Below are 57,671 nucleotides of genomic sequence, written 5' to 3'. Positions count from 1 at the left end.
GTCGAGGCGGCATCTTTCAGCAGGCTGATACTTTCTATGTTATTGGGGTCAATGTTATTGAGCGTTTCGAGCGTATTGGGTGGTTGCTGAACCCCGTCGATCACCAGCAGGGGAGTGGTGCCCGAATACAGCGAACCAATGCCCCGAATGGTTACGTTGGCTCCATCAGCACCCGGTCGGCCCGATTGCTGGGTGACGGTTACACCCGGTGCCAGGCCCTGCAACAGGTTCGAGGCGGTGGCTACCTGCCGCACCACAAGGTCTTCGCGACGGAGCTGCGTAACGGCACCGGTCAGGGTTGCGCGTTTCTGTGTGCCGTAGCCCACAACGACCACTTCATCCAGATTCCGGCTCGATGGTTCGAGCGCCAGGTTAACCGTTTCGCGTGTGCCAACGGGCACCTCAGCGGGGGTGTACCCAATAAAACTAAACACTAAAATGGCCGCGTTGTCTGCACTGAGTGAATAGGTGCCTTCGGCCGACGTGACCGTGCCCCGTTGGGTGCCTTTGATGGTCACCGATACCCCGGGCAGGCTTTGCCCGTTGCTCTGGTCTGTGACTTTACCCGTTACAGTTCGTTGGGCCCAACTGACAGACCAGCAGCAAACCAAACTCAGTAAGGTTAATAGTATGCGTTTTTTCATAAAGTTTGACTTGATTGACTAGTGAAAAGTAGGTCTCTACCTGTTAAGCTGACCTGTAGAATTACTGTGTTAAATTGAGAAAGGCCGGTGAGAAAACAAAGATGATTTTTGTGAAGTGCTGACGATCAGCTTGTTTCTATTCTTAGATTCGGGCGAAATTTTTGTTACGTGAAAACAAAGCGGTTTTACGTGCCGTTGTAGCTACTTTATTACGTTTTAATGTCACTTAATGGACGGGAATGTTTGTTGTGGAAATGAATAAGTATTGGTAGGTTGTGTACAATAAATTGAACTATAAAAAGAATATGCGGTAGTAACTAGCTATAAATTAGCATTTTAAAATTTATGAAATATAATTTTGCACTATCAACCAAATCAAAATCATATGCCTATTGCAAAGCAGTTCCTGAAAAGTAAGCCTGTTGCCAAAGTAACGTTTGAACTTCCTGCCGAGGCCGTAAACGGTGCTAAAGTGGTATCGCTTGTTGGTGATTTCAATGATTGGGACGTAAATGCTCAGCCCCTGAAGAAGCAGAAAGACGGGTCTTTTAAAGCCACGGTCGAACTGCCAATCGGTACCGAATACCAATACCGCTTCATTATCGACGGTGAAACCTGGACAAATGACTGGGCCGCCGATAAGTACGTACCCAGCCCGGTATCGACCGAAGAAAACTCGGTTGTTGTATTGTAGAAAAGAAGGTTAAACACAAAGACACGGAGTACGCAAAGTTTCTTTTCTAATCGAAAGAGATAACTCTGTATACTCCGTGTCTTTGTGTTTAACCCTTTTCAAGACGCGAAACTATCCGACTCTACATACGCTTTGATCAGCGCCATCTCTCCTTCTCTCCCGGGCAGCGAATTGCCGTGTTCCATGCCGAAGATGAATGAGCGGTTGCTGGCTTTAGCTTTGTCGTAGATGTGCTTAAAAATATTCTTGTAATTGATTTCGCCCGTTGTGGGCTCTTTCCGGCCGGGGTTATCGCCAATCTGAAAGTACCCGATCTCGTCCCACGCCCAGTCGATATGCGGGATGATATGGCCCTCGTTGCGTTGCATGTGGTAAATATCGAACAGGATTTTGCACGACGGGCTATTCACGGCCCGACACAGTGCATAGGTCTGATCAGACGTGCGCATAAACAGGTCAGGGTTGTCGCTCAGGGGTTCCAGTACCATCACAATGTCGTTCTTGGCCAGTACATCGGCACCACGCCGTAGCACATCAATGACGTGGCCTGTCTGAATGCCCATTGGCAGGTTACGCTCGAAATAACCGGGCACCACCGTGGCCAGTTTCCCACCACATCGTTTCGAGGTTTCGATCGCTTTTTGGGCGGTGTCCATGAAGTTGTCGACAAATTCTTTCTTGCCGGTGGTAAACGAAACTTTCCAGTTGTTACCGGTCTCAAATACGTATACACCCATTTTAAGGCCAAGGCGAGCCATTTCGGCACCCATTTTCTCCTGCAACGCAGGTTCGCGGCCCATCATGCCGTTGTCTTCAATCGCGGTAAATCCCTGATCGGCCATGAACTTCAACTGGTCGATGGGGTCTTTACCAGCGCTATTCTGAAACATGCCGATGTGGGGCGCGTAATCGAGCTTAAATTTATTTTTACCGGCTAACCCGGAGCCAGCAACTTCAGATGAAGAGGCGATTGTAGCGTGAGCAACCGACGTACCTGCGAAGGCTACGCCTGTTGCTCCAAGAGCGGATTTTATAAAGTCTCGGCGATGGGTCATGACGAGGCTGATCGGGTTTAGGATGATGTAAAAATGTTATGAGTTGGCAATCCGTTGAGCAGTGGCCTGCACATGCTCTATGGAGACGCCAGTATTTTCGGCAATATCTGTATGGCTAAGCTTTCCATTTCGAAGCATGCGTTCGATGATAAGGTCAAGACCCTGTTCAATACCTCGCTCGAAGCCTCGTTCGAGGCCGCGTTCAAGACCTCGTTCAAGGCCGCGTTCCATGCCCTGTTCAACGCCCTGCTTGAAGCGAATATCGGTTTCCAAGTCATATACCAGTGCCATTTTCTCCGAAATTTTGATTGTTAATTCCTGCAAGTTACGCAGTTTGGAAAGGACTTCAAGTTGCTTAACGTACCGTTTTAGCCGTAAGGAGCGAGGCACCAATTGGCCTAGTTTGATGATAATTTCCTCAATGACAGTGTCCGCAGAGCCCTCGCCATAATTGCCAAGTATGGTCAGTAAAACCTCTTCCGGGACCGAGGAATTAAGAAACAGACTATGATTAACCTCCGACGTGTTGATCAGATCATACCGAAACGAAAGGGCATCGTGTAGAACATGCGATTGCATCTGCGACGTACCTGAGCCGATATAGAAAACGTACTGCTTAACGGGTAACCGGTATTTTCGGTATAGAAGGGCGTAATACTCCAGCATACGTTCAGCCATCTCACCGTCGTCGGTTGTCTGAAATTCAAAGTGAAGAATGTAGTCCTTGACGGCTTTGGCATGCACGACCTTCTTCAAAAAATCAGGCTTACGCTCGATGGTCTGATGCAGGTCATCGGGAATCTCTTCAACAGCCGGGATATGCAGGTGCAACAGTCGGGTGGCTAAGGGAATGACCAGTGGCTCAATGTTCTCCCGAATAATCCGGTCGTAGGACGTAGATTTTCCCATATTATCTGAAATAGAATGGCTAACGATTGGACGTTAAAGGCTATCGTTAGCCACTCTATCTCAACCTACTTCTTTTTCAACGTGCTTAAATACTCGACTAAATCAACGAGTTCGGTCGTGCTCATGGCTTCCTGAAGGCCCGACGGCATCATCGACGAGTCCATTTTCTTCATCGACACAACGTCGGCGGTTTTGTAGTTCTGAACCAGCCCGCCAGGAAACTTCATTTGCAAATCCGTTTCAGTTTTGCTCGAGACTATGCCTGTCATGGTGCTGCCATCTTTAAACTTTACTTCGTAGCCTTCAAAGCCGAAACTGATCCCCGCGTCGGGATAAATAATGGCCAGATATTGCCCGTCTTTGCCCAGTTTTGAGCCGATTTCCGACAATTTAGGCCCAAAGTCCATGCCTTCACCATTCACCTGATGGCACACCGAGCAGTTGGTTTTGTAGACCGTAAGCCCACGTGAGGCGTCGCCGTTCATGGCCAGCAACTCGTTGACACCGGGTAGTTTCTTTGCACTGGCCGTCGACGTACCTGACTGATTGCCATCCAGGTATTTGGCGGCTTCAGTCCGAATCATCTTGCGCCATGCCGTTGCAACACCCTGATAAGCAGCCGCTTTCAGGTCACCGCCCTTTAGTTCGCCCGACTTGAGGAGCACCAGCACTAGGTCTTCTCCCGCCTGGCTACCACCCAGCGACCGGGTTGCTTCGCGCCGCAGGGCCATCGACCGTTTTTCGTCGAGGGCCACCGCTTTCAGCATATCCAGTGACTCGTTGCTGCCTACCCGCCGAAGTGACGTAACCATGTTGGTCGCCGCGTCGGCGTTGGAGCCGTTGATCGTTTCCCAGGCCATCGCCGATCCGTTTTGGGCCAGTAGTTGCTTGGCGGCATCGCGGCCGATATTGTCGTTGGGTTTCAAAATCGCCAATTGCCGCAGCCGCGTGTTTTCGCCAGCCGGTGCATATCGCTGCACCAATTCCATATACTCGGCGGTGCCGTAGGTCTGGTCGAGCAGGGTTTGCAGCGCACGCGACGCCGAAGCACTACTCGTTACAAAACCCGGATCGAGGTGGCGCAGGGCCAGCTTGGTGACGTCGGGGCTGTTTTGCTCCTGAATCAGTTGTAGCAGCGCGTTTGATTTCTCTGTGTTGCCGGGGTTGAAATCGAACGCCCGGAAATACCGCAGTCGACTCGCCAGCGGCACGTCTTTATCACCCGCCAGTCGGGCCAGCATTGGCACGGAAGCGGACGTACGAGCGCGCCAGACCACATCCCGTCCACCAGCGTTGGCCAGTGGATCGTTGTTTAGCTGCTTTAGATAAGCGGCATAGTAAGTGTCCCACTGGTTATCGGCACCAATGCCGAGGGCTTCCAGGTACCAGCGGTCTTTGCCGTCATGCTGGGCGGCCAGTTGCGCCCATAAAGCAGGCGCTTCGGGTGAGGTATTGCGGCGCAACGCAATGGCGCACTCGCGACGTACCTGAGCACTGGGATCGTTGACCAATTGTTTCACATACCCGATCACGTTCATTTTCTGTTCGCGGGCGGTGCGCAGGGCCGTAATTCGCAGGTCTGAGTTTTCGTCTTTCAACGCCATTTCCACGTACTTCTGGCCCTTTGGTAACTGACTAAGCAGCCACAGCGCACGAGCCTTCATGCGTGGATTGGTGGCTGAGCTGTAGAGTTTTGCCAATGGTTTCTCTGCTTTGGCCCCCAGATTATGCAAGGCCGTCCAGCCCATATACCGGATCGACATGTTGGGGCTTTGCAGAGCCGCGATGGCCCCATCGGTCGTAGAAACATCGGTTTTAGGGACCGACCAGGCCGAGTTGGGCGGAGCCAGCCGGAAAATTCGGCCGCGGCTCTGGTCACCCGCCTGATGCCCACCCACGCCGGGGTCATACCAGTCGGCAATCATCAGCGACCCATCGGGGACCACGCAAACATCGGAGGGGCGGAACCACTGATCACGCACGCCTTCGACCAGGTTGGCGATGGTGGCTTTGTAACCCGCACCATCTTTCTCAACCGGGTAAGCCCGCACCACGTTTGGCCCCGCATCGCAGTGAATGATCTGGTTCTGGAACGTACCTGGCAGCAGCGACCCTTCATACACGATAATGCCCGTGGGCGAACCGGCCCCGGTTTGCAGCAAATTTGGCACTACGCCGGGGTCGTTCAGGTGCCAGTGGCGGAACGGAATCTCTTTTTCGATGTTGGTCCGGTTGGCGCTCCAGCCCGCACCGGTCAGTTCATCGGTGTAGCCATAGTTGCCATACTCCATCACATAATTGATTCGCACGCTCTTGTTGCCATCATCGTCGTTGTCTGATTGCCAGAGCGTTCCGTACGAATCGACGGCCACTTCGAAGTTGTTGCGGAAATTCTGCCCGAGCACTTCCATCTCCGATCCGTCGGGGTTACAGCGAAACACCATACCCTGCCGGTAGCCTTGCTTGTCGATGGCCTTGCCCGTGTTACGGTCGAAGATCGCTTTGCCGTCTTTATCCTTAATCTGCTGGCCTTCGTTACCAAAGTTGAAGTACCACTTTCCATCCGGTCCGAACACAAAGGCATGCATGCCGTGGTCGTGCTGATCGCCGCTGAGGCCGGTGAACAGAATCTCTTTTTTATCAGCTTTGTCGTCCCCGTCTTCGTCGGTGAATACCCACACATTGGGGCTGTCTGAGACAATGACCTTGTTACCCTGCACCCATATTCCCAGTGGCGATTGTAATTCCGGCCCCTGGTAAAATACCTTGCTGACATCGGCTACGCCATCGCCGTTCTGGTCTTCCAGAATAACCACGCGGTCGCCGGCCGCATCGGTGGGGTTGCCGTTGATGGCCGGGCGATAATTGTAGGCTTCACACACCCACACCCGCCCCTTTGCATCAACATCGATGTTGGTCGGGTTTTTCAGCATGGGTTCGGCGGCAAACAGCGACGCCTGCAAGCCGGGTGTGACGTTGAGGCTGGCTACGGCGTTCTTAGGGTCGTGTTTATCGTCGTCGGAGAGGGTGGCAAAGAACCGATTCAGGAACGGAACCGACGCCCGGCTTAGATCCGGGTTGGAGTAGGCACCCACAAAGAGGGTAGCCGAAATAAGGGACGCAGCACCCGCCAGTCGGAGCGTTTGCGCAGTTCGTAGTCGAGTCATCGCTGAGAAAGACAGTGTATAAGTGGGGAAAGGAAAATCGGCGTCAATTATAATAACTAAAGCTACAAAAAAGCGGGTTGCACGGCCGGTACTGACTGATTATACGTACCTACCGACCTATAGTGGCAATACCAACAAAAAGCAAGGGCCAACTCTGTGCGGAGTTGGCCCTTGCTTTTTGTAAATGATCAATCGCCTTGGGCTAGTTTGCCCATCGTCAGGCACCCGCCGCGTTTCGCTTTCGTGTTTCGGCTGCTTTTTTTGCCGAAGCCGATCGTTGTTCGGGCGTCCGCGACGCAGAGGCTGCCCCTCCTTTTTTGCCTCCCGTTTTTACCGGTTCTTTATTCTCGGCATGACCCCGACCTGAACCGCTTTTCTTGCCGCCGCCCGAAATTTTATTGACCGTCGCCCAAGCCCGGCTTTCGGCTTCTTCTTCCGGTACGCCCCGCTGTTCGTACCCTTCCTCAATGTGCTCGGCCTGACGTTTCTGCTTGTCAGTATACGCCGATTTATCGCCTCGTGGCATAGTCGTAGTTGGTTTAGTTAACTCCTATTTTGCCCGATAAACGACTTCGTCAGGTATTTGTTTGGCGCTGAGTGGGTCAGGTAACCTTTTGCATGTATAAAATTATGGAAAGAAAGATCAGGATAATATAAAGCTATTGCGGCGTGCTAACTGACTGGCTGTAAACGGCATTCATCCAGCGTTTATCTTTAAATTGCTACTTTTCAGGTACGTTCAACAAACTCTCTTTATCTACTTATGCATATGCGTAAATATGTACGTCTACTACTGCCCGTGATCGCCTGCCTGGGCAGCAGTCATACAATGGTGATGGCTCAGTCGAGCAGCCCGACGCCCAGGTATGCCTTTGCCGAACCGGCAGTATCGCCCGATGGAAATGAAATCGCTTTTATCTCGGGTGGCGATATCTGGACCGTTCCGGCGGCGGGCGGGGAAGCCCGTTTGCTGGTAGCGCATGCCGACAATGAGTCGCGACCCCTTTATTCGCCCGATGGAAAATACCTCGCTTTTGGGTCCACGCGCTCCGGCAATGGTGATATTTACCTGCTCACACTGGAAACCGGCGACTTACGGCGGCTGACGTACGATGATGGGGCTGAAAGCCTGACGGCCTGGTCGAAAGACGGGAAGATGGTTTATTTCCAGTCGACCAGCCGGGACATTGCCAGCATGAACGACATCTATCGTGTGGCCATCAGCGGGGGAACGCCAATGCCCGTCACCGCCGACCGTTATGCCAGTGAATTCTTCGGCACACCCTCGCCCGACGGCAGCACGCTGGCCTTCTCGGCGCGAGGCATTTCGGCCGCTCAATGGTGGCGTAAAGGCAGCAGTCACCTCGATCAGACCGAAATCTGGACCTGTAAAATAGGGACGAAAAAAGGCGATAAACCCATTTACGAACGCCTGACGGAAGGCGGTGCCAAAGAGCTATGGCCGCTCTGGAGCCCAGACGGACAGACATTATATTACATGTCTGATCGGAACGGGAGCCAGAACCTCTGGTCGAAGCCGCTGAAGGGACAGGCTACCATGCTAACAGCTTTCAAAGATGGCCGGGTGCTGTGGCCGTCGATGAGCAACAACGGGAAGACGATCGTTTTTGAGCGCGATTTTCAGATATGGAGTTACGATATTGCCTCGAAACAGGCCAAACCGATAGCTATTCGGTTGCGGGGTGCGGCGGCGGGTCTGTCCGTTGACCACCAAAAGCTAACGACCCAGTTTCGTGATCTGGCCGTTTCGCCGGATGGGAAGAAAGTGGCGTTCACGGCGCATGGAGAGGTGTTTGCGGCGTCGGCCAAAGACGGAGGTGATGCCGTTCGGGTGAGCAACAGCCCGGCGGTGGAGTCGCAGGTGATCTGGACGCCCAACAGCCGTCGCCTCATTTACGCCAGTACCCGCCACGGTATGGCGAATTTATTTCAGTACGATTTCTCGACCAACGCCGAAACCCGCCTGACCGATTCATCGCTCGACGACGGAGCGCCGGTGGTGTCGCCGGATGGTCAGTCGATCGCGTTTGTCCGAAACGGGCAGGAGTTGCGCGTGCTGGACCTGAACACCCGAAAAGATCGCGTGCTGTATAAGGGCTACCTGGGGCGGCCTCCATTTGCGGGTACAGGTACGTTGACCTGGTCGCCGGATGGTAAGTGGCTGGCGTTTTTTGCGTACGGAACCAAAGTATTTCGTAATGTGTGGGTTGTGCCATCGGTGGGTGGCGAGGCACGCCCGGTGAGTTTTCTGGCCAACGCGTCTGGCGCAAACGTAAACTGGAGCCCGGATGGCAGCTACATTTTATTTGGCACCAACCAGCGGACCGAAACCGCGCAGATCGCCCGTGTTGACCTGGTGCCGAAACTGCCCAAATTCCGCGAAGACCAGTTCCGGGACCTGTTCAACGAGGAAGTGCCCAAAACGATACGGCCAACCAACACACCCGTACCTGCGCCGTCGCCAACGACCGCTAAAACAACGCCCGACACGGCGGCGGTATCGGCAGCCAAGCTTAAAACAGCGGGAAAAGAAGCAACCAGCATCGTGTTCGATGGTATCCGTCAGCGGCTTAGCCTGTTACCGGTTGGCATCGAGGTCGACCAGCAGGTAATCAGTAAAGATGGCAAGACGCTGCTGATGATCGCGAGTGTGGCCGGGCGGCAGAATCTGTACACGTATTCGCTCGATGAAACGAGCAGCGAACGGCCGGTAGCCCGCCAGTTGACAACCACGCCGGGACAAAAAAGTAATGCCCAGTTTACGGCCGATGGGAAAGACGTCTTTTACCTGGAACAAGGCCGCATTCAAACTATTTCGCTCACCTCACGTGAGCCTAAACCACTGGCTGTGACGGCTGAACTGGACGTTGATTTCTCGACCGAAAAGTTACAGGTATTCCAGCAGGCGTGGGATATACAGAACAAAGGCTTCTATGATCCTGAATTTCATGGTGCCGACTGGAACGCCGTAAAAGCTACGTACGAACCCTATGCCGCTGGTGCGCGCACGCCCGACGAATTGCGCAGGCTGCTGAGCCTGATGGTAGGTGAACTGAACGCGTCGCATTCGGGTGTGTCGGGGCCACAGGGAGCGGCCGATATATCGACAGGGCGGCTTGGTCTTCGTTTCGACCGGATTACCTACGAAAACACGGGTAAACTCCTGGTCACCGAGGTGATTAATCTGGGTCCGGCTTCGCTGGCCGGAACCGTTAAACCAGGTGATTACGTGCTGGCAGTTGATGGCACACCGATTGATGCCAGCACCAACCTGGATCAACTACTTAGTAATAAAATCAACCGTCGAATTACGCTGGCGGTAGCGTCGGCACCAACGGCCGCCTCGCGGGAGGTGAGCGTATTGCCGGTCAATCTGGCTACCGAAAAAGGGTTACTCTACAAACAGTGGGTGCAGCAGCAACGCGATTTTGTGGATAAAGCCAGCGGTGGTCGGCTTGGGTACGTTCACATGTTCGACATGTCGGCCGAATCACTCAACCAGTTATATATTGATCTGGACGCCGACAATCATGCCCGCGAGGGGGTAGTCGTCGACGTTCGCAACAACAATGGCGGCTTTGTGAACCCGTATGCCATTGATGTGTTTGCCCGAAAAGGCTACCTGACCATGACTACGCGGGGATTGCCTTCATCACCAGCCCGGTCGGCACTGGGTCAACGGTCGCTCGAAACGCCTACGATTCTTGTAACGAATCAGCACTCGCTGTCTGATGCCGAGGATTTTACGGAAGGATACCGGAGCCTGAAGCTGGGCAAAGTAGTGGGTGAGCCAACGGCGGGCTGGATTATCTTCACCGGCGCAGCGCAACTCATCGACGGTTCATCCATTCGACTCCCATCGTCTAAGATTACCGATAATACCGGCAAAGACATGGAACTGGCCCCGCGCCCCGTCGATGTGCCTGTGTCGCGGCCCATTGGTGAAAGTTACACCGATCAAAATCTCCAGTTGAGCACGGCTGTGAAAGAACTTATGAAGCAACTCGACGAGGCAAAATCGGCCAAAGTGACCAGCGGGAAGTAAGCGGTTTTGCGTGTTTGGGTGCTGACACTGGACGCGGAGCCCAGCGTCAATAACCTAACGTACAAATCATAAATGCCCCGGAATACGGTTGTTCCGGGGCATTTATGATTTGTGGAGAAATGCACGCCGATGTTGTCATGAGTACCCCCTTTCTTTGTCGTTTTCTCCCTCCACTGCGTATACGCGAAAGGTTACCTTTGCTTGGCTATAAACAGTAGACAACATGCAAAAAATCACGACATTTCTGACGTTCAACGACCAGGCCGAAGAGGCAGCGAACCTGTACACGTCCATTTTTAAGAACTCGTCGATCGACCGGGTAACACGCTACGGAGGGGCTGGTTCTGCATCGGAAGGAAACGTGATATCTGTTGTTTTTCAGCTTGACGGACAATCATTCCATGCGTTGAATGGTGGCCCTTCGTTCCGCTTTGCCAACGGTATTTCACTGTTTGTCCACTGTGAAACACAGGACGAAGTCGATCATTTCTGGGAGAACCTCTCAGAAGGTGGCGAGAAAGGGCAGTGCGGCTGGCTGAAAGATAAATTTGGCGTGTCGTGTCAAATCGTTCCGTCGGCGCTGGGCAGGGTATTGGGTGATAAAGACCCCGCCAAAGCGAAACAAGCAATGGCGGCGATGCTGAAAATGACCAAACTCGACATCGCCGCGCTGGAACAGGCGTAAGTCATTGGTTATTAGCCAATCACTATTAACCAGTAACGAATAAGTACTAAAGTGAATTCAGGTTGATGTATTCCCGGGTTTACCCCCAACCCCCTGAAGGGGGCTAAACCATTCGGCGGAGCAGTAGCTCCCTTCAGGGGGTTGGGGGTAAACCCGGGAATACAACCAACCAATAACTAAAAATCAATCGCCTGTGTCAGGTACGTTGCCTGGTTGTCGCCGTTGATGTTGACAATGGCAGTGAGCGGTTTTTTCGTCCAGTCTATTGTAATCAGGCCATAGTTCAATTCGGCAACCATCTTGCCCACCCGGTGTTTGTTTGCCTCTTCGTGGGCTTTAGACACGTGAGTCAGGCCGCTGCTCGTGATGTCGAACAGGTCGTAGCCCAGGCCGGGTACAGTTACTTTCGATACTTCGGCCATGTGCCGGTCGCCGCTGAGCAGGATGGTTCCTTTTGGTTTGGCTTTGGCTAGTAAATCCAGGAATCGCTGGCGGGCGGTGGGGAAGTTGGCCCATTTTTCGTACACATGCTCTTCGGGCAACACCTGTACGCCTGAGCCAATGATATGAATGTCGGCGTCGGAATTGGTCAGCTCTTTTTCAAGCCAGCGCCATTGTGACTCGCCCAGCATATCGCCCGATGGGTCAGGTACGTTGTCTTTGCCGTTCTTCTTCAGCGGGTCCCGGAAATAACGACCATCCAGCAGGATCACCTTCACCCGTTTCCCTTTCGGGCCGTAGGTATGCGCCGAGTAAGCACCTTCCTGTTTCCGCAACAGACTGTTGGCAGGTACGTCCAGAAAATCCAGCATCACCTGCTGACTCTCTTTGCGGCGGGGATATTCTTTGCCACCATCATTCACGCCATAATCATGATCGTCCCACACGCCGATGACGGATGTGGACTGGCGGAGCTGCTGATACACCGGATTGGCCTTTTGCCGGGCATACTTGGCCCGCAGTGTATCCATGCTTTCTGAATCGCCGTAGATGTTGTCGCCCAGCCAAATCCAGACGTCGGGTTTTTGGGCAACAATATCGTCCCAAAGTGGCTGCGGGCGTTTCTGATCGCTGCATGAGCCAAAAGCAATGGTGGTAACGGGTTGCTGAGCCGTTTCGGTGCGGGTTGTACGGCAGCCCGCTAGAAGAGCGATACTGAGCAGGCAAAGGGTAAAAAAGTGGTTCATAACCGGGCTATGATGAGGAGTTACTGGAACTGCAAAAATAGGCGTGCCAAGCGGGTTCCGGCCCTTCATCACTATTTGTTAATATCGTACGATTTTATGATTCCGACGAAGGAGGAATGACAAAATCGGGTACTGTAATACCAGCTTTCAGGTACTCGTTTGTAAGGGTTGATAACAAAACTATATTCTGTAATATGTGGTATTTGGCAAAGAAAGTATAGCCATAAACGGGTAACGTAGGTATTGGCGGTTACCGGCAAATGGTAAATTACTATCTTCGGCCTTGTCTACTTCCCCAACTTACCAAACCGCATGACAAACAAACTACTCTTTACTGGATTGCTGCTCAGCAGTTCGCTACTCACCTTTGCCCAGGACGAAAAAGTCGACATGGCTACGATGGACAAAATCCGCCAGGAAGGACTGCAAAAGTCGCAGGTGATGGAAACCGCTTTTTACCTGACCGACGTGAACGGACCGCGTATTCAGGGGCCGGGTTATGTCAACGCGGCCAATTATGCCAAAGGCAAACTGGCTGGCTACGGACTACAAAATGCCCGCCTGGAATCATGGGGCGATTGGGGAAAAGGCTGGAATGTAGAGCGTTGCTACTTCGCTATGACCGCTCCTTATTATAAGTCGATGGTGGCCGTTCCCCGTGCGTGGAGCGGGAGCACAAACAAATTACAGGCGGCTGATATCCTGTTCATTACTGATACAGATACAATGGCGCTGGAAAGCTATCGTGGTAAACTGAAGAACAAAGTGATCCTGATGGATCAGTCGTATAAAGTAACGCCTTCGTTTAAAGCCGATGCCGACCGCTATACGGATGAAGAACTCCAGAAAATGGCCAGTGCCGAAGCCCCGCGGGGTGGTGGCGGTCAGCGTGGAGCGGGTGGCGATTCGACCATGCGGCGGATGATGCAAACGATGCGTACCCGCAACGTTTTCAACCAGAAGATGCGCAAAATGGCCAAAACTGAAGGGGCCGTTGGTATCCTGAACAGCACCCAAACCAGCAAAGATGGTACGTTATTCGTAAGCGGTGATTACGCCAATGCCGCCCTCGGCGCCGTTCCCGATGATCTCGCCGATCTGTCTATTTCGGCCGAAGATTACATGATGCTGTGCCGCCTGATGAAGGCCAAAGTGCCGGTGAAGCTGGAAGTCGACGTGAAGACGAAATTTTTTGCCGATGACATCAAAGGATACAACGTGCTGGCTGAAATTCCGGGTACCGACCCTAAACTGAAAGATGAAGTGGTGATGCTCGGCGCCCACCTCGATTCATGGCATGCGGCCACGGGTGCTACCGATAACGCCGCTGGTAGTTCGGTGATGATGGAAGCCGTTCGTATCCTGAAAGCGATTGGCGCCAAACCACGCCGCACCATTCGCATTGCGTTGTGGAGTGGTGAAGAGCAGGGACTTTTCGGGTCAAGAAATTACGTGACCAACCACCTGGTCGATGCCAAAACGAGCAAGCTGACCAAAGACGGCGAAAATATCTCGGCCTATTTCAACGTCGACAACGGGACAGGTAAGATTCGGGGTATCTATTTGCAGGGTAATGTAGCAGCCGGGCCAATTTTTACCCAATGGCTGAAGCCCTTCAACGACCTGGGTGCCACAACCGTTACCGCCCAAAATACGGGTGGAACCGATCACCAGTCGTTTGATCGGGTGGGCGTACCTGGCTTCCAGTTCATTCAGGACCGGATCGAGTACAACACACGTACCCACCACACGAACATGGATACCTACGATCACCTGCAACCCGACGATCTGAAACAAGCCGCTACCGTTGTGGCTGGTTTTGTATACAACGCCGCCATGCGTGATCAGAAAATCCCGGCAAAAGAAGTAGTAGCACCAATTGCACAGGCTCCTGCCCGGTAAGGGATCGCGCTGGAAAAAACTAGCAACGTCCTGCCCGAACGAAATTTCGTTCGGGCAGGACGTTTTTTAGTACCTGTATAGTCAAAGGCCTACAGCGCGAAGCTGTGCTACAAGCGCTAAACACGTAGGTCAATTCATTACGCAGCGGAATCCGGTGTGGGAGAGGCCAGTGTCGGGGCTTGATTTCATGCGGGCCGATGAGCGATAACTGCTGCAATACGAATCGTTGCAGAGGAAAGAGCCGCCGCGTTGCACCCGTTTTGGGACCGTTGGCTCATCGGGGTCGACGCTTTGTAATGGGCCGGTCGGGTTTTTTACTACGCCGGCTCTGGCTTGCGTCTGGTAATAATCGGGTCGGTAGTAATCGCTGCACCATTCCCACACATTGCCGGCCATATCGTATAAACCGTAGCCGTTGGGAATGAATGACTTGACCGGGGCCGACTGGTCGAAGCCATCGCGTTTTGTATTGGTGACTGGAAAGGTGCCCTGCCAGCTATTGGCTTTGGGCTTACCGGCGTCGACAGGCTCGTTGCCCCAGGGGTAAATGGCCTTCCTAAGGCCACCTCGCGCCGCCCATTCCCACTCGGCTTCGGTCGGGAGCCGCTTGCCCGCCCAGTTGGCATAAGCCCTTGCATCATCCCAGGATACCTGGACAACCGGGTAATTTTCTTTCCCGACAATGGAACTGCCCGGCCCTTCGGGGTGTCGCCAGTCGGCACCGGCAACCCACTGCCACCATTGACTGTAATCGGCCAGTGAGCTGATTTGCGCTGGAGCCGAGAAAACCAGCGAACTGGCTACCAGCAGGTTATCGGCGGGTTTGGGCGTTCCGGGAGGAAGTTGTTTACGCATCTCTTCCCAATCCGGTTTGCGTTCAGCGGTGGTTATATACCCTGTCGCTTTCACGAACCGGGCGAATTGCGCGTTGGTCACTTCGGTGGCATCCATCCAGAAGCCATCGAGGCAAACGCTGTGTTTGGGATATTCGTCTGGCCGGGCCTGATCATTATCGGCACCCATCAGGAACGTACCTGCGGGAATCGCCACCATGCCCGTCCGGTTGCCCGATTTGCCGGGTGGCATTGCCTGCGCAGACGTACCTGATGCAAATCGGGAGGGTGGGTTAGTATGACAACTCGTAATGGCCGTATCAGCAGTCTGAGCCGTGTCGGCCTGCGCATGGTCCGGCTTTTTCTGCTGGCAAGCCGAAAACCCGGCCAGCGCCATTACACCAACACTTGCCTGTATCAATAGGCGAATCAACATACGTACCCGAACAACCGGTTTGCTCAATAACGACTTAGCAAAGTTACCTCAATACGTTCAAAGAGCAGGATGCATGTACTGCGGCCTTTAGTCGGGGACGCCTAGTCCGCATTTTAACTACAAAAAATGCGGACTAGGCGTCCCCGACTAAAGGCCGCAGTACATGCATCCTATCGGATATTACTGCTTCGTCAAGACAACGGTATAGGTTGTTGGCACCGGGTTGCCACCTGGGTCTGTCGGGAGTTTGGCCGTGTAGGTAGCCGTTGTCGGAGTAAAGACTTTGGTTCCCGTAACTGTTTGGCCGCCCGTAACCAGCGTTGCCTGGTTACCAGATTCAGAGTAGGTCGTTGTTGGACCAAAAAACGTACTGATAAGGTTTTTTGTATTCGTCGCAGTCGCACAACTCGCCTGGGTAGCAACATTGTTTGAGATAGTACCATTGGCGTTGAAGGTAATAACGGCATCGGCCAAACAGTTTTCACCAACCAGCTTAAGGGCACTGCTTAAATCCGTCACGCTGATACCCAGGTACGTATAGGCTGGGTCGACCGTGATACCCGTTATCTTCCAACTGCCCTGCAACGTGGTCAGGTTGGCTGGTCCGGGATCGCTGGTGCTGCTTTTACAGCCAAACGTCGTAATCAGAATGGCCAGTAGGAGGGTAGCGGCGGTTGTGAATCGGGATGTATGTTTCATGATGGTCGATTGTATTTTCTGTTTGTCTGTAAAAAACGCCCCAAAATGTGTTTCGTGCACAGTTTCGTCCATTTTTGGGCTAAATATGTATTGAGCGGCTCTGCTGAAAGCAAGAAAATGAAGTCTGCCGCTGCGCTACTAGTTATGCCCGTCAAATGTACCCAGCCACCGTGTAGCTAACGTACCCAAACACTTCTCGTAGCAGGTGCATGGCATCGGTCAATGCTTCTTCATGCGGAACCAGCAGATCGGCGAGGGTAAATTGGCGTGGTTCATGGATAAAAGCAGCCGGAAAGGGGACAGCCTTTACGCCCGCTTTGGCAAAGCAGGCCGTGGCCCGGCGCAGATGAAACGCCGACGTAACCAGCACACAGCGATCGGTGTGGAACGTCTGACGAAGCACCCGCGCCGAAAATAGGGCGTTTTCGTGCGTGTTCCGCGAATACGTCTCCCAGATCATATCGCGGGTCGGCACACCCGCCAGGTGCAGAAACCGCATACCTTCCATGCCCTCGTGGAGTCCCTCGGCTTTCATGAAAAACAGATTGGTACTGCCGCCGCTGATCAGAATTTTCTGAACCCGCCCGGTCTTATACAGAAACAGCGCCTGCCCCAGCCGATCGGCCTGTAGCGCGAGCATGGGCCGCGCCGGGGTAACACGTACCTGCGTGTTGGTCAGGCCGCCCGTCAGCACTACCGCTACCGTCTGGGTCGTGTCGGTGGAGAGGCGGGGCGCAGGTTGTTCGTTGCCCGTCATTTCCCAGAGACCAGCCAGTTCGTTGACCAGAAAACTGTTGCCCAGCAGCCAGAACAAGCCCAGCGAAACAAGTAGCAAACGCCGTCGATAGGTTGGAAAAATCAGGGCGCCAATCAGCGATGCCAGTAACCAACCCGCGGGAGTGAGGAAATACCCCGCTGTTTTCGACAGAAAGTAGAACATAGATTCGTTAATGATTCGTTAATAGACCGTTCAGCCCTGTTTGAATGGACGTTGAACGCTTATTTTTGTGCTATGAAACGTCGTAACTTCTTCATGTTGATGCTGGGCCTGCTGCCCCTGCTGACCCTGGCTCAGACAAACCCGGAGGGGCACCGCATTGCGGGCCGAATTCGGGGTGTAAAAGATACCACCGTGGTGCTGGCGCATTACCAGTACGACCCCACGCATTACGTGCCGAAAGATACGGCCCGGGTCGATGCCAATGGAAGTTTTGTCTTCCAGGGGAAAAAATCACTGCCTGAAGGCCTGTATCTGGTTGTGCTGCCCAAAGGCCGCTACTTCGACATGATGCTGGCTGAACAGCAGTTTTCGTTTGAAACGGACACCGCCGATTTTATTGGTAGTATGAAAGTGACCGGCTCGGTTGAAAACGCCGCTTTCTACGGCTACCAGCAAAAGCTGAAAACAGCATTCGAGGAAATGCGTCAGGTCGACAAGCAGCCTAAAACGGATGCTTCAGCCCAACGCCTGAAGGAATTGCAGGCGCAGGCACGTACCTACCGCACCGATTTCCTGGCTAAAAACAAATCGTTACTAACGACCAAAGTCCTGCTCGCCTCGTCGGAACCGGACGTACCTACGCCGCCCAAAGCCGCCAACGGCCGCCCCGATTCGCTCTGGCAGTTCGCCTACTACAAAAATCACTTCTGGGATAACTTCGATCTCAGCGATGAACGGATGTTACGCACGCCGTTGCTTCAGCCCAAAATTGATCGGTACATCAAAGAACTGACCGTCCAGCAGGTCGATTCGCTCAGTAAAGAAGCTGATTATCTGGTGGGTAAAGCCGGTGCCAACAAAGACATGAAAACGTACATGATCTGGTACCTGACCAGCCAGTACGAACGCCCCAAAGTGTTGGGGACAGATGGTCTCTTCATTCACATGATCGAGAAATACTGGCTGACCCGGCAAATGCCCAACATCGATTCGGCGACCCTGAAAACGGTTACCGAACGGGTGGCGGTACTTAAGCCGTTGCAGGTAGGCAAGATATTCGCCATGCCCGCCGTGGGTGATACGCTGGCCCGCCCGTTGAGTTTCAACAACCTGGCCGCCGCCGATTACACCATCATGTTCTTTTATGCGCCCCATTGTGGGCATTGCCGCGAAGCCGCACCCAAAGTGAAGAAATTCACGGATTCGCCCGCCGGGAAAGGTATAAAGGTGGTAGCCATCGCCATCGAGGATTCGAAAGAAGACTGGAAAAAATTCATCCGCGAATTCAAGCTTACCGACTGGATGCATGGCTATGACCATAAACAGCAGATCGACTTCCGCCGCCAGTATGACGTGGTTACTACGCCAACGCTCTACGTGCTGGACCGGAACAAAAAAATAATTGCCCGCGCCCTGCCCGTTGAGCAGGTTGAAGATTTTCTGAACTTCACCCGCAAGCAGGCTGCGCTGGCTAGCCCCGCAAAACCAGGTGCGGTGAAGACGGCCACGGTTAAGGCGAAGCAAACAGGTCGCTGATAAGTTAAGTGTGGCCCGTTTTTTGTGGGTGTTGGTATAGGCTTACTCCTAAATCCCCTGAAGGGAACTTTGCGCTGCTTCTTACGAATGGTAAGCTAGCAGAGCAAGTCCCCTTCAGGGGATTTAGGAGTAAGCCTATACCAACACCCATACAGCCATGACTCGTTTCTTACTGATCGCCCTTTGCGCGTTTATTGCCAGTTCTGTGGCACAGACACAGGCACAGACCCCTGCATCAACTGGATTTAGAATCGAAGGGCGCATTCGTGGGCTACGCGACACCACCATTACACTGGCGCATTACTTCGGTCATAACCAGTACATTCCAAAAGGCACGGCCCGCATTGATAGCAACGGCCGGTTTGTGCTCGAGGGTAAAAACCCCTTGCCCGGTGGGTTATACATCGTGATTCCACCCACGAAAAAGCAACGCTATATTGAACTGGTGCTGGGTACGTCTCAACTGTTTTCGTTTGAAACGGATACCACCAACTACACGACAACCATGCGTGTGACCGGGTCGACCGACAACGAAGTATTCTACGCGTACCAGAAGCAGATGAGCACGCTGGCCGATGAAGGTAAAGCGCTGGAAATTCAGGCGCAGTTCAGGCCCGATAAGGTAACCCAGCTCAACCTCCGTCGGCAGTCAATAGAACTACAGGGGCGGGTTACACAACTTCAAAAGCAGTATATGGCCATGAGCGACTCGCTGTTTGTGCCCAGACTGCTCCGGGCCATGAAAGACCCCGACGTACCGGCCGCTCCCAGCCTCAAGAACGGTAAAACCGACTCTACCTTTCAGTTTGCCTATTACAAAAATCACTACTGGGATAACTTCGACTTTTCGGACGAACGACTGGTTCGAACGCCAATTTTTCAGCGAAAAATTGACCGTTATTTGCAGGAAATGACTTCGCCTCAGGTTGATTCGCTGATTAAAAGCGCCGACTTTATTGTCGCCAAAGCGCGGGCTAGCCGGGAAATGCTGTCGTACGCTATCTGGTACATCACCAGCCAGTATGAGCGTCCCCGCGTAATGGGCACCGATGGGCTTTTTGTGCACATGGCCGAGGCTTATTACCTCTCGGGAGTGATGCCTTCGTCCGATCCCGCTACGGTCGACAACATTCGCAAGCGCATGGAAACCTTGAAACCGCTGCTGGTTGGGAAGCCTTTTCCTGCCCTGTCGGTCAGTGACACACTGCGTCGGCCGGTTGAGTTGAAAACCGTACAAGCGGATTACACGGTCCTGTTTTTCTATGACCCTACCTGCGTACACTGCCGCGAGTCGATGCCCGCGCTAAAACAGTTTGCGACCGATACCGTGAAAAGTAAAGGCGTTCAGTTTTGTGCCATTGCCGTCGATAACAGCCCGGATGCCTGGCAGAAATTTATCCGCGATTATGGCATTCAGCAATGGATAAACGGATACGATTTTACCTTCCGAACAGACTACCGGAAGCAGTATGATGTGCTGAAAACCCCGACAGTATATGTGCTCGATAAAGACAAAACCATTCTGGCACGTGCCCTGCCCGCCGAGCAGGTTGGTGATTTTATCCAGTTTCAGCGTCGCCTGACCCAGCAACTAGCAACCCGCAAATAGACATTTAGGCTGCAAAAAAGAGGTTTTAGACAGGATTAACAGGAGGAACAGGATTTTTAGTAGAAATAAATCCTGTTCCTCCTGTTAATCCTGTCTAAAACCTCTTTTTTGCGGCATGAAACACATCTTCGTCAGCTTGCTTCTGCTGGCCGTTGCCTTGCCCGCAATGGCTCAATCCACCTCATCCAAACCCACGCTTACCGTCGAGACCATCATGCAGGACCCCCGGCAGTGGGTCGGTACGTCGCCGTCGGGCGTGTTCTGGAGTGATGATTCCCGCACCATTTATTTCGATTGGAACCCCACCAAAGCACTGGGCGACTCACTGTACAAAATCGTACTGCCCGGTGGAAAGTACATTCCGTCGACGAAGCCCGTTAAAGTGTCGATCGATGAACGGCGTAGCCTGACGCCTGCCAACGCGGATTATAACCGGTCCAGAACACTCCGTTTATACGCCAAATACGGCGATCTGTTTCTGCTCGACCGGCAAACCGGCAAGGTACGTACCTTAACGAATACCGTTGACCGGGAAAGCAATCCCGTATTCTCGGGTGATGAAAAGGCGGTGCTATTTACGCGGGCCAGCAACCTCTACCGCATCGACCTGGCTACCGGCCTGACCGAACAGCTTACCAATTTCGACCCCGGTGCCAAACGCCCGACGCCCAGCAGTACCAGTCAGGAATCGTGGCTGAAACGCGATCAGTTAGCGTTGTTCGACGTGTTGAAAGAGCGAAAAGCCAAACGCGACGAAGCCGAACGCACCACCAAATCCGAACAACCCCGCCGCCCTAAAACCATTTATACCGATGGCAAATCGGTGATGAACGCCAGCCTGAGCCCCGACGGGCGGGTGGTTACCTACGCGCTGATGAAAGCAGCCACGGGGGCGAAATCGACCATCGTTCCCAGCTTCGTAACTGAATCGGGCTTTACCGAAGATTTGCCCGCCCGCACTAAAGTAGGGGCACCCTTGTCGGCGGTTGAGTTCATGGTGTACGACATTGCCCGCGATACCGCACTCACCGTTAGCCTGGCCAGCCTGCCCGGCATCACCGACAAACCCGATTACCTGATGCCAAGTGCCGTGACCAGCACATCGGCCACTGTGGCGGGCCGAACCACGATCGCTTCGGCCGAAAAAACGCCAACAGACACGACCCGTAAACTGGCTTCGGAACTGAAAAAATCGGCAAATCGCCCGGTGTACGTGAGCGCGCCCGTCTGGGCTGAAGGACCCACCGCCCGCTACGCCGTAGTGGTGGTTCGGGCAGTCGACAATAAAGATCGCTGGCTGATGTTGCTCGACACCGAAAAACCCACGGCGTTGAAACTCCTTGACCGTCAGCGCGATGAAGCCTGGATTGGTGGGCCGGGTATTGGCGGTGGTTTCTCGGCAGGTACGTTGGGCTGGCTCGATGACCAGACTATCTATTACCAGTCGGAGGTAGATGGCTACTCGCACCTGTACGCAATGAACGTGCTGACGGGGCAACGTACCCAGCTAACGAAGGGGAAATTTGAGGTGCAACAGGTGGTGTTGTCGGCTGATAAAAAAACGTTTTTTCTAACCACCAATGAGTTGCACCCCGGCGAACAACATCTGTACCGGATGGCCGTGACCGGTGGAGAACGTACCCAGCTCACAACCATGACCGGTGCCAACGACGCCACGCTTTCGCCCGATGAGTCGCAGATCGTCGTTCGCTATTCGGGCATTACCAAACCCTGGGAACTGTATTTGATGAGTACGGGCCAGAAAGCCGCATTAACGGCATCGGCTAAAAAGAAGGCGGCGACAACCAATGTGGTTCCGAACGTACCTGTTCAACTGACAACCAGTACAACCGATGGTTTTCGGGCGTATCCGTGGCGGACGGCCGAGGTGGTAACGATTCCCGCGCGTGATGGCCAGCCGATCTACGCCCGAATCTATAAACCAACGCCCGATGCCCCCGTCAAAGCGAATGGAAAGGCCGTTGTATTCGTGCATGGGGCGGGTTACCTACAGAACGCGCACAAGTGGTGGAGCCAGTATTTCCGGGAATACATGTTTCATAACCTGCTGGTTGATAAGGGATACACAGTGCTCGATATTGATTACCGGGGCTCTGCCGGTTATGGCCGCGACTGGCGGACCGGCATTTACCGCTACATGGGTGGTAAAGACCTCACCGACCACGTAGATGCGGCCGACTGGCTGGTGAAAAATCATGGCGTCGATGCCAAACGGATCGGCATCTACGGCGGTTCATACGGCGGCTTTATTACCCTGATGGGCATGTTCACAACGCCCGATGTGTTTAAAGCTGGTGCCGCCCTGCGCCCCGTTACCGACTGGGCCGCCTACAACCACGGCTATACGAGCAATATCCTGAACGAGCCGTACGCCGACACGCTGGCCTACCGCCGTTCGTCGCCCATCTACCACGCCGCCGGTCTGAAAGGTCACCTGCTTATCTGCCACGGCATGGTCGATGTAAACGTTCATTTCCAGGATGCCGTCCGCCTGACCCAACGGTTGATTGAACTGAAAAAAGAAAACTGGGAGCTAGCTCCGTACCCGGTCGAAGATCACGGTTTCGTAGAACCAACCAGTTGGATGGACGAATACAAGCGCATCCTGAAACTGTTCGACGAGCGGTTGTAATGAATTTTAATGGATTCATAACCCAACTTTCATAACCATCTGCGTGACGACCGGTTTTTATGACAGATTGAATGTCAACATTCACCAGGAACACAACGATTATGAAAAAGACCCTCATGCTAATGGCGTTGATAGCCACAACGCTGACCTTCGCTCAGGCGCAGGACGTAAAAGAAAACGCAAAAGCAACAGGCCGTCAGGCCAAGCGCACCATGAACGCCGCCGGTGATAAAATCGACCGGGAAGCCGGACAGGCTAAGCAGGATATAAAGGCTGATGCCAAAGACGCTAAAGCCAAAACGAAGCACGCCACCAACAAGGCGCTCGATAAGACGGATAAAGGCTTGAAAAAGGCCGAGAAAAAAATGGATAGCAGTCGGTAGTTAATTCCTGCTCTTCTGCCAAAAAGGCCGCCACTGCATGAGTGGTGGCCTTTTTTGTAGCTATCCGCCCGGCTGGGCACTCAATGGGGTACGCCTGACGTTGACAAACAACGAAACCCCTGTTTACTTTGTCATCATGACTCAACACCTCACTGTTTTGCTCTTCGGCATTACCCGCGACCTGGTTGGCCAAAGCCGCTTGTCGGTTCCGCTGGCCAAAGGTGGCCGGGTAGCTGATTTGTTAACACTGCTCAACACGCAATATCCGGCGCTTACCGGCGTAAAATCGGTGCTGGTAGCCGTCAACAGCGAATACGCCGACCCTGATACGTTGCTAAATCCGTCCGACGAGATCGCGCTGATTCCACCCGTAAGCGGAGGGTAGGGCGGGGTCAATTATCAGTTATCAATGAACAATGGCTCTGCTCAGGTACGTCCTTCAGCGGAGCCATTGTTCATTGATAACTGATAATTGTTCATTGATAATTGGTAATTGTCTATTGATAACTGTTCCCTGTAATGATTGCCCTTACCGCAGACCCTATCGACTTCAGCTCCGCCTATCATTATCTGCAAACCGACGAAGCCGGCGCGATCGACTTTTTCTTTGGTGTTGTTCGTAACAACACGCAGCAACGCTCGGTAAACCAGCTTGATTATGAGGCATATGGCCCGATGGCTATTCGCGAAATGCAGAAAATTGCCGACCAGGCCTGTGCGCGTTGGCCCGTGCTGAAATACGTGATCATCCACCGTACAGGCGTGCTCCGCATTGGCGAAATGGCCGTGTTGATTGGTGTCGCCACGCCTCACCGTGATGCCGCCTTCGAGGCCACTCGCTACATCATCGACACCATCAAACAGACGGTTCCTATCTGGAAAAAAGAGCTGTTTGCCGACGGTGAAGTGTGGGTGAATGCAACGCCATAAAGTGAGTTTTCTGTTGCTTTGCCATTAGTAGCGCAACAGAAAACAGCAGACTCATTTAAGTACGTACCTGCCTTCGATCGGGAAGTGGTCGGAGTAGGGCAGGTCGCGGTGTACGGCAAAGTCAAGTACCTGAAAACGGGGATCGTAAAACTGATTGTCGATCCGGATGGTACGCGGCGCCCGATTTAGTGTGAAGCCAAATCCATGACCCGCATCTTCGAAGGCATTGGACAGGCGGCGGCGGAGTCGTTCGTAGACCACGCTATACGGCGTATCGTTGAAATCGCCCGTCACAATCACCGGATACGGACTTTGGGCGATGCGTTCTTCTACCAGACGTACCTCGCCCTGTCGGGATTTGAACCCCGCTTTGAGTGCGCCCAATACCGTCCGGGTCTCCGCTTTGACCCCCGACATTTCCTTTTCCTCGAATACACGACGTACCCGGATGCCCATCGATTGCAGGTGGACGTTGATAATCCGAATGGTATCGTTATCTACTTTGATGTCGGTCCAGACCATGCCGTTGAACGAATTGAAAACCTGACTACCCTGGTCAATGATTGGATACCGGGAGAAGGTCGCCACGCCGATGTAGCCGGTTTCGGCCGGGTGAAGCAGTGCGGTATAGCGATACCCGGCCTGTTCCAGGCGTGATACCATCTGAAACGTAGGTGTCTGATTACCAGTATAAAACTCCTGGAAACACTTGACAGGAGCCGGGTGCTTCACCACCCAGTCGGTTAGTAACCGTGACTCGCGGGGCTCCCGATGCGGCGTTTTGTCGAAATACTTATCCAGGTCAAACACCGACACGTTGTAGCTGAGCAGGGTAAACGCGTTCCTGCCGGTTAAGTCTGGCTGGGCGGTGTGAATCGAGAGTGTTCGCGGGAGCAGCCAATAGCCCAGCACCAGGCCAATAACCGAGAGTGTACTGCGCCAGGGTCTGGTAAAGAGCCAGAAAAGGCCCAGCAAAATCAGCAGAAGCCAGGCGATGGGCAGCGTGATCATGAACATACTGGCCAGCCAGTGCTCGAGCGGAAGCCGACCCAGCAGGTAGTAGATAAGCAGCGTGTAGAAGAACACACCGATGTGTAGCGACCAGATCAGCGACCTGCCGATAAAGGCTAAAAACTGGCCGATACGCGTTTGTAAGGACATGTAGTAATGGGTGATGACGCCGCGAAAGTACAACATCAGCCGTGCCCTGCCAGCCTTAGCGGGTTGCTTTTCGCTGAATAACGCCTTATCTTTGCGCCACTTAGCGACATCAGACAGGATCAGCAAAGGGAGTTTTACTCCCTTTTTTCTTTGGAAAACCCCGTGAACGACACCGCACGCATCGAAACACTTTTGCAGCCGTATCTAAACGATGGCGAGTACTATATTGTTGATATTCAGGTAGCTGGCAAGCAGGGTGGGTTATTGAAAGTAACCGTTCTGATTGACTCCGACGAAGGAATGACCATCGAAGCCTGCGCCCGAATTAGCCGGGCACTCGGTAATCAGATGGATGAAGTGGACTTTTTTGGTGATTCGCCCTTTAATCTGGAAGTTTCATCGCCCGGAGTCGATTTCCCGCTTACCCAACCCCGGCAGTTTACCAAAAATGTGGGCCGGTTACTGAAAGTGCAGGTGCTTAATGGTCCTTTATTAATCGGTAAACTGGAGTCAGTCGATGAGCAGGGTATCGTTCTCGATGTGCCACCGGCCAAAATCAGTAAAACGAAGCGCAAGGCATTGACTGAACTACCCCCCGAAGGTATACAGACGATACCGTACGAGTCGATCCAGAAAGCCACTGTTGAGATTCAATTTTAAGCAATGACTAAATACATGAGGGGTACGTTCTGCCGCGCATAATCGCCCCTCAGCCAACCCGATACGCCAAATGAATAGCGGACAGTTAATCGAATCGTTTGCAGAATTTGCCCGGTCAAAAAATATTGACCGACCCACCATGATCGCCATTCTGGAAGAAGTCTTCCGGACCATGATTCGTAAGAAATACGAGACCGATGCCAACTTCGACGTGATTATCAACGCCGAAAGTGGTGATCTTGAAATGTGGCGCACCCGCGAAATCGTTGACGATAACTCAGAGGATATCTGGGATTATGATAAAATTCCCCTCGCCGAAGCCCGTCGTATTCAGGACGACTTTGAGGTGGGGGAACAAGTGGCCGAAGAGGTTAAGTTAGAAGACTTTGGGCGTCGGGTAGTACAAACGGCCCGCCAGACGCTCATTCAGCGTGTTAAAGATTTAGAAAAAGAACTGCTGTACCAGAAATACAAAGACCAGGTTGGCGACCTGATTTCGGCTGAAGTGTACCAACTTCTGAAAGGCGAAATTATTCTGGTAGATGGAGAAAACAACGAGTTGAGTTTGCCCCGTAGTGAGCAGATTCCAAGAGATCGCTACCGCAAAGGCGACGCCGTAAAGGCAGTTATTCACCGGGTAGACATGAATAATGGTACACCCAAGATTATTCTGTCACGCACGTCACCGGTTTTCCTCGAACGACTGTTCGAAACGGAGATTCCGGAAATTTATGACGGCGTCATTTCAATTCGCCGCATTGTACGCGAACCAGGTGAACGGGCTAAAGTGGCCGTTGAATCCTATGACGATCGTATTGACCCCGTTGGGGCCTGCGTGGGCATGAAAGGGGTTCGTATTCACAGTATCGTGCGCGAATTGGGCAATGAGAATATCGATGTGATTAACTACACCGAAAATCTTGAGCTGTTCATCAGCCGGGCACTTAGTCCTGCTAAAGTGAGTTCGATGACTATCGACAAAGACGCGGGTCGGGTGGCTGTTTATCTGAAGCCCGATCAGGTGTCACTTGCTATTGGCAAAGGCGGTCAGAACATTAAGTTGGCTGGCCGGTTAGTCAATCTGGAACTGGACGTGTACCGGGAAACCGACGGGCAGGAAGACGATGAAGACGTTGACCTGATGGAATTCAAAGACGAAATCGACGAATGGATCGTTGAGGAATTCCGCCGTGTGGGTCTGGATACGGCCAAGAGTGTGCTGGCCCTGAGTCGGGAAGAACTGGTTCGCCGTACTGACCTGGAAGAAGATACCGTTGAGGATATTCTGACGATTCTGCGGCAGGAATTTGAGTAAAAAAAAGTCCAAAGTTTGAGGTTTAAGGTTCAAAGTTGCCCTGCCAATTAACCAAATTGGTAACTGGCAAAGCAACCTTGAACCTTGAACCTCAAACTTTGGACCCCTTAATTGGGATTATAATCCGTTAAACGTTGTTATCACTGTATAAACAACCATTAATTTTGTCGGGTCTAAACCGAACGTATGGCAGAAGATAAATCAATGCGCCTGAGCCAAGTGGCAAAAATTCTCAACAAAGGATTGTCCTCTGTTGCGAGTACGCTATCTGCCAAGGGGTTCAAGGTGGAAATAAACCCTAATACCAAAATCAACACTGAACAGTTGGAGGTATTAGCGAAGGAATTTAAAGCAAGCGATCTCCTGAACGGGACCCGCAAATCGGCTGAAGCAACTGCACCGGCCGAGGCGCACCGTGAGGCACCGGCCCGTCGGGATGATGACTACCTGCCGCGCTACTCGCGTGATGAGCAGGCACGCCCAACTGCAGTTGAGGGTACCAAAACAGAACCTGCAAAACCTACTCCGCAACCGGCACAGCGTGAAGCTGCCCCGGCGTCAGGTCTGCCCGGCCTGACGGTTGTAGGCAAAATTGATCTCAATGCGCCCCGGCCCGCGCCACCCGTTCAGGCCGAACGCACTGTAGCTCCCACCAAAGCGCCCGAAGCACCGAAACCCCCTGTGGTTCCCGCTCCTGAAGCCAAAGTGCCCGCACCGGCCAGCGTGCCGGTTCAGGTTGCTACGCCTGTGGCTACTCCCCAACCGGTAGCACCGGCTCCGAAGCCTGTTGAAACGCCGGCACCCGTTCCTGCCCCAGTGGCAGTTGCGAAGCCCGTTGAGCCCGCGCCGGTATCAACGCCTGCTCCGGTGGTTGCACCAACGCCTAAACCAGTTGAAAACCGGCAGCCTGAACGCCCCAAACCAGCGCAGGAAGCACCTAAAGCTGTTGAGACACCTCGGCCTGCTCCAACGCCAGCCCCCGCTGCTCCGGTAGCCGCCGCTCCGAAAGCACCTGAACCACCCAAAGTGGAAACACCAGTTGAAGAGCCTGCCCGCCCGGTAGAAACGATCCGGGCCGAAGGAAGTGTGCAGTTGAAGGGATTGACCGTTAAAGGAACAATTGACCTTACGCAGTTTAACCGCCCTCAGGGTGGTGGATCGGCCAGTCGTGATAAAAAAGGGAAACGGAAACGGATTCCCAATGCCAATGATCGCCGTCCGGGGCAGGGTCAGCCCAACCAGGGTGGCCAACCGCAGGCAGGTGGTCAGGGCCAAGTGAATGCCCCTCGTAATGATCGGGACGGACAGCCACGCGGCGACCGTCCGGGCTATCAGGGCGGTGACCGTAATCAGGCTCAGGGCGACCGTACTAACCAGAATCGTCCTGCTCAAGGCCAGGGACAAGGCACTGGTAACAATACCAATACGAACCGGCCCAACACGGCTGCTCCCGCTGGAGGAGGGACAAATCAGAATCGCCCGGCCACAGGTCAGGGGGGCGGTAATAACCAGGGACGTAACAGCAACGGACCACGCCCCGGAGGTGGTAACGATAAGAAACGTGGTGGCGATCGCCGCGACGTACCTACCAAGCAGGAAGTATCAGCCAACATTCGGGCTACCAATGCCCGGATGACAGGTGGTAACACCCGCACAAACCGGGGTGCCGACCGTCGTCGCGACCGTCGTAGCCAGCGTGAAGAAGATCGCCGTCTGTTGACTGAACAAGAGGAACTGGAAGCAAAAACGCTGAAGGTAACCGAGTTCGTTTCGGCAAACGATCTGTCATCGCTGATGGACGTATCGATTAACGAGGTTATTTCAGTTTGTTTGAGTGCCGGTATGTTCGTGTCGATCAACCAGCGCCTCGATGCGGAAGCCATTACCTTCATTGCCGACGAATTTGGGTTTGATATCCAGTTCGTGTCGGCCGAAGAGGAAACGGAAGCAAGTCTGGACGAAACACCTGATGCCGCTGAAGATCTGCAACTGCGTGCGCCGATTGTTACGATCATGGGCCACGTTGACCACGGTAAAACATCATTGCTCGACTATATCCGTCGCGCCAAAGTGGCCGCCGGTGAAGCGGGTGGCATCACCCAGCACATTGGTGCCTACAGCGTGAAAACGGAAGATGGCCGGATGGTAACCTTCCTTGACACACCGGGTCACGAAGCCTTTACGGCCATGCGTGCACGGGGTGCGAAGGTCACCGACGTAGTTATCATCGTGATTGCCGCTGACGATAGCATCATGCCTCAGACGCGCGAAGCCATCAACCACGCACAAGTGGCTAACGTACCTATCGTATTTGCTTTCTCGAAAGTAGATAAGCCGGGTGCCGATGCCGAGAAAATCCGTAACGAACTGGCTCAGATGAACCTGCTCGTTGAAGATTGGGGCGGTAAATACCAGTCGCAGGAAATTTCATCGAAATCAGGTCTTGGTATCGACGAATTACTGGAGAAAGTGCTTCTGGAGGCTGAAGTTCTTGAACTGAAAGCCAACCCGGCCCGTCGCGCTACGGGTACAGTAGTGGAAGCAACCCTTGACAAAGGTCGTGGGTACGTTACAACCGTACTGGTTCAGAACGGTACGCTCCGTCAGGGCGACATTATGCTGGTAGGTGCTCACTATGGCCGTATCCGGGCCATGACCAATGACCGGGGCGAACGGATTAAAGAAGCAGGGCCGTCACAACCGGTACAGATTCTTGGTCTGCCCGGCGCTCCGCAGGCTGGCGACAAGTTCAACGTGATGGAAACGGACCGTGAGGCCCGCGAAATTGCGAACAAACGCGAGCAACTGTTGCGCGAGCAAACATTGCGTACCCGCAAGCACATTACACTGGAAGAGATTGGTCGTCGGAAAGCGATTGGTTCATTCAAAGAGCTGAACGTGATTGTGAAAGGTGACGTAGATGGTTCGGTTGAAGCCCTGTCTGATTCGTTGCTGCAACTGTCGACGGGTGAGGTTCAGGTGAACATCATTCACAAGGCGGTAGGTCAGATTTCTGAATCAGATGTCTTGCTTGCTTCCACTGCCGACGCGATCATCATCGGTTTCCAGGTACGTCCTTCGTCGAATGCCCGCAAGCTTGCTGAGCAGGAGCAGATTGAAATTCGGATGTACTCGATCATCTACGATGCTATCAATGAAATCAAAGATGCTATGGAAGGCCTGTTGGCCCCAACGCAGGAAGAGGTCATTACCGGCAACATCGAAGTGCGCGAGGTATTCAAGATCAGCAAGATTGGTACGGTGGCAGGTTGCTACGTAACCGATGGCACCGTGAAACGGAGCCACAAAATCCGGATTATCCGCGACTTCATCGTCATTCATACGGGCGAAATCAGCGCGCTGAAACGTTATAAAGACGATGTCAGCGAAGTGCGTACCGGTTACGAGTGTGGTCTGAGTATCAAAGGGTTCAACGACATTGAAGTTGGCGATGTAATCGAAGGCTTCGAAATGAAAGAAGTGAAACGGACGCTGGCCTAGTCAGATCCGGTTCGTTTATCCATTAATTAGTATTCATATAAAATACCCGGCTTACTGAAAAGCCGGGTATTTTTTTTACCAGACAAGGCCTGGCTACACGATGAAGCACTATCTGATTTGGGTGACTACGATTTGTAAGCAGGAAGATGCCGGACAATCGCAAACCTGGGATTGTAGAACCACGAATCGATCGATGAAACACGTATTGCTACCCTGATAGACGCGGATGAGATACGTTTCCGGCGTTGTTGGATTTGGGAGATTCCCCAGTAGGCCGGTGCCATTGACTAGCGCAACACTGTTTGAGTAGGGAGTGGGTATCTGATTAGTGGGCGTGATACTGTATCGATCGCCACCAGACGACACAAAACGAACCGAAGCAGTAGCCTGAATGGCTGTTCCGTTGCAAGTTGCCGGTGTTGAAATGGCTTGGCTCAGCGTTGGGGGAATACAGGAACAGGATGCTGGCGCGGTATACGTTGCCAAGGCCGATCCGCACGACGGATTACTGACGGTTACCGTATGTTGAAGCCCATCAGAAATAAGGCCGGTAAAACTAAAGGGTATTGAAGACGTACCTGGTGCGTAACCAACAGTTTGCGATGTGCCGGCTGTGATCGTTGCTACACCGGCTTGTGTAGTGTTACCAATGGCAACGGTGCCACTGAGGGTATACGAGTTGGTAGCAGGTATACAGGAGCCGGCATCCGCTGCCAGACTTATTGAGCAGGGGGGAGCACATCGTAAAACACCCGCCTGATTAACACCTGTAACTTGTCCCAGACTAACCTGGATCAGGCCATTGTTGGCTGGCACAGCATTAAAACTGCTAAAAGCAGGGTTATACAGCAGCGCCGGGTTACCATCTGGATTAAGTACGGTAAAGGTGATGGTCCCAATGCTTACCCAGGCTGTGTTTGTGATGAGCGGGCAACTGATCGTTGAGCTGTTCAGGCTGATTGTCAGGTTGAATGAACCCGGTGTTGAGCCGTCGAAACTATGAACATCCCAAAGCGGCTGACCACTACATAGTGTGTTTGCATCAAAGTTTTGAGACTGGTAACTCGTAAACGTTAGCGAAGTGGGGTCATAATTTAGAAAGAGCGATGACGTGCCTATCGAGAAAGACGTTGCGCCGCTTGCCCGAAGCTGGAGCGTAGCCGAGTACTGACCAGTTGCACAATCAAGTTGTCCCAATACCCTAAGATCGGCGGTCTGTGCCAAGGCGTTCCGGGCAGTAACTAAGCATATCAGGTAACACCCGACACGTAGAATAAGGGTAGTTATGTGCTTCATAAGACTATTTCTGGTGGTTTGGGGCTTTTACAGTCCCGGTGTTCCCACTTTTGCACGGTTGAGCATCCAGCGGTTAAAATCCTGATTGTTAATTACCCCGTTTCCATCGCCATCAACTGCCAGATAACGCCCAACAGACGAGGCATTGAGTCGCCATTTGTTAAAATCGGTATTATTTATTACGCCATTGGCGTCGTAGTCACCGCTATACATTGCTAGCTTGCCGCCTACTGACCGGAGCTGACTTGTTCCACGCACCAGGCTGGCATCGGTGGTGAAATCAAGTAATTGCCCGCTGGTGATGGACTGATTTGTGATGAAAGCCAGGTGGTTTCTATGATGAACAGACAGGTAGACCGCTCCGGTTACTTGCTGAAATACCACGCCAACAGCACCGTCTGTATCAACTACCGTACCGTCGGTTCGAACAAAGGCCGCTTTCCGGGCCAGTATAGTGCCCGATGCATCGTGGAGGGCAAGTAACAGCCAATCGGTACTGTTTGCGGGAAAAACAGTGACCTGTTCAAGGCCGCTATAAGACCAGGGCGTAGCCGAATAAGGCTGTTGTCTGGGAAGCAGATTACTAACCAGAAGCTGACTATGCATTAAGCCGGTCAGTGTGTTTGTATATCCTTCAAGAAGTAGCTTCGCCAGGACGGTCAGTGAATTAGGGCAATCAATTGCCAAAAGCGAGGTAACGGCTGAACTGCTGCAACCAGCCTGACTTGTTACCGTTACGGAGAACGTACCTGAGTCAGTGGCAACAAGGCTGGCTGTTGTCTGGCCCGTATTCCACCGATACAGAGTGCTCGTACCTGCTGTTAATGTAACCGACTGCCCACGGCACAGGGTGGTACTTGATGGCGTGATACTTGCCAATGGAGCAGGATTTACCGTCACCATGGCTATTGATAAACCAACAATAGCCGAACAATTGTCTGCGTCGGTGAGCGTAAGCAAGTGATACGTCGTGGTTTGGTCTGGCGTATAAGCAATGGCCGCCCCACTCGAATAGCCCGAAACGGTACTGCTTGAGGCACCATCCGACATCTGGAACTGGTACGGTGATCGGCCGCCAGCTACATTGACACGTACGCTAACTGGCTGGGAGCCACAGACTGAAACTGACCCTGACAGAGAGGCCGTTATGGGAGCGGGCTGGCTAACTGTAGCCAGTATAGTCTGGCTACAGACTCCCGCACTAGCCGCTGTTACCGTATAACTACCCGTCGCCATATTTACGAACGTTCCGGTTGAATTGGTCAGATTTGCCAGCGAATACGAGAATGGCCCTGTGCCACCACTTGTTGACAGATGAATGCTGCCGGTAGCGCTGCCTGGGCAAATCACCGGCGTTGTTGAACTGGTTAAGCTGAAACAGGCCGGTGATACAGCGTTGCTAATCAGTAGGGTATAGTCCTCGGCTTCGCCGAAATTATACGTAGCGCAGGGGCTTTCTACCAGGCCATCAGGCGCATATTGGGTACGTATTCGTAATCGCGTGGCCCCGGTAGAGGCTGATGTGGGGATGGTGACTGTACTGATGATGGTAGGCCCGAGCAACTGAACAGCCGATGATTGATACAACTTCTCGGTGTTGCTTAAGACTCCATCCTGATTACTATCCAGCCAGATAGTGACGTGTTGGTAGGCGAATGATTCAGTTGACGAACCTATTGAACTAACCGTAAAGGAGTATACCTGTCCGGCTGTTACCGCATGTTGGGTATTGGTAAAATCAGAATATCCGCCAGCAACTACGCCTGATTTTACAGAGCGAAGTGTGGTTTGACTTCCCGTCATGATGAAATTGTCGATTTTAGGAATGAAGCCACTGATGGGCCATGTGTAAGTGGGAATGCAATAGAACAGCCCCGAATTCACGCTTACCACCGGGCTATACTGGGTTGTGGCGTTGGATGCCTTGACCCGATAATAATAGGTGGTATTGGCGGCTACCGAACCATCGGTAAAGGAGAATGAACCGGGAGGGAGGCTACCCACTGCCGAGAAATTACCTGTCGCTTCCAGAGAGCGTTCAATCAGGTAGCCCGAAGCGTCGTTTCCGGCGTAAGCGAATTGCACCACTGCGCCCGCCGTAGTCATGCCCACCGAAAGCGCAGTTGGCGCCGTAACGGTGAATGGGAGCCCGGTAAGGGTATACTCATTTCGTGGGTCAAGCCGAATCGTGATTCCGGTTGTTATTCGGTCATATTGCCCGTCAGTGAAAAGGCTGTTCTGGCTACAGGCCGAATTATACGACATAATGTTGGCGATCATTGGCTTGAATAAGTCACCATTGGCATCGAGGATTGCGCCAGTATAGAGGCAATTAGATATGGTAGCGCCCGATATACCGTATGGGTCGGCGGGGGTGTCGCAAACCAGATCACCGGTCAGTGTGCAATTAGGTGCAAATGGCCGTCCGTTTTGGGGCTCGCCCGGCCGAATCACCAGTTCACGGTTGGCAACTGACGTGCTTCTATTACTTTGAAACGTATGAAGCAGGTTGAAATAATGGCCCATCTCATGCGCCAGACTCACGCCAGACAACTGGCTGGAGATAATGAATATTCGATTGCTGTACATAGAGCTTCCCGGATAATAGGCATAGCCTGCTACATTTACCCCTGCATAAGACAGCGTATTGGTAACGTAAATGTTGATGGCCGTCAACACGTCCTGGCTGTCGGCCAGGGTTTCTTCGCTATCATCGAAATCAAAATAGGTCGTGTTATCTATATAATCAGGCTGCGTGCCTTGCATATAAAAGGCAATGTTCACCGGTTGATATAGTTTATTCAGGAGCACAAGGGTCTGATTAAGACTAGCCATAGTTGCTCCGCCAGTGCCATCATCGCGCCGTACTACATGAAATTTGACAGGAATGTATTGTAATTGCACCGACCGCCGCGCTGACTGGTTCTGGAGCCGCTGCGTGATCCAGCGTTCGTGGGTGGCAAGTTCGCTGGTGGTGAGATGAGGCATGCCACACTGCTCTTGAGCTATAGTAGGGATAGCTACAGTGATCAGACAAGTGCAGAGGAGGACAGCATGATGGCAGATTATCCTGAGCATAGGGTTAGGGCTCAAGTGGTGAACTCTTAGGAAAACTTCTAGTTATTTATTACAGGTCAAATTCTATGCCGTAACTACTTATGGAACTATACTGAAAGTTATATAATGTCTCTTTTTATACATTTACCTGCTGAATTTTGAGTCTTAAAGTTGTTATAACGGCCTCAATGTGCAGCAAAACGCGGTTTTTGCTAAATTGGATTGTTTATATAAATACATCGTTTTTTTATGTTGATTCAACCGTTCACAATACTCTTAGTTGCCAAATATCAAGATTGGCACGCGATATGTAGCATGAAAGTGGTATAAATATATAGCTGTTAGTGTACTTTTTAAATATTATGAAAACAAAATGCCCAACTTCAGAAAAAGTCGGGCATTTTGTGTGGACTGAGAGATAGGTTTATTCAACCTGATTTGCAGCCTGGGTACGTCTTATTCGGCCAGATAGTTACCAATGCCGACAATGACAGTAGACAATACAACCGTGGCAATGCCGAGCGAAATCGTGCGCAAAGTAGGGCGGTTGGCTCCCTTCCATTCGTGCAGATACAAGCCCCAGAAGCTGCTAAAGGCGATAATGAAGGCCATATGGAGTGTCCAGCCCGAGAACCGGTAAGCGCCCATTTGGCTGTCGCCCATCCCGTAGAAGAAGAATTGAAAATACCAGGTGAAGCCCGCCAATGCGCAAAAGAACACGTTGGTCCAGATGGGAGTAGAGTGGTTGGTATAATCGGTATAGGTCCGGTTACGGATGTTCAGATAGATTGTCCAGATGGCATTTGTGGTGAGGCCACCCAGCAGAATAATGACCAGCGTTGCATTGTTCATGTACAGTGTATCGGTACCATGCTTAACCGCCAGTTCCGAAATGGGCTGTCCGGCGGTTAGTCCGAAGGAGAAGCAGGCACTCAGAATTCCAGAAAAAACGGCTACTGCCAGTCCTTTCCGAATGTCGAATTCCGTGATGACGGCTTTCTTCTGCTCATCCGTCAGGTGGCGTTCTTTCATCATGCCAGCCAGGCCACAGATACCAATTCCCAGCACGCAGACACCAACACCCAGCAATACAAACATACCCGAGGTGGTGCTAACCAGCGTGCTCAACGTACCCAGATAGATTGGGGGAACCAGTGTTCCGAATACCGCACAGAGCCCCAGTGTAACAGCCATTCCCAATGAGAGTCCTAAATAGCGCATAGCCAGGCCAAACGTTAGCCCGCCGAACCCCCACAAAACCCCCCAGAAATAGGTCCAAAGTAATGTATCGGTAGGGGCCTGTTTAAGCACTTCCAGTAAATCAGGTACCGTTAATGAACCAAGCACGAAGGGAGCAACCAGCCAGGAAAACAGCCCGCCAACAAGCCAGTAACTTTCCCAGGCCCAGCCTTTCACATTCCTGTACGGTAAATAAAAACTGCCCGATGCGAATCCACCGATAGCATGCAACACAACTCCCCAGAATACAGCCATTTTATCTACTTTTTGTACCAAAGCTAGCCAAAATGGTTTCTACCGCTTTCCTGCTCCTACCTGCTTACCTAAAAAAAGAATTTGAGGTCATATGTTGGCATAAAATGCTATTCGTGTGCACTTGTAGTTTATGCCGATGGGCAAAATGTACCGAGTTGTTTCGTAAATTTGCTTCCCATTTGCATGAACACTCTTATGCCCCAACCAGTCCGGATTTTGCTAGTCGAAGATGACGAAGACGATATTACGTTCTTCGAGCTGGCGCTGAAAAAGCAATCGATTGCTACCAAACTGACTACATTGACGGACGGTGATCAGGTGATGCCTTACCTGGCTGATACGAATGAACATCCTGATCTGATGGTGTTGGACTTAAACCTGCCGAAATTGCCAGGGCGTGACGTACTTACGCAGGTTAAGCAATCGCCGATTGGCCAGGATATTCCCGTTGTCATTCTTTCGACGTCATCAGCCCAGGAAGACAGCGATTTCTGTATCGCCAATGGGGCCGAACGGTTTTTGACAAAACCTACGTCGCTTACTTCGCTGAGTAACATGCTCGCCGAAATGCTTGATGTGACAATTAAGTAGGTATACTGTGTAATTAACTATATGTCTTTCCTCTTTAGTTGGTTTAAACCACGCTGGAGCTACATTTGCCGATTGCGGTTACTTATCGGTTAGGTGTTACCATCCATGAAACGTGTTTTGTTCTTTACGCCATACGGTTTGATTAACGGATCGGGCGTAATGCTTTGGAATATTCTACAGCATTTTGACCGTAGCCGTTTACAGGCAGCAGTATACTGTGGTCAGTCTGGACCTCTGTTGGTTAACACGCCTCCTGATGTTGCCCTGTACGAGTCTCCGTTTGGCAAAGGGCGATTGATGGATATCCTGTTAAAATCAGTCAATGCAACAGGGTACAACGTATACGAGAAAAATATCATACGCATACATCAGCAATTCAAACCAGACTTCTGGTATCTCAATACAGTGCTGATGTTTCATTTAACCCCTTTGGCTGAACGACTAGGCGTACGAGTTATAGCTCAGATCAACGAGCTGAACTCAATGTATGAGTCTATATCCTATGAAGAAATGGAGCATGCAATTACGCATGCTGAACTTACGGTAGGAATCACACAACACATCTGTACACTGGCTTCACAGATGGGAGCTAAAAAGACGGCGCTCCAGTATTGTTTCACAAATACATCAATCAACAACACATCAACTGCTAGGTCGATTCAACTACGAAACTCATTAGGGTTGCCGGAGGGGGTCTTCATTTGGATAATGGTGGGCACTCCCATCTATCGCAAAGGAGTTGATTTTATACCCTCTATTGCCCAATTATTAAATGGACGACTTTGCCATATAATATGGATGGGCAGCGGGGCAATTGCTACAGGACTTAACTATATGATAGACAAGCAGGTAGAGGCAATGGGGCTGCGTAATATTACGTTTATAGGGGTTCAGACAGACGACTACCAGCCTTATCTTCAGCTAGCTGATGGATTTGTATTGACCTCGCGAGAGGAGCCATTTGGCAATGTTTTGATAGATGCTGCTGGTTGCGGGAAGCCCATTGTTGCCTTAAGCGAGTATGGAGCAGGTGAATTTATACTTCCGGGTATGGGTGAACTGGTGGATCATGCATCTCCTGCTCATTTCGTCAAGGCTATGGTTACCATTATGGATAATCCTGGAGCCTACAGTCGAGCCATGTCGATTGCTCGTAGCCAAGCTTTCGACGCTAACGAACAGGTAATGCATTGGCAGGAATTGATAAATGCCTTGCCCTAATCATTTTTTTAATTTCCCGCCAGTTCCTGAACGGCCAGCCAGGCCATTAACCCGGGACCAATAGCCAGCGCGGATTCGTCGATGTCGAAAGTAGGTGTGTGTACGCCGCTTATAATGCCGCGGGCTTCGTTTCGGGTACCCAGGCGGTAAAAACAAGAATCGACTACCTGCGAATAGAACGCAAAATCTTCGCCCGCCATCCAGAGATCGAGGTCCACTACATTTTCACGACCCATATACGCTTCTGTCTGGGTACGTAGCCGACGGGTTAACTCCGGTTGGTTCTTCAAAAACGGATACCCCTTCACACGGGTAAACTCGCAGGTACCGCCCATCGCTTCGGCCATTGTTTCGGCCATTTTCTGGATCTGGGCTATTCCTTTCTCGCGCCACTCTTCGTTCATGCAGCGGAATGTACCTTCAATATCTACGTAGTTGGGTATCACGTTGGTGACGCCATCGGCCACAAATCGACCAAAAGAGAGCACCGATGGGCTGGCTGGTGGCCGGTTACGGCTGATGATCTGCTGCAGTGCAACAATAATGTGCGAGGCAATCAGAACGGGGTCGACCAGGTTGTCGGGCATGGCCGCGTGGCCGCCTTTTCCGCGAACAGTCATGTAAATTTCGTCGGTACTGGCCATGTACATACCCTCGCGAAAACCGATTTTGCCCACAGGTACGTTGGGGGCTACATGCTGGCCGATCATGCCGTTGGGCCGTGGATTATCCAGCACACCTTCCCGAATCATGAGCGAGGCTCCACCGGGTGCTTTCTCTTCGGCAGGCTGAAAGACGAGTTTGACGGTCCCCGAAAACTGATCACGCAACTCAGTGAGAATACGGGCAGTACCGAGCAAACTGGATGTGTGCACATCGTGTCCGCAGGCATGCATAACTCCATCGACCGTTGATTTGTAGGCTACGTCGTTGGCCTCACGAATAGGCAGCGCATCCATGTCGGCCCGCAGCCCAACTACACGGTTGTTGCCCGTTCCCGGTTTGGTGCCTTCAAGTAGCGCCACCACGCCCGTACCGGCAACACCTTCCTGAGGGTGCAGACCCAAAGCCGTTAATTCGCTGGCCACAAAACGAGCCGTTTCCTGCTCATGAAAGGAGAGTTCAGGATGTGCGTGCAAGTGGCGACGAACCTTGACGGCATCGGGAGCAAAACGCTCAGACAAAGACTTTATGGAAGCGAGCATAACTTAAGTGGTTGCTACGCTATACTGTCATTGAATTTCATTAAGCAGTTATTTGTCGTTTTGCAATGAATGACCACTTAATGGCAATAAATGACAGTGTAGCGTAATGACTTTATTCAGTCCTGCATCGACAGAAACTGGTAGTCGTTGATAATTGTGTTGAGAAATTCGTACGTACTCTGGCTGGTTGTGATGCCGAGCACCTCTTTTATTTTGGTGGCGGTACGCTCGGCGGCGTCTGACGTACCCCGCCGCAGTACTTCGCGAATTACCTGAATATCGTGATCGGATAGCTGCCGAACGGCTTCATAGCGAAGTTCGTAGGTGGGAGGCAACGCGTTATAAGTCACTTCGTTGAGCTGGACTTTAGGCTGTAGGCGAATCACGGTAGTACCCGCTGCCAGATCGCCCAGCCGTTGACCTTTACCGCTCGCCGCCACGCAGACAATGGCCACGATGCCACTGAAGATCCGGGTGTCGACCAGCCGTAATAGCCAGCGAAGCAGGTATGCGCCAATACCTGGCTGGGAGCCGTCCATCATAACTACCTTGATTTTCAGGGCGATCTTGCCAATACTTTGTCCGTTCAACAACCATTCGCAAAAAAAGTCGTACAGGAAAATGGGCAGGGCGGCCACCACGATCACATACACGACCGAGCGATCGCTGCCCATCCAGCCGGCACTGGCAGGAAGGGCGATGGTAAGAATGAGCCAGGCGGCAAAAACAACGTAGTCGAGCAGGGTAGCGAAAATACGATCGCCAATACTGGCCGGCTCATATTCGAGCAATACGTTCTGGGTTGTTTGAATAGAAACAGCCATTGAAAGACAGTAGGTGTAGACGGCGACGCGTAAACGGTTGTGATGCTGGTTCAAAGATACCGGATGAGGCTGTTTTTTGACGATTACTTTTTTACGATTATTCGTTAGAAACTGCCACAAACTTTGCCGATAGTTAAGTAACTTTCCCAAGTCGATCGTGTTAAGTCGACAACCTCATCTGCCTTCAGTTCGTTATGCGCGAAGCTGCTTTTGTAAAACGGAACACCGAGAAGTGGGCCGATATTGAACGAAACCCGACCAAAGATCCTGACGAGCTAACGGCCAGGTACGTTGAATTGACCGATGATCTGTCGTATGCCCGCACGTTCTATCCAGAGTCGAAGGTTACGCGTTACCTGAACGGGCTGGCGGCGCAGATGCACCGGGGGCTGATGCAAAACAAGCGGGAGGAACGCGGTCGGTTTGTGTCGTTCTGGAAATACGAACTGCCAACCTTGTTTTATTATTCACACCGCACGCTGGCCGTATCGGCCATTTTCTTTCTGGTAGCCTGCCTGATCGGTTGGGTATCGGCCATTAATGATCCAACCTTTGTGCGGCTTATTCTGGGGGATGAATACGTGAACATGACCCTCGAAAACATCAAAAAGGGAAGCCCGCTGGGCGTGTATGGTGGGAGCGATCAGGCGTCGATGTTTTTCCAGATCACGATCAACAATATCGGCGTCTCCCTGCGCGCCTTTGTGGCGGGTGTGTTCGCATCTGTAGGTACGTTGGTCATGCTGTTCTACAATGGCGTGATGCTGGGCGCATTTCAGGCGTTTTTTTACGAACGCGGCTTATTGACCCAGTCGCTGCTGAAAATTTGGATTCACGGGACGCTCGAAATATCGGCGATTGTTATTGCTGGTGCGGCTGGTCTCACACTGGGAAACGGCCTGCTGTTTCCAGGTACGTTGCCACGCATGGAATCGTTTAAACGGGGAGCCAAACAGGGGCTCAAGATAGCAGTAGGCCTGGTACCTATATTTATAATGGCGGGCTTTCTGGAAAGTTTCGTCACCCGGATGACGCTTCCTCCGGTTGTCAGCCTGCTTATCATCGGCGCATCGGCTGCTTTTATTATCTGGTATTTTATTCTGTACCCAATTCAACTGTACCGTTCGCATCAGCTTGCATAACCTTTCTTCTTCCATGATCCAGTTTGAACAGCGCCGTGATTTCGGCGAGAAAATCAATGCCTCGTTCGCGTTCGTGACCGAGCAAATTCGCGGTTTGGGCCTGTCGCTGCTCTACATCGTTGGCCCGGTAGCCCTCGTCGGCGGTGTGATTTCGGGCATGGGCCAGGTCGAGTTGTTAGATAGTGCCAAGTCGCTGGATTCGCCTGACAAGCTGGTATCGTTTTACGCGAATCTTTTTTCGGGCAGTCGACTGATCGGCATGGTCTTTCAACTACTGGCTTATGTACTGACTAGCCTGGTGACTTTTTCCTACATCCGGCTGTACCGGCAACAACAGAGCGACAAGCAGATTGAAGTGAGTACTGTCTGGGCCGAAGTGCAGCAATATATTGGCTCCGGCGTTTTCCTGTCAATTGCCAGTGCGTTCATCATCGGCTTTGGGTTTGTGCTGCTCATTATTCCCGGTATCTATGTGTCGGTGGCCCTGACCCTGGCCCCGGCGGTGCTGGTTTTCGAACGTCAGGACATGGCGCAGGCCATCAGTCGTAGTTTCAAATTGGTCAGTGGCAACTGGTGGTCTGTGGCTGGCCTTCTGTTTGTGATGGCCATTATTGTAAGTATCCTGAGCATGGTCTTTACGCTACCAGCCGGTATCCTGGGCGGGTTATTCGGTGCTGGCGTGCTAAAAGATATAACGATCCTGACCACACTATTTACGGCGCTGGCGTCGGTAGGTGGTGCTGTATTGCAGGGGTTATCGGCCACCGCGTCGGCGTTTCAGTATTTTTCGCTGATTGAAGAAAAAGAAGGAACCGGTCTGATCAGCCAAATCGACTCGATTGGGCAGATGCCAACCCGGCAGGGCGTATCAGGTACGTTCGGGCAGGGTCGCGAAGAAGAAGGTGACTATTGATTGATACGGTCTGATTTTAAGCCTGTACAGTTTTTTGAAAATCGTACGGGCTTACCAGTTAACTAGTTATGCTTGTAAAACGACTTGTCTTTTTTCTTCTTCTTACTGGTTTTAGCCTGACGAACGCTAAATCGCAGGACTCGACCGATGTGTCGCCGGGAAGTGGTAATGAAGTAGTGATCAGTCCGGAAGCCAATAATAAGCAGGCAAAAGCAGATTCCGTAGCGGCCATCCGCGACACGGCCGTCTATGCTGCTGCCAATGATCGGATGCCCCTTGTTGTGCGGGCGGTCGATGCGAAGAAGCTACGGGCTATTCAGGGCGACCGGGCATATCGGTACGGTGACGATGTGCCGCCCACCGCCAGCTTGTGGGATCAGTTCTGGGCCTGGTTCTGGTATAAAGTAGGCGAACTGTTACGAACAAAAGCCTACCGGAATGTTGGCCAGTATGTGCTGCTGATTGCGATTGCCGGTCTGGTGATCTGGTTACTCTACAAAGCCGAAGTACTAGCCAATCTGTTTCCCGGACGGGCTAAAAATACCGGGTTAGGCTACGAAATGCTGGAGGAAAACATTCACCAGATCAACTTCAGCGACCGGATCAATGAGGCCGTTGAAAACCGGAACTACCGACTGGCGGTGCGGCTCCTGTACCTGCAAACGCTGAAAACCCTGGCCGATAGTGGCCTGATCCGCTGGCAACCTGACAAGACAAACCGGCAATACGCCTATGAATTGACGGGCAATCCCAAGCGCCTCAGTTTCGAGCAGTTAACGACCCAGTTCGAGTACGCCTGGTACGGTGATTTTCCCGTCGATGAAGCCCGGTTCAGTAGCATTCGTCAACAGTTTCAACAGTTTAATGAATAAGCATTTTATGGTCATTAGGTGGTCATTCGCTGCGCTGTCATTACTGGTCGTTCATCGCAAAAACAATGAATGACCAGTAATGACAGCACAGCCAATGACCACCTAATGACAACGTACCTATGCGTCCAAACAAGTACATAGTAATTCTGCTGGCTGCGCTGACTGCGTTTGTGTTGTTTGAGTATTACAAACCCAAGCCCATCGACTGGCGGCCAACGTACCAGAACAACGATAAGATTCCATTTGGTACACAGGGCGTTTTCGAATTACTACCCAGCCTGATGAATCAGGCAACGGTTGAGAGTACGCGTATGCCCGTTTATAACTTCCTGACCGAAACTAAACTGCCGCCCCGCAGCAACTACATTGCTGTTTGTGAGACGTTTGCGGCGGGAGCCTACGATACCCGTGAGCTACTCAGGTACGTTGGTCGAGGCAACGCAGCGTTTCTTTCGGCCTATAATTTCTCGGATACGCTGAGTCGGGCGTTGGGCTTCAAAGCCGATGTGAAAGACCCGCTCAAAGCCGATTCGACGCTACGGTCCAATTTTGTTGGACCCGGACTGGCGCGGAAGGGCGGCTACAATTTTCGGCATGATGATGGTCGTAATTTTCTGATTGTGAAGAAACCTAAAAGCGGCATTACCGTGCTGGCCAGAAATGCCCGGTATGAGGCCATTTTTCTGCGTATTCCGCACGGGAAAGGCGTTTTTTATATTCACAACCTGCCCCTTGCCCTCACCAATTATTACCTGCTCTACCCCGCTTCTGCTGATTACATGACAAAAGCCCTATCGTACCTGCCAGCCCAACCCACGTATTGGGATGAGTTTCAGAAGCAGGGCCGATTCGATGAGGCCGAACAATCGCTGTTGCGCTATATCTATAAGCAGCCCGCCTTGACATGGGCCTACTACATCGGTCTGTTTGGCCTGATCGTGTACGCGCTTTTTGCCGGGAAACGTACCCAGCGGGTTATTCCCGTGGTCCAACTGCCACAAAACACATCGCTCGAATTCGTGAAAACAGTTGGCCGTATGTATTTCCAGCAGAACGACCATGACAACGTAGCCCGAAAGAAAATCCAGTATTTCCTGGCCGACCTGCGCGACCGGTATTTCCTGAACACACAGGTGCTCGACGCCGAATTCACTGAAACGCTGGCCCGTAAAAGCGGCGTACCACTCGACGAAACCCAGCAACTGGTTCGCGTTCTCGGTCAGGCACAGCGGGCCATCTCCCTTTCCGAATTCGACCTGCTAACCATTAATGCCACGATTGAACAGTTTAATCATACCAGTTTAATGTCTAAAATTTAATGGTCAAGGATACGCTGAACTAGCCTGCTGACAAACTCCTGAACGTTGACCCTTAGACTGTAAACACCAGATGAACAATTCTCCATACATGGAACAACCTTTTGATACCCGCGTTGATCTTCAGGGCCTTAGTGCGGCCATCAACGCCATCCGCACCGAAGTTGGTAAAGTAATTGTTGGGCAGCACCAGACCATCGACCTGCTGCTGGCTGCACTCCTGGCCGATGGGCACGTGCTGATCGAGGGGGTGCCCGGCGTGGCCAAAACGCTCACCGCCAAACTGCTGGCCAAGACGATCTCGGTGCAGTTCAGCCGGATACAATTTACGCCCGACCTGATGCCCGCCGATGTGCTGGGTACGTCGGTGTTTAGTCCCAAAACGGCGGAGTTCTCCTTCAAACACGGACCTATCTTTGCCAACATTGTCCTGATCGACGAGATTAACCGGGCACCGGCCAAAACACAGGCGGCGCTGTTTGAGGCAATGGAGGAACGGCAGATTACCAACGACGGCACCACCTACCCACTGCCGCCGCCGTTTATGGTGCTGGCTACGCAGAACCCCATCGAGCAGGAGGGAACCTACCGCCTGCCCGAAGCGCAACTCGACCGGTTTCTGTTCAAAATTGTGGTGGGCTACCCCGAACAGGCCGAAGAAGTAGACATTCTGCGGGGGCACCACCAGCGCCGGAACCTCGCCGACGCTGTGGCCGCCATCAACGCCGTGCTCACCGCCGACCAGTTGAATGACATGCGCAATAAAGTGAACCAGGTGCATGTCGAAGACAACCTGTTTGATTACATTGCCCAGATTGTCAGGAGCACGCGAGCCAACAAATCGTTGTATCTGGGCGCATCGCCGCGGGCTGCTGTGGCGTTGCTGAACAGTGCCAAAGCACTGGCCACGCTTCGCGGCCGTGATTTCATTACGCCCGAAGACGTGCAGGAACTGGCTATCCCGGTGTTGCGTCACCGCATTCTGCTCACGCCCGAGCGCGAAATGGAAGGAGCCACCGCCGACGATGTGATTGCCCAGTTGATTCAAAAAGTGGAAGTACCCCGTTGACAAGTCCTGCCCCGCTGGTGAAGTCTGCTGATCTGTACCGGTGATAAACTGCACCCATGACCCTTCTTCGTTCTCTGTTTGTTTCCCTGCGTGTCTGGTTCATTCTGGCGGGCTTCGTGGTGGGCTTTGTTGTTGCGTATATTCTGCCCATTCTATTTCCGGTATTGCAAATCGCTTTCGCGGTTTTTGTGTTGCTGCTGCTGATTGAACTGGTCCTTCTTTTCCGTGACAGTGCAGCGGGTGGACAGGCTATTTTTTTCGCCCGTCGCGATATGCCCGATCGCCTGTCGAATGGCGACGTTAATCCGATCACGCTTTATCTGGAAAGTCGGTACGCATTCGATACGCCGGTTGAGATCATCGACGAGATTCCGTTTCAATTTCAGCGGCGCGATGTGCTGTTTACGGCCGACATAAAACCGTATGAGACAAAGGTTATCCGCTACGAATTGCGACCGACAAGGCGAGGGGAATACAGCTTCGGCGCCATCAATGTGTTTGTGATGACCCCCATGAGGCTGCTGAAACGGCGATTTCAGTTCGAACAGGGGCGGCTGGTGCCCGTCTATCCGTCGTATCTGCAAATGCGGCAATATGAACTGCTGGCGGCCAGTAATCGGCTGACTGAAGTGGGTATCAAACGCATTCGGCGGATTGGGCATAGTATGGAGTTCGAGCAGGTACGTCCCTACACACAAGGCGACGATCTGCGCACGATCAACTGGAAAGCCACGGCCCGGCGGTCTGACCCGAACCAGTCGAACCTGGTGGTGAATGCGTTTACCGATGAACGCTCGCAGGCGGTGTATTGCCTGATCGACAAAGGCCGGGTGATGCGCTCGCCCTTTGAAGGCCTGACACTGCTCGATTACGCCATCAATGCCTCGCTGGTACTCAGTAATATAGCGTTGCTAAAACAAGACCGGGCGGGGCTCATTACCTTCTCCGACCGCATTGGTCAGATTGTACCAGCCGAACGTCGGCCGGGCCACATGCTGAAAATTCTGGAGGTGCTTTACCGGCAGAAAACGCGTTATCTGGAAACCGACTTTGAAGGGTTATACGCGACCGTTCGCATGCAGGTACGTCAGCGGGGGTTGTTGCTGCTGTTCACCAATTTTGAAACGCTGAGCGGTATGCGGCGGCAGTTGCCGTACCTACGGCGGTTGGCCAAAGATCATTTGCTGCTGGTTGTCTTCTTCGATAACACCGAGCTACGCACATTACTCGATTCGCCTGCGCACGATACCGAACAGATCTACCTGAAGACAATTGCCGAGAAGTTCTCGTTCGAAAAACAGTTGATCGTCAAGGAGTTAGGTCAGTACGGTATCCAGAGCATCCTGACCGCACCCCGTGATCTGACGGCCAATACCGTCAACAAATACCTGGAGTTGAAAGCCAGAGGAATGATCTAGTAACTGGGAGATTTCTTTAATTTTCTACCATGAAAAAGCTACTCCTCCTCTTTTCGCTGATTTGCCTGTTAAGCTCGTTTGAGCGCAGAGAACTTTCCTGGACGGCCCTGGGTGATTCGATCACGTACCTGAACGAGCACCTTGATCAAACAGGGAATCGAATTACGAAGGGGTATATGACCCGGGTTGTCGAGAAACTGCCGCATATAAAGTACACGAATCAGGGCCATAATGGCTGGACCGCCGTACGGATCGCGGAGGCGATCGAGACACTGGGCATTGGTAAATCCGACATTTATTCGGTCTTTTTGGGCACCAACGATTGGTGGGCGGGAAAGCCGCTAGGCCGTTTTGCCGATTACCAGCAAGCTACGGGCGCCGCCACAGTGTATGGCTCCTTTCGGGTCATCATCAACAAGTTGAGAAGTCTGAATCCAGAAGCACACATCATTCTGATCACACCAATGCAACGGGCTGACTTTGTGTACCTGACCAACTTCAAAAACAACGCGTATGGGTCGTACAAGCCCAAGAACGGGCAGTACCTCGAATCTTTCGCTAATGCCATTGATTCGATTGGCCGCTCTGAACAGATTCAGGTGGTTGACCTGTACCATCTGAAAGGGCTCGACGTGAAGCAACTGGTGAAGTATAAGCGACTGAAAAATCCGCAAACGGGCAACTACGCCAACTATCCATATCCGGCCTTTATCGATATTCCGTTCAACCCCGAAACGGACGAATACCCGTATCCGCCTGAAGCCATTGACAAAACTTACGATGGGCTGCACCCATCCGATAAAGGGTATGAATTGATAACCCGTAGTTTGGTGAAGATCATGAAAAAATACTGACAGGCTGGCTGAGAGTTTTTCATGAAAAATGCCTCAGGTACGTACCTGAGGCATTTTTTGTAAGAGCATTACCGAATGCATTCTACTGCACGAAGGTACGGCGAACACCATCGGAGGCGAACAGCGCACGGCTGCGGGTGGTTTGGCCGTTGGTAAACATGTACATGCATGGATCATCCGTATAGTCCATGTAGTTCATAAACAGGTCGCCGTTGGGGCCATTGCCACAGGTAACGTGTGGGAAGCTTGGGCAACCAAAGTTTGACGTTTGCTGCGTTGGGGTGTCGGCAACCAGATCGCTGCCGCAGTTGGCATCGCCCCAGATGTGGCGCAGGTTCAGCCAGTGACCAATTTCGTGGGTAGCGGTCCGGCCTTTGTCGTAAGGAGCCGAGTAATAACCGCCGGCAAACACACTGCTGCTACCAAAATACTGCGGCCCAATCACGACGCCATCTGTTGCGAGGGTGCCGCCTGGGAACTGCGCATAACCAAGAATACCGCCGCCAATGTTACAGATCCAGATATTGAGGTAGTTGGCCGGATCGTAAGCATCAACACCGCCTTTCTTGCTGCTCTTCATGGCATCACGTGTGCCCCACGATGTCTTGTTTGATTGTTTCCGGTCGACGTCGGTGTCTGCAAGCGTAAACTGAATTTGCATATTCGATGCCAGCCCCGAAAATACGCCGGGTAACATGGTCCGGTCGGCATTTGTGTTGCTGTAATCCTGGTTGAGCACCGTAATCTGCGACTTAATCTGATACAGACTAATGTTTTCCGCAGCCGTGTTATATAGCACATGAACGCGAACGGGTATGGTAATCACGCCCGAATAAGGTACCGCCGTTCCCGCCGCCGCCCGGCCATTGCGTTGAGCCGCGAATTTGGCGGCATGCTCGTCGATCTCTTCCATTTTTTTGGCAAGACCGGGATTTTCTTTGATGTTTTCTGCCAACACATCCATCGACGCGCAGGAACGGGGCGAATCGCCCTGCTTGGCGTTCCGGTCACTGCCTGCCGAGAGTGAAGATTGATCAATGTTTGGATCGAAACACGATGATACAGCCCCAATCAAGGCCAAACAAAGAATAGGAAGTGTAACTTTCTTCATATGAATTAGTTGGTTTTATGTCTCAATATAATGTAAATAGTTTGTTTGAGCATGACAGTAGCATCTTATCTTAAAGTAACCGTACAAGGAAAATGTGTATATAACTAGCAAAAACTGCTAATTGAATGAATAGGCCTATTTTCTGTGATAGCCGAAGTGAGTTCGGTCACAGCCTGACTTATTGAACGGTCGTGAACTGCCGGGTAGCCGGGCACGATAGCAAGGCCCGGTGACGAGGCTACCAGGCCCTGCTATCGTAGAAAGCTCCAGGCTACTTATTGAACCAGTTCACCTTTGAGGTATAGTTGTACTTTACCGGCAATCTCAACCCGGCCCTGATCTTCCTTGAATTTGCACCGCAAAAAGCCGCCTCTGGCCGAAAGCTGCCGGGCTATCAGAGTCGTTTTATCTAATTTTTCGGCCCAGTAAGGAATCAGCGTTGTATGGGCTGAGCCGGTAACGGGGTCTTCGTCGATACCCGATTGTGGCCCGAAGAAGCGCGACACAAAATCAACGTCGGTGCCGGGCGCGGTAACGATGATGCCCCGGGCGGGTACGGTTGCCAACTCGCGAAAATCCGGTGTCAATGATTCCACATCGGCCTGACTGGCGTACACGACCATGAAATCGGTTTTGCCTTTATGAATTTCCAGCGGTTTGGGGCCATTCAAGCCAGCGGCCAGCGCCGGCGGATTGACTGCCGCTTTATGAAGCACGTCGGCAGGGAAATCGAGTACCAGCCAGTCGCCCTCTTCGCGACAAACGGAAAGCGGGCCAGAGCGCGAATCGAAGGTGATCTGCGAAGCATCGGGCTTTTCTTCCAGAAAAAAGACAACGTACCCGGTTGCCAGCGTAGCGTGCCCGCAGAGGTCTACTTCAACGGTGGGTGTAAACCAGCGGATGTGGTAGCCCGTGTCGGTACGGATGTAGAAAGCCGTTTCGGCCAGGTTGTTTTCGGCCGCGATCGACTGCATACGCGCATCGGGGAGCCATTCGTTTGTGTCGGTCAGGGCAACAACCGCCGCCGGGTTTCCTGCAAAGAGTTGATCGGTGAACGCATCGAGCTGGTAAATGCGAAAGGAGGAAGGTGTAGTCATTTAAAGGAAATAGTCAGGTTTTGTACAGTAGGATTTAGGGTATGCATGGCCGGGTGATTCGACATAAACTCCTGGTCACCCTGTAGTGAATCATAGTTTTTTTCCTGCGCAGCAGACATCGTTTCAGGCATGCCGAAGCTTAGTCCAATATACGTCTTTCCGCCTTTCTGTTCAAGGGCACCGCCTTTCCAGCCCGACGACAGCCCGCCATAGTCCCAGCCGAACCCATACAATGAAAAGGCACGGCCGTTGATTTTCTCTACGCTTTGAAGAGACGTACCCAGCGTAAGCCCTTTATCGGTGATCCACTGCGGGGAAGGGCCGGGTATCAGCTTGTTGTCTTCGTCGCGGGCGGGGCGTATCAAGACCGTTTCGGGGCGGGCAAACCGGCGTTTATCGGTCCACAGGATTTGTGCCTGATTGGCGGTATTCTTGTAAAGCGTGGTGCCGATATCGAAATCTCCTTCGGCCACGTAGATGGTGTCGCGAACAACGTTTTGGGCACCCAGCAGCGCAATCAGGCTGGCCTCCGTGGATGACGCACTGACCGGCCCGGCCTGTATTCCGGGAATGATCAGAAAATTGAGCGTAGCCGGCACCGCCGTTTCCGACGCAGACTGAATGATTGCTGCTTCGTTGACGAGCGAATCGGTCGACAACTGCGCCGTATCGGTCTGCTTTTGCTGGCAACCAATGAATAGGATCAGGAAAAAAAAAGGCGAGTAGCGTTTCTTCATATGTCTGCCCGGCGGAATGGCTTGATGTCGATTCGCTCCCAGACCTTATGCTGAATATACGGTTCCCAGGCGAGCCATTCCTGTAACTGATGGTCGTCGTCGAAATCGAGCAACATCATCGAGCCGATCATCTGACCGTTAGGGTCGAGCAGGGCACCACCTAGCATGAAGTGACCTTCGGCTTTTAAGCGGCGGGCTCCCTCAAAATGCGAAGGCCGGATGGCCATTCGACGGTCAAGCGCATCGGGATCAGTGCCATCGTAGGCATGAACAACATACAGCACGGTACAAGGTGGTTTAGGACTGACGCAAGATACCAAAATCGTGGATTATACACCTACACCACGGATACCAACCGGTTGAAGTAAGGCACACTGATCGAGATGCTGCCAGGTGTCGGCCAATCCCCGGATGAGCGGATAACAACCCGACTCGGCCGTTGCCTTGAATGAACTGGCTGGTTGCTGATCGCGGGTTACCGCCAAATGCCAGCTCGTCTCCTGCCTGGAGTCGGGAAAATACTGAAACGTGTACTCATACATGCGTTTGATCCAGCGTGGTGCTTCGGGGTGGCGCGTATGCCAATACCCGTTGGTGAGGGCAGCCAGCGCCAGCAGATGATCGCTCGCCAGCCGGTGATTCTGGCCGTCGAATGCAATTGGCTGTTCTTTCCAGTCCAGCCAACGGGCCAGTCCCTGCCGTTCGTCGGTTCGGCCTTCCGGGCGTAACGGCCAGGCCCATTCGCAGGTACGTAAGCACCAGTTGGTTGCCTGTAGCGTCAGCTTACGGTTACCCAACAACGTACCTATATCAACCAGGAGCGAGGCCGCTTCCATGGTCAGACCCGTGGCTACGCGGCGACCTTCGGGCGTGTTGCTGAAGGAACCACCCGGGCCTACGTATTCGCGCAGCAGATCATGCCGTTTGTCGAGAAACTCAATCAGAAGCTCGTCCAGCAGTGGTTCGGTGGCTTCTTTCCAGTCCGTGAGGGCAAACAGCGACCGGGCATCGACCAGTGCCCGTAGCAGGGCCAGAGGCTGGCTCAGATGCCGAAGCGGCTGTGGCTCATCGGGCGACGCGGTCAGTTGCACCTCACGCTCAGTCTGGTACTGGCGCAGAATAACCTGGAAGGTTTGTTTGGCCAGCATCGCCCACTGATCATCGCCGGTTGCCTGATGGATCTGGGCGTAGGCAGAGGCTACCCGCGCCGCTGTTACCGGGTCGTGCGTCAGCAGATGCGGCGACATGGGCGAGCGTGTGGGGTTGCCAATCCGGTCCAGGTACGTATAACAGCCCATTTGCGGGGTGTGCGCGTGTTCGGCCAGAAAATCGGCTCCGTGCAGGGCATGGTCGAGCCAGTCGGGCTGGGCGTCGATGTTGGTATAGAGGTAGGCAAACGCCCAGACTTGTTCGGCTTGTCGGGCCACGGTTTTGTTGGCGTCGATGGCGTTGCCGTCGGCCGTCAGGTAATCGAAATAGCCGCCACCGAGCCCGTCACAGGCGTATTTCAGCCAGAACGGCAGACAGTCGTCGATCAGTGCGGTTTGGCAGTGGGTCGCTATTTTGTGAAAGTCGATCAATGAAAAAGGTACGGTCAGGCAGTGTCGGTGGTAAACCCCGTTCAACTTGATCAGGCAACGTTTAAACGTAGGTTTCCGGGCAAAGTTCAGGAATAAATGGGTTCATCCGTTTACTTTGTTCGCTCTATACATGATCAAAATTGACCACTGATGTTACTCGACACAATACGCGATCGAAACGAACCGCTGTTCTACTTTGGATTGCTCTGTTTCGCCACTGCCCTGGCTTGTCTGCTGCTCATCCGGTTCACCACCGTTCAGGTAGCGGGCGTAAATGCCTGGTATAAGCCACTAAAATTTGCGCTTTCCATCGGAATTTTTGTCTGGACAATGGGCTGGTACATGTCTTATCTCAATGCGCCCAGGGCAATTTCGTGGTATAACTGGGCAACCATTGCTCTACTGGCTTTCGAACTGGGCTATATTGTGTTTCAGGCGGGCAGGGGGCAACTGTCGCATTTCAATATAAGCACGCCGCTCTACGCTTTTTTGTACAGTATGATGGCCGTGGCAATCACGATCGTCACCATCTGGACCGGCTATATCGGCCTGCTTTTCTTCCAGACCAGTTTTCCCGACCTGCCCGATTATTACGTCTGGGGCATCCGAATCGGCTTTGTTCTGTTTGTAATCTTCTCGTTCGAGGGCTTCGTTATGGGCTCGCGCCTGGCGCACACCATTGGTGGTGCCGACGGCGGTCCGGGCCTTCCGTTTGTGAACTGGAGCACGCGATTCGGCGATGCCCGCATCGCTCATTTTATAGGTATGCATGCCCTACAGGTGTTGCCGATCCTGTCTTTTTACCTGTTGAAAAACGTGAAGGCGACTATGCTTGTCGGATTGGTGTACGGTCTGGTGGCGGTTTGGGTATTGGTGCTGGCCTTTCAGGCAAAGCCGCTTTTCAGATAAACATGCAACGCTTTCGTGGGCTTGCCTGACTCAGTGTTTCACAAGCCTCCGGCTGATTTTTTGCCCGTCCACGGCTATCTGCAAGACATACAGACCCGTTGGTTGGTCGGTTAGCCGAAGTTGCGTGTACTGTTGTTGAGTTCCCTGCACCAGCACCACACGCCCTTTTTCATCGACCAGCAGCAACGTAGCCGGTTGACCTAGCAGCGACGGGTCGATCTGTACCGTGATCTGGCTTGTGGCCGGAACCGGAAACACGCTTATCAACCCCGCGAGTGGTTCAACGGCCAGCAACGGAGACACTGTTACCGTCACCCGGCCGGGTATGTCGGTTCGTGTTGCGCAACTGTTGCTCAGGTTCGTCAGGCGGTAGGTGCTGGTGCGGCTCGGCTTTAGGTCCAGCGTGTATGGGTTAAGGGCCGTTGTGACGGTCTGTGGGGCGGGCACATCCGTACTGTCGCGGTAGGTAAATGTCCAGGGGCCATCGCCGGTAAAATTGACGACCAGTTTAGCCACGCCCCCGTCGATAATGGTGGGGGTTGATGTCGATAGGGTTGCCGATAGCTGGTTGCTGATCACCGCCAGTGTGGTGGCGCTGGGTGTGCCGATGATCGGGAACCGTGGATTGGTCGCAATTACCCGCACCAGGTACGTTCCCGAGGTAGCCGTAGCGGGCAACGTACCCGTCAACTGGGTGTTGCCCACCTGCTGAACGATAACCAGATCTGAGTAGCTGATTTTGGCCGTGTCGGGGTTGGTGCGGGCTATCTGGAGGCGAAAGATATTGCCGGCATTGAACGTACCCGATGTTTCGAACGTGGCCGTAACCGTGCCCCCCGCGCAGGCCGCCGGCGTCTGGAGGGTCAGGGTGCGAATGGTGGGAACGAGCACCGTTACGGTGGCCGTTGCCGGACTACCCGGCAGCCCCGCTCCGCAGCCATTACTGACTTCGGTAACCTGATAGGTAGCTGATCGAACGGGCAGTAACACCAGCGCTGTATCTTTCGTGGCCGTACCCGTCAGCGTTGTTCCGGCCGGATTTGTCGTAATCTGATAATGGTAAGGACCGGTCCCGGTAAAGGTGAGCTGAAGCGGTACCTCGGCACCGAGATTGACGTTTTTCCCGCCCGATAAGGAGAGGGTTGTCTGTGCCTGCACAATTACCCGAATGGCCAGCCGCGCGCTTGGGCAACCAGTTGCTCCTCCCTGAGCCACGTAATATACGTCGCCTGCCGGTGTTTTGCTGGCATTGAGCGTCGATGGAGTTGGCGCCACGGTCGATGTGGTGCCGGTTGGGTCTGTCCAGATCAGGTTAGTGCCGTTGGCAACGAGTTGCTCGGCTGCGGCACCCCGGCATAGCTCAATCTGTGTTTTAGGAGCCGTAGGGGCCGCCGATGCGGTCTGAACCGTCACCGTCAGCGAAGCAGGCGCACTCTCGCAACGGTCGAACGACTGGGTGACCTGATAGACCGTCGAGCCTGGCGTTGTTGTAGCCGGCGTGGGTGCTGACCCCGGCAGCGCAGTACCCGAAGCGGTGTACCACAGCAACTCTGAGCCTGGGTACGTGACGGTGGCTACCAGTGGGCTGGCCGTCTGATTTTGGCAGTAACTCAGTGCAGGAGCCGGCAGGGTAGGGGCAACCGGACGAAATTTTACTTCCATTGTCAGATAAGATACTGCACCCGGTTGTTCGGCCAGACTGCACCCCTTTGTTTCGTCGATGGCAACGTACCTGAAATTATACGTTGTTCGGCCAACCGTACTTGTGTTCATAACCGGGGCCGTAAACGTACGCTGGCTGGTGCCGGCAAGTGCCGTTCCAAAGTCGTACAACACCCGGTAATTGTCGGGCGCCGGACCTACCAGTGCCGATACCGAAAAGGGAGGGTCGTTTTGGCAAAAGGTGTACTGGCTCGTATAATTCCCGATCGACTGGGCCAGTACCTGGGGAGCCGACGCGGGCTGTGTTTTAACGAATAGGGCCGTTACACTTTCCGACCCAACCGTAGCGGGGACGCTGGCTATCACCTTGATTTTGTACAGCCCTGAGCCCGGTAAATTCGCCAGCGTAACAGAAACCGTGTATTGTCCGGTAGCAGGATTGCCCAGAACGGCACTGGCAGGCAGCGTAACGAGGTCTGTGCCTTTGGAAAGCTGAACGGCGAATTTATTGCCTGACCCGAGCGGGCCTGCTACAGAAAAAGGAACGTCAATCGACGTACCCGGACAAGCGGATGTCTGGGCAAGTGGCTGGGTGATGATCGTTATCTGGGCACTGGCAGGAAGGTGAAAGTAGACTAGAAGGAATAAAAACAGAAGTAAAGCGTGTATACGTAATTTCATACAAGACGGTAGATTGTCACTAGTGTAACGCGGAAAAGATACCGACCCCTAAGCCTGTACCATTTTCGTTTGTATTGTGACGTATAATCTCTAAAAAGTCAAATATGTAAATAAAAATAGGTGTTCCAGTTATTGAAACACCTTTTATGAATAGTAATTAGAGTTTTATCAGTCGCCTGCTGATAAGATGTTGACCTACTTGAATATGTAAGATATATACACCGGCGGGTTGACCGCTCAAATTTAGTTGAGTACTCAACTGGAGGGTATCTTGTCTCAAAACCGAACCGCCTTTTTCATTTACCAGTAGGAGGGTAGCTGGTTTGCTCATCAGTGACGGGTCGATCTGGACATTAACAGTAGAGAGAACGGGAATTGGATAAACCTTAATCAGTTCAGCCAGCGGTTCAACTGCCAATAAGGGATTTACCGTGACTACAAGTGAGGCAGGAAGTGATAAACTTGGACCACATCCATTAGTCAGCGCTGTAATTCGATACGTAGTCGACTTCGGTGGCCTTGCGTCTATAATATGCGGATTAGCGTTAGTGAGAATCTCCTTTACCGTGTTGGCAACAGTGCTACTGTCACGGTATGAAAATGTCCACGGTCCATCACCAGTAAAGGCAATAGCTAATTTTACCGCCTCTCCTTCGTAAATAGTTGCTGTGTTGGTGGCTAAAGTCGCGCCGGGCAGGGGCCTGATAGTCAGCGGAGTAGAGCTAGGTGTGCCTAGGATGGGAATTTTTGGGTTTGTAGCAATTACGCGCACCAGATAGGAACCCGCCGTAGCTGTAGCAGGGATCGAGGCTGAAATTTGTCCACCGTTTACCTGCGTATTTTGCAGATCAGTATATTGGATTCTTGAGGTATCTGCCTCCGGGCGAGCTAGTTGCACACGAAACGAGCTTCCGGGGTTGAACTGGCCGGTAGTGAGAAATGCCGCAGACAGGATGCTTCCGGCACAGACTGTAGAAGAAAGTAACGACTGAACCTGAATGGTAGGTACAAGCACTACGACGGTGGCCGTGCTTATGGGAAGACCAACACCGCAACGGTTATTTACTTCGGTAACCTGATAGGTTGTTGTGCGAGTGGGTAGCACCAAAATCGTAGTGTCTTTCACTGCCGAACCTGTCAACGACTGGCTAAGGCCGGTCGAGATTTTGTACTGGTACGGACCAACACCCGTAAACTTTAGGCTAATTGGAGCTTCTATGCCAAGATTGACCGTTGTTGCTCCCAACAAAGCCAGCGTGGGCGGACCCTGTACAAATACTCGAATCATAGCACGGGGACTTTCACAGCCGTTAGCACCAGTTTGAGTGACATAATAAGCGTCTCCGTCAGGGTTTTTTGTCGTTTCTGTGGTGAAAGGCACGGGTGCCGTCGTTGATATAACGCCGGTGGGGCCAGTCCATTTGAGTCCGGTTCCGGTGGCTTCAAGTGGGGCGGCACTGCTGCCTTTACATAGCTCAAGCAGTGTTTTGGTCAGCGCGGGGAGGGGTGTAGTCATAATTGTGACGGTCAGTGTGGCTTTGAGGCCGCTACAGCCATCTGCCGTTTGGCTAACCTGATACGCAAACGTTGCCCCCTTGTCTGTAGCTGGGGTTGGTCCTGTACTGCCAATGCTTTTTCCATCGGTGTCGTACCAGGT

The 57,671-nt window shown here is 52.6% G+C and carries 45 protein-coding genes (2 of these 45 cut by a window edge); 23 read left to right on the top strand and 22 right to left on the bottom strand.

Annotated elements, in window-relative coordinates; all coding sequences use genetic code 11:
• Positions 1 to 644 carry the start of a SusC/RagA family TonB-linked outer membrane protein gene (locus ACFE8Q_RS18495; protein WP_375446911.1) on the bottom strand. It extends 2,449 nt beyond the left edge of the window, so the window shows 644 of its 3,093 coding nt (coding positions 1-644); it begins with the start codon at positions 642 to 644; its stop codon lies off the left edge, out of view.
• 385 nt (positions 645 to 1,029) lie between these two features.
• On the opposite strand from ACFE8Q_RS18495, the gene ACFE8Q_RS18490 reads away from it, so the two are divergent.
• On the top strand, positions 1,030 to 1,338 hold the full coding sequence (locus ACFE8Q_RS18490) for an isoamylase early set domain-containing protein (RefSeq protein ID WP_375446910.1): 309 nt from the start codon (positions 1,030 to 1,032) through the stop codon (positions 1,336 to 1,338).
• A gap of 98 nt (positions 1,339 to 1,436) precedes the next feature.
• Here the strand turns inward: ACFE8Q_RS18490 and ACFE8Q_RS18485 are convergent, their stop codons facing one another.
• From ACFE8Q_RS18485 to ACFE8Q_RS18470, 4 genes are all read right to left on the bottom strand, one after another.
• On the bottom strand, positions 1,437 to 2,393 hold the full coding sequence (locus tag ACFE8Q_RS18485) for a hydroxypyruvate isomerase family protein (RefSeq protein WP_375446909.1): 957 nt from the start codon (positions 2,391 to 2,393) through the stop codon (positions 1,437 to 1,439).
• A 36-nt stretch (positions 2,394 to 2,429) separates the two neighbouring features.
• On the bottom strand, positions 2,430 to 3,302 hold the full coding sequence (locus tag ACFE8Q_RS18480) for a hypothetical protein (protein ID WP_375446908.1): 873 nt from the start codon (positions 3,300 to 3,302) through the stop codon (positions 2,430 to 2,432).
• Between the two features lie 65 nt (positions 3,303 to 3,367).
• Positions 3,368 to 6,469 carry a PVC-type heme-binding CxxCH protein gene (locus ACFE8Q_RS18475; RefSeq protein WP_375446907.1) on the bottom strand — a complete coding sequence of 1,034 codons (3,102 nt, stop codon included), beginning with the start codon at positions 6,467 to 6,469 and terminating at the stop codon, positions 3,368 to 3,370.
• Between the two features lie 217 nt (positions 6,470 to 6,686).
• Positions 6,687 to 6,995 (bottom strand): plasmid stabilization protein, encoded by a 309-nt coding sequence (locus ACFE8Q_RS18470; protein ID WP_375446906.1) that lies wholly within the window; start codon positions 6,993 to 6,995, stop codon positions 6,687 to 6,689.
• A 303-nt stretch (positions 6,996 to 7,298) separates the two neighbouring features.
• On the opposite strand from ACFE8Q_RS18470, the gene ACFE8Q_RS18465 reads away from it, so the two are divergent.
• Both ACFE8Q_RS18465 and ACFE8Q_RS18460 read left to right on the top strand, forming a co-directional pair.
• A complete protein-coding gene (locus ACFE8Q_RS18465) occupies positions 7,299 to 10,535 on the top strand; it encodes a DPP IV N-terminal domain-containing protein (RefSeq protein ID WP_375446925.1) in 3,237 nt (1,078 codons plus the stop codon).
• 223 nt (positions 10,536 to 10,758) lie between these two features.
• On the top strand, positions 10,759 to 11,220 hold the full coding sequence (locus tag ACFE8Q_RS18460; protein ID WP_375446905.1) for a VOC family protein: 462 nt from the start codon (positions 10,759 to 10,761) through the stop codon (positions 11,218 to 11,220).
• Between the two features lie 176 nt (positions 11,221 to 11,396).
• Here the strand turns inward: ACFE8Q_RS18460 and ACFE8Q_RS18455 are convergent, their stop codons facing one another.
• The gene (locus ACFE8Q_RS18455; protein ID WP_375446904.1) at positions 11,397 to 12,407 is read right to left on the bottom strand and encodes an alkaline phosphatase D family protein; all 1,011 of its coding nucleotides are present in this window, start codon (positions 12,405 to 12,407) and stop codon (positions 11,397 to 11,399) included.
• Between the two features lie 312 nt (positions 12,408 to 12,719).
• Between ACFE8Q_RS18455 and ACFE8Q_RS18450 the strand changes: the two genes are divergently transcribed.
• Positions 12,720 to 14,309: a M20/M25/M40 family metallo-hydrolase gene (locus tag ACFE8Q_RS18450; protein WP_375446903.1), complete on the top strand. Its 1,590-nt coding sequence runs from the start codon at positions 12,720 to 12,722 to the stop codon at positions 14,307 to 14,309.
• A gap of 129 nt (positions 14,310 to 14,438) precedes the next feature.
• Here ACFE8Q_RS18450 and ACFE8Q_RS18445 read toward each other — a convergent pair whose 3' ends face one another.
• From ACFE8Q_RS18445 to ACFE8Q_RS18435, 3 genes are all read right to left on the bottom strand, one after another.
• On the bottom strand, positions 14,439 to 15,578 hold the full coding sequence (locus tag ACFE8Q_RS18445; RefSeq protein ID WP_375446902.1) for a formylglycine-generating enzyme family protein: 1,140 nt from the start codon (positions 15,576 to 15,578) through the stop codon (positions 14,439 to 14,441).
• A gap of 180 nt (positions 15,579 to 15,758) precedes the next feature.
• The gene (locus ACFE8Q_RS18440; RefSeq protein WP_375446901.1) at positions 15,759 to 16,277 is read right to left on the bottom strand and encodes a lipocalin family protein; all 519 of its coding nucleotides are present in this window, start codon (positions 16,275 to 16,277) and stop codon (positions 15,759 to 15,761) included.
• A 151-nt stretch (positions 16,278 to 16,428) separates the two neighbouring features.
• Positions 16,429 to 17,217, bottom strand: a complete 789-nt coding sequence (locus ACFE8Q_RS18435) for a YdcF family protein (protein ID WP_375446900.1) — start codon at positions 17,215 to 17,217, stop codon at positions 16,429 to 16,431.
• A gap of 72 nt (positions 17,218 to 17,289) precedes the next feature.
• On the opposite strand from ACFE8Q_RS18435, the gene ACFE8Q_RS18430 reads away from it, so the two are divergent.
• From ACFE8Q_RS18430 to ACFE8Q_RS18405, 6 genes are all read left to right on the top strand, one after another.
• Positions 17,290 to 18,753: a thioredoxin-like domain-containing protein gene (locus tag ACFE8Q_RS18430; RefSeq protein WP_375446899.1), complete on the top strand. Its 1,464-nt coding sequence runs from the start codon at positions 17,290 to 17,292 to the stop codon at positions 18,751 to 18,753.
• Positions 18,754 to 18,910: 157 nt separating this feature from the next.
• Positions 18,911 to 20,362 (top strand): thioredoxin-like domain-containing protein, encoded by a 1,452-nt coding sequence (locus ACFE8Q_RS18425; protein WP_375446898.1) that lies wholly within the window; start codon positions 18,911 to 18,913, stop codon positions 20,360 to 20,362.
• 115 nt (positions 20,363 to 20,477) lie between these two features.
• Positions 20,478 to 23,015: a prolyl oligopeptidase family serine peptidase gene (locus ACFE8Q_RS18420; protein WP_375446897.1), complete on the top strand. Its 2,538-nt coding sequence runs from the start codon at positions 20,478 to 20,480 to the stop codon at positions 23,013 to 23,015.
• 101 nt (positions 23,016 to 23,116) lie between these two features.
• Positions 23,117 to 23,398, top strand: a complete 282-nt coding sequence (locus ACFE8Q_RS18415) for a hypothetical protein (protein WP_375446896.1) — start codon at positions 23,117 to 23,119, stop codon at positions 23,396 to 23,398.
• A gap of 136 nt (positions 23,399 to 23,534) precedes the next feature.
• Positions 23,535 to 23,783, top strand: a complete 249-nt coding sequence (locus tag ACFE8Q_RS18410; RefSeq protein WP_375446895.1) for a MoaD/ThiS family protein — start codon at positions 23,535 to 23,537, stop codon at positions 23,781 to 23,783.
• 134 nt (positions 23,784 to 23,917) lie between these two features.
• Positions 23,918 to 24,328, top strand: coding sequence for a molybdenum cofactor biosynthesis protein MoaE (locus ACFE8Q_RS18405; protein ID WP_375446894.1), 411 nt, complete (start codon positions 23,918 to 23,920; stop codon positions 24,326 to 24,328).
• 51 nt (positions 24,329 to 24,379) lie between these two features.
• On the opposite strand, the gene ACFE8Q_RS18400 is transcribed toward ACFE8Q_RS18405, so the two are convergent.
• On the bottom strand, positions 24,380 to 25,489 hold the full coding sequence (locus ACFE8Q_RS18400; RefSeq protein ID WP_375446893.1) for an endonuclease/exonuclease/phosphatase family protein: 1,110 nt from the start codon (positions 25,487 to 25,489) through the stop codon (positions 24,380 to 24,382).
• Positions 25,490 to 25,639: 150 nt separating this feature from the next.
• On the opposite strand from ACFE8Q_RS18400, the gene rimP reads away from it, so the two are divergent.
• The 3 genes from rimP to infB all read left to right on the top strand — a co-directional run bounded on the left by rimP (position 25,640) and on the right by infB (position 30,965).
• Entirely contained in the window at positions 25,640 to 26,149 is a 510-nt protein-coding gene (gene rimP / locus ACFE8Q_RS18395; protein ID WP_375446892.1) for a ribosome maturation factor RimP, read from the top strand.
• Between the two features lie 70 nt (positions 26,150 to 26,219).
• Positions 26,220 to 27,464, top strand: a complete 1,245-nt coding sequence (gene nusA, locus ACFE8Q_RS18390) for a transcription termination factor NusA (protein ID WP_375446891.1) — start codon at positions 26,220 to 26,222, stop codon at positions 27,462 to 27,464.
• Positions 27,465 to 27,650: 186 nt separating this feature from the next.
• The gene (infB, locus tag ACFE8Q_RS18385; RefSeq protein ID WP_375446890.1) at positions 27,651 to 30,965 is read left to right on the top strand and encodes a translation initiation factor IF-2; all 3,315 of its coding nucleotides are present in this window, start codon (positions 27,651 to 27,653) and stop codon (positions 30,963 to 30,965) included.
• Positions 30,966 to 31,073: 108 nt separating this feature from the next.
• Here the strand turns inward: infB and ACFE8Q_RS18380 are convergent, their stop codons facing one another.
• The 3 genes from ACFE8Q_RS18380 to rhaT form a co-directional block, all read right to left on the bottom strand.
• Positions 31,074 to 32,189 (bottom strand): hypothetical protein, encoded by a 1,116-nt coding sequence (locus tag ACFE8Q_RS18380; protein WP_375446889.1) that lies wholly within the window; start codon positions 32,187 to 32,189, stop codon positions 31,074 to 31,076.
• A gap of 99 nt (positions 32,190 to 32,288) precedes the next feature.
• A complete protein-coding gene (locus ACFE8Q_RS18375; RefSeq protein WP_375446888.1) occupies positions 32,289 to 35,249 on the bottom strand; it encodes a GEVED domain-containing protein in 2,961 nt (986 codons plus the stop codon).
• A 525-nt stretch (positions 35,250 to 35,774) separates the two neighbouring features.
• Positions 35,775 to 36,812: an L-rhamnose/proton symporter RhaT gene (rhaT, locus tag ACFE8Q_RS18370; RefSeq protein WP_375446887.1), complete on the bottom strand. Its 1,038-nt coding sequence runs from the start codon at positions 36,810 to 36,812 to the stop codon at positions 35,775 to 35,777.
• 195 nt (positions 36,813 to 37,007) lie between these two features.
• Here rhaT and ACFE8Q_RS18365 point away from each other — a divergent pair, with 195 nt between their 5' ends.
• Complete coding sequence (locus ACFE8Q_RS18365) at positions 37,008 to 37,403, top strand: response regulator (protein ID WP_375446886.1); 396 nt, start codon at positions 37,008 to 37,010, stop codon at positions 37,401 to 37,403.
• Between the two features lie 105 nt (positions 37,404 to 37,508).
• Positions 37,509 to 38,624 carry a glycosyltransferase family 4 protein gene (locus tag ACFE8Q_RS18360; RefSeq protein ID WP_375446885.1) on the top strand — a complete coding sequence of 372 codons (1,116 nt, stop codon included), beginning with the start codon at positions 37,509 to 37,511 and terminating at the stop codon, positions 38,622 to 38,624.
• 8 nt (positions 38,625 to 38,632) lie between these two features.
• Here the strand turns inward: ACFE8Q_RS18360 and ACFE8Q_RS18355 are convergent, their stop codons facing one another.
• Both ACFE8Q_RS18355 and ACFE8Q_RS18350 read right to left on the bottom strand, forming a co-directional pair.
• Positions 38,633 to 39,829: a M20 family metallopeptidase gene (locus tag ACFE8Q_RS18355; RefSeq protein WP_375446884.1), complete on the bottom strand. Its 1,197-nt coding sequence runs from the start codon at positions 39,827 to 39,829 to the stop codon at positions 38,633 to 38,635.
• Between the two features lie 116 nt (positions 39,830 to 39,945).
• Positions 39,946 to 40,653, bottom strand: a complete 708-nt coding sequence (locus ACFE8Q_RS18350; protein WP_375446883.1) for an RDD family protein — start codon at positions 40,651 to 40,653, stop codon at positions 39,946 to 39,948.
• Between the two features lie 194 nt (positions 40,654 to 40,847).
• Here ACFE8Q_RS18350 and ACFE8Q_RS18345 point away from each other — a divergent pair, with 194 nt between their 5' ends.
• From ACFE8Q_RS18345 to ACFE8Q_RS18315, 7 genes are all read left to right on the top strand, one after another.
• A complete protein-coding gene (locus ACFE8Q_RS18345) occupies positions 40,848 to 41,795 on the top strand; it encodes a stage II sporulation protein M (protein WP_375446882.1) in 948 nt (315 codons plus the stop codon).
• 13 nt (positions 41,796 to 41,808) lie between these two features.
• Positions 41,809 to 42,708, top strand: a complete 900-nt coding sequence (locus ACFE8Q_RS18340; protein ID WP_375446881.1) for a hypothetical protein — start codon at positions 41,809 to 41,811, stop codon at positions 42,706 to 42,708.
• Between the two features lie 68 nt (positions 42,709 to 42,776).
• Positions 42,777 to 43,580 (top strand): DUF4129 domain-containing protein, encoded by an 804-nt coding sequence (locus ACFE8Q_RS18335; RefSeq protein ID WP_375446880.1) that lies wholly within the window; start codon positions 42,777 to 42,779, stop codon positions 43,578 to 43,580.
• 119 nt (positions 43,581 to 43,699) lie between these two features.
• A complete protein-coding gene (locus tag ACFE8Q_RS18330) occupies positions 43,700 to 44,899 on the top strand; it encodes a DUF4350 domain-containing protein (RefSeq protein ID WP_375446879.1) in 1,200 nt (399 codons plus the stop codon).
• Positions 44,900 to 44,987: 88 nt separating this feature from the next.
• Positions 44,988 to 45,965, top strand: a complete 978-nt coding sequence (locus ACFE8Q_RS18325) for an AAA family ATPase (RefSeq protein ID WP_375446878.1) — start codon at positions 44,988 to 44,990, stop codon at positions 45,963 to 45,965.
• A 56-nt stretch (positions 45,966 to 46,021) separates the two neighbouring features.
• Entirely contained in the window at positions 46,022 to 47,383 is a 1,362-nt protein-coding gene (locus ACFE8Q_RS18320) for a DUF58 domain-containing protein (RefSeq protein WP_375446877.1), read from the top strand.
• A 29-nt stretch (positions 47,384 to 47,412) separates the two neighbouring features.
• Positions 47,413 to 48,237 (top strand): SGNH/GDSL hydrolase family protein, encoded by an 825-nt coding sequence (locus tag ACFE8Q_RS18315; protein ID WP_375446876.1) that lies wholly within the window; start codon positions 47,413 to 47,415, stop codon positions 48,235 to 48,237.
• A gap of 82 nt (positions 48,238 to 48,319) precedes the next feature.
• Here ACFE8Q_RS18315 and ACFE8Q_RS18310 read toward each other — a convergent pair whose 3' ends face one another.
• The 5 genes from ACFE8Q_RS18310 to ACFE8Q_RS18290 all read right to left on the bottom strand — a co-directional run bounded on the left by ACFE8Q_RS18310 (position 48,320) and on the right by ACFE8Q_RS18290 (position 52,762).
• Positions 48,320 to 49,348 carry a zinc metalloprotease gene (locus tag ACFE8Q_RS18310; protein ID WP_375446875.1) on the bottom strand — a complete coding sequence of 343 codons (1,029 nt, stop codon included), beginning with the start codon at positions 49,346 to 49,348 and terminating at the stop codon, positions 48,320 to 48,322.
• Between the two features lie 275 nt (positions 49,349 to 49,623).
• Positions 49,624 to 50,445, bottom strand: a complete 822-nt coding sequence (locus tag ACFE8Q_RS18305) for a PhzF family phenazine biosynthesis protein (RefSeq protein ID WP_375446874.1) — start codon at positions 50,443 to 50,445, stop codon at positions 49,624 to 49,626.
• On the bottom strand, positions 50,442 to 51,182 hold the full coding sequence (locus ACFE8Q_RS18300) for a hypothetical protein (RefSeq protein ID WP_375446873.1): 741 nt from the start codon (positions 51,180 to 51,182) through the stop codon (positions 50,442 to 50,444). The genes ACFE8Q_RS18305 and ACFE8Q_RS18300 overlap by 4 nt, the downstream gene beginning before the upstream one ends.
• Positions 51,179 to 51,466 (bottom strand): YciI family protein, encoded by a 288-nt coding sequence (locus ACFE8Q_RS18295; RefSeq protein WP_375446872.1) that lies wholly within the window; start codon positions 51,464 to 51,466, stop codon positions 51,179 to 51,181. The genes ACFE8Q_RS18300 and ACFE8Q_RS18295 overlap by 4 nt, the downstream gene beginning before the upstream one ends.
• Positions 51,467 to 51,511: 45 nt before the next feature.
• Positions 51,512 to 52,762 carry an AGE family epimerase/isomerase gene (locus ACFE8Q_RS18290; protein ID WP_375446871.1) on the bottom strand — a complete coding sequence of 417 codons (1,251 nt, stop codon included), beginning with the start codon at positions 52,760 to 52,762 and terminating at the stop codon, positions 51,512 to 51,514.
• Positions 52,763 to 52,912: 150 nt separating this feature from the next.
• Between ACFE8Q_RS18290 and ACFE8Q_RS18285 the strand changes: the two genes are divergently transcribed.
• Positions 52,913 to 53,671, top strand: a complete 759-nt coding sequence (locus tag ACFE8Q_RS18285) for a hypothetical protein (RefSeq protein ID WP_375446870.1) — start codon at positions 52,913 to 52,915, stop codon at positions 53,669 to 53,671.
• 30 nt (positions 53,672 to 53,701) lie between these two features.
• On the opposite strand, the gene ACFE8Q_RS18280 is transcribed toward ACFE8Q_RS18285, so the two are convergent.
• Entirely contained in the window at positions 53,702 to 56,014 is a 2,313-nt protein-coding gene (locus tag ACFE8Q_RS18280) for a T9SS type A sorting domain-containing protein (protein WP_375446869.1), read from the bottom strand.
• A gap of 157 nt (positions 56,015 to 56,171) precedes the next feature.
• On the bottom strand, positions 56,172 to 57,671 hold the final stretch of the coding sequence (locus ACFE8Q_RS18275; RefSeq protein WP_375446868.1) for a T9SS type A sorting domain-containing protein. Its footprint extends 2,745 nt past the window's final position; 1,500 of the gene's 4,245 nt are visible here — the last part of the coding sequence; the start codon falls outside the window, past its right edge — the gene reads right to left on this strand; it ends in the stop codon at positions 56,172 to 56,174.

This window comes from uncultured Fibrella sp. (genome assembly GCF_964250085.1).
Classification (GTDB): Bacteria; Bacteroidota; Bacteroidia; order Cytophagales; family Spirosomataceae; genus Fibrella.
Note: the sequence above shows the minus strand (reverse complement) of the source record. Positions and strands in the feature narration are given on the sequence as shown.

What these genes read in the sequence shown, in the direction of transcription:
- ACFE8Q_RS18490 (WP_375446910.1), top strand. Translation starts at nt 1,030, where the DNA reads ATGCCTATTGCAAAGCAGTTCCTGAAAAGTAAGCCTGTTGCCAAAGTA.
- ACFE8Q_RS18485 (WP_375446909.1), bottom strand. Translation starts at nt 2,393, where the DNA reads ATGACCCATCGCCGAGACTTTATAAAATCCGCTCTTGGAGCAACAGGC.
- ACFE8Q_RS18480 (WP_375446908.1), bottom strand. Translation starts at nt 3,302, where the DNA reads ATGGGAAAATCTACGTCCTACGACCGGATTATTCGGGAGAACATTGAG.
- ACFE8Q_RS18475 (WP_375446907.1), bottom strand. Translation starts at nt 6,469, where the DNA reads ATGACTCGACTACGAACTGCGCAAACGCTCCGACTGGCGGGTGCTGCG.
- ACFE8Q_RS18470 (WP_375446906.1), bottom strand. Translation starts at nt 6,995, where the DNA reads ATGCCACGAGGCGATAAATCGGCGTATACTGACAAGCAGAAACGTCAG.
- ACFE8Q_RS18465 (WP_375446925.1), top strand. Translation starts at nt 7,299, where the DNA reads ATGGTGATGGCTCAGTCGAGCAGCCCGACGCCCAGGTATGCCTTTGCC.
- ACFE8Q_RS18460 (WP_375446905.1), top strand. Translation starts at nt 10,759, where the DNA reads ATGCAAAAAATCACGACATTTCTGACGTTCAACGACCAGGCCGAAGAG.
- ACFE8Q_RS18455 (WP_375446904.1), bottom strand. Translation starts at nt 12,407, where the DNA reads ATGAACCACTTTTTTACCCTTTGCCTGCTCAGTATCGCTCTTCTAGCG.
- ACFE8Q_RS18450 (WP_375446903.1), top strand. Translation starts at nt 12,720, where the DNA reads ATGACAAACAAACTACTCTTTACTGGATTGCTGCTCAGCAGTTCGCTA.
- ACFE8Q_RS18445 (WP_375446902.1), bottom strand. Translation starts at nt 15,578, where the DNA reads ATGTTGATTCGCCTATTGATACAGGCAAGTGTTGGTGTAATGGCGCTG.
- ACFE8Q_RS18440 (WP_375446901.1), bottom strand. Translation starts at nt 16,277, where the DNA reads ATGAAACATACATCCCGATTCACAACCGCCGCTACCCTCCTACTGGCC.
- ACFE8Q_RS18435 (WP_375446900.1), bottom strand. Translation starts at nt 17,217, where the DNA reads ATGTTCTACTTTCTGTCGAAAACAGCGGGGTATTTCCTCACTCCCGCG.
- ACFE8Q_RS18430 (WP_375446899.1), top strand. Translation starts at nt 17,290, where the DNA reads ATGAAACGTCGTAACTTCTTCATGTTGATGCTGGGCCTGCTGCCCCTG.
- ACFE8Q_RS18425 (WP_375446898.1), top strand. Translation starts at nt 18,911, where the DNA reads ATGACTCGTTTCTTACTGATCGCCCTTTGCGCGTTTATTGCCAGTTCT.
- ACFE8Q_RS18420 (WP_375446897.1), top strand. Translation starts at nt 20,478, where the DNA reads ATGAAACACATCTTCGTCAGCTTGCTTCTGCTGGCCGTTGCCTTGCCC.
- ACFE8Q_RS18415 (WP_375446896.1), top strand. Translation starts at nt 23,117, where the DNA reads ATGAAAAAGACCCTCATGCTAATGGCGTTGATAGCCACAACGCTGACC.
- ACFE8Q_RS18410 (WP_375446895.1), top strand. Translation starts at nt 23,535, where the DNA reads ATGACTCAACACCTCACTGTTTTGCTCTTCGGCATTACCCGCGACCTG.
- ACFE8Q_RS18405 (WP_375446894.1), top strand. Translation starts at nt 23,918, where the DNA reads ATGATTGCCCTTACCGCAGACCCTATCGACTTCAGCTCCGCCTATCAT.
- ACFE8Q_RS18400 (WP_375446893.1), bottom strand. Translation starts at nt 25,489, where the DNA reads ATGTCCTTACAAACGCGTATCGGCCAGTTTTTAGCCTTTATCGGCAGG.
- nusA (WP_375446891.1), top strand. Translation starts at nt 26,220, where the DNA reads ATGAATAGCGGACAGTTAATCGAATCGTTTGCAGAATTTGCCCGGTCA.
- infB (WP_375446890.1), top strand. Translation starts at nt 27,651, where the DNA reads ATGGCAGAAGATAAATCAATGCGCCTGAGCCAAGTGGCAAAAATTCTC.
- ACFE8Q_RS18375 (WP_375446888.1), bottom strand. Translation starts at nt 35,249, where the DNA reads ATGCCTCATCTCACCACCAGCGAACTTGCCACCCACGAACGCTGGATC.
- rhaT (WP_375446887.1), bottom strand. Translation starts at nt 36,812, where the DNA reads ATGGCTGTATTCTGGGGAGTTGTGTTGCATGCTATCGGTGGATTCGCA.
- ACFE8Q_RS18365 (WP_375446886.1), top strand. Translation starts at nt 37,008, where the DNA reads ATGCCCCAACCAGTCCGGATTTTGCTAGTCGAAGATGACGAAGACGAT.
- ACFE8Q_RS18360 (WP_375446885.1), top strand. Translation starts at nt 37,509, where the DNA reads ATGAAACGTGTTTTGTTCTTTACGCCATACGGTTTGATTAACGGATCG.
- ACFE8Q_RS18355 (WP_375446884.1), bottom strand. Translation starts at nt 39,829, where the DNA reads ATGCTCGCTTCCATAAAGTCTTTGTCTGAGCGTTTTGCTCCCGATGCC.
- ACFE8Q_RS18350 (WP_375446883.1), bottom strand. Translation starts at nt 40,653, where the DNA reads ATGGCTGTTTCTATTCAAACAACCCAGAACGTATTGCTCGAATATGAG.
- ACFE8Q_RS18345 (WP_375446882.1), top strand. Translation starts at nt 40,848, where the DNA reads ATGCGCGAAGCTGCTTTTGTAAAACGGAACACCGAGAAGTGGGCCGAT.
- ACFE8Q_RS18340 (WP_375446881.1), top strand. Translation starts at nt 41,809, where the DNA reads ATGATCCAGTTTGAACAGCGCCGTGATTTCGGCGAGAAAATCAATGCC.
- ACFE8Q_RS18335 (WP_375446880.1), top strand. Translation starts at nt 42,777, where the DNA reads ATGCTTGTAAAACGACTTGTCTTTTTTCTTCTTCTTACTGGTTTTAGC.
- ACFE8Q_RS18330 (WP_375446879.1), top strand. Translation starts at nt 43,700, where the DNA reads ATGCGTCCAAACAAGTACATAGTAATTCTGCTGGCTGCGCTGACTGCG.
- ACFE8Q_RS18325 (WP_375446878.1), top strand. Translation starts at nt 44,988, where the DNA reads ATGGAACAACCTTTTGATACCCGCGTTGATCTTCAGGGCCTTAGTGCG.
- ACFE8Q_RS18320 (WP_375446877.1), top strand. Translation starts at nt 46,022, where the DNA reads ATGACCCTTCTTCGTTCTCTGTTTGTTTCCCTGCGTGTCTGGTTCATT.
- ACFE8Q_RS18315 (WP_375446876.1), top strand. Translation starts at nt 47,413, where the DNA reads ATGAAAAAGCTACTCCTCCTCTTTTCGCTGATTTGCCTGTTAAGCTCG.
- ACFE8Q_RS18310 (WP_375446875.1), bottom strand. Translation starts at nt 49,348, where the DNA reads ATGAAGAAAGTTACACTTCCTATTCTTTGTTTGGCCTTGATTGGGGCT.
- ACFE8Q_RS18305 (WP_375446874.1), bottom strand. Translation starts at nt 50,445, where the DNA reads ATGACTACACCTTCCTCCTTTCGCATTTACCAGCTCGATGCGTTCACC.
- ACFE8Q_RS18300 (WP_375446873.1), bottom strand. Translation starts at nt 51,182, where the DNA reads ATGAAGAAACGCTACTCGCCTTTTTTTTTCCTGATCCTATTCATTGGT.
- ACFE8Q_RS18285 (WP_375446870.1), top strand. Translation starts at nt 52,913, where the DNA reads ATGTTACTCGACACAATACGCGATCGAAACGAACCGCTGTTCTACTTT.
- ACFE8Q_RS18280 (WP_375446869.1), bottom strand. Translation starts at nt 56,014, where the DNA reads ATGAAATTACGTATACACGCTTTACTTCTGTTTTTATTCCTTCTAGTC.